The organism is Pseudoalteromonas arctica (assembly GCF_012927645.1).
Lineage (GTDB): Bacteria > Pseudomonadota > Gammaproteobacteria > Enterobacterales > Alteromonadaceae > Pseudoalteromonas > Pseudoalteromonas arctica_A.
The window spans coordinates 1-57,540 of record NZ_JABBMT010000016.1; the positions used below are offsets into that span (position 1 = coordinate 1).

The 57,540-nt window shown below is 40.5% G+C and carries 63 protein-coding genes and 1 tRNA gene (1 of these 64 only partly in view); 28 read left to right on the top strand and 36 right to left on the bottom strand.

The window, feature by feature from the left end; translation table 11 throughout:
* Positions 1-270: 270 nt before the first annotated feature.
* Positions 271-915, bottom strand: coding sequence for an orotate phosphoribosyltransferase (gene pyrE, locus HHO47_RS11205; protein WP_169020366.1), 645 nt, complete (start codon positions 913-915; stop codon positions 271-273).
* Between the two features lie 22 nt (positions 916-937).
* On the bottom strand, positions 938-1,651 hold the full coding sequence (rph, locus tag HHO47_RS11210) for a ribonuclease PH (protein WP_145237114.1): 714 nt from the start codon (positions 1,649-1,651) through the stop codon (positions 938-940).
* Between the two features lie 178 nt (positions 1,652-1,829).
* Between rph and HHO47_RS11215 the strand changes: the two genes are divergently transcribed.
* The 6 genes from HHO47_RS11215 to HHO47_RS11240 all read left to right on the top strand — a co-directional run bounded on the left by HHO47_RS11215 (position 1,830) and on the right by HHO47_RS11240 (position 8,215).
* Positions 1,830-2,690 (top strand): YicC/YloC family endoribonuclease, encoded by an 861-nt coding sequence (locus HHO47_RS11215; protein ID WP_169020367.1) that lies wholly within the window; start codon positions 1,830-1,832, stop codon positions 2,688-2,690.
* A gap of 112 nt (positions 2,691-2,802) precedes the next feature.
* On the top strand, positions 2,803-3,423 hold the full coding sequence (gmk, locus tag HHO47_RS11220) for a guanylate kinase (RefSeq protein WP_169020368.1): 621 nt from the start codon (positions 2,803-2,805) through the stop codon (positions 3,421-3,423).
* Between the two features lie 117 nt (positions 3,424-3,540).
* Positions 3,541-3,816 (top strand): DNA-directed RNA polymerase subunit omega, encoded by a 276-nt coding sequence (rpoZ, locus tag HHO47_RS11225; RefSeq protein WP_016709396.1) that lies wholly within the window; start codon positions 3,541-3,543, stop codon positions 3,814-3,816.
* Between the two features lie 128 nt (positions 3,817-3,944).
* Positions 3,945-6,050 (top strand): bifunctional GTP diphosphokinase/guanosine-3',5'-bis pyrophosphate 3'-pyrophosphohydrolase, encoded by a 2,106-nt coding sequence (gene spoT, locus HHO47_RS11230; RefSeq protein ID WP_169020369.1) that lies wholly within the window; start codon positions 3,945-3,947, stop codon positions 6,048-6,050.
* A gap of 12 nt (positions 6,051-6,062) precedes the next feature.
* Complete coding sequence (locus HHO47_RS11235; RefSeq protein WP_169020370.1) at positions 6,063-6,455, top strand: RidA family protein; 393 nt, start codon at positions 6,063-6,065, stop codon at positions 6,453-6,455.
* A 155-nt stretch (positions 6,456-6,610) separates the two neighbouring features.
* A complete protein-coding gene (locus tag HHO47_RS11240) occupies positions 6,611-8,215 on the top strand; it encodes a FapA family protein (protein ID WP_169020371.1) in 1,605 nt (534 codons plus the stop codon).
* Positions 8,216-8,264: 49 nt separating this feature from the next.
* Here the strand turns inward: HHO47_RS11240 and asnA are convergent, their stop codons facing one another.
* Complete coding sequence (gene asnA / locus HHO47_RS11245; protein WP_169020372.1) at positions 8,265-9,260, bottom strand: aspartate--ammonia ligase; 996 nt, start codon at positions 9,258-9,260, stop codon at positions 8,265-8,267.
* A 198-nt stretch (positions 9,261-9,458) separates the two neighbouring features.
* Between asnA and asnC the strand changes: the two genes are divergently transcribed.
* From asnC to recG, 3 genes are read left to right on the top strand one after another with little or no spacing between them, the layout of a single operon-like run.
* Complete coding sequence (asnC, locus tag HHO47_RS11250) at positions 9,459-9,917, top strand: transcriptional regulator AsnC (RefSeq protein WP_145237092.1); 459 nt, start codon at positions 9,459-9,461, stop codon at positions 9,915-9,917.
* A gap of 54 nt (positions 9,918-9,971) precedes the next feature.
* Positions 9,972-10,658 carry a tRNA (guanosine(18)-2'-O)-methyltransferase TrmH gene (gene trmH / locus HHO47_RS11255; protein ID WP_169020373.1) on the top strand — a complete coding sequence of 229 codons (687 nt, stop codon included), beginning with the start codon at positions 9,972-9,974 and terminating at the stop codon, positions 10,656-10,658.
* A 60-nt stretch (positions 10,659-10,718) separates the two neighbouring features.
* Entirely contained in the window at positions 10,719-12,800 is a 2,082-nt protein-coding gene (gene recG, locus HHO47_RS11260) for an ATP-dependent DNA helicase RecG (RefSeq protein WP_169020374.1), read from the top strand.
* A 50-nt stretch (positions 12,801-12,850) separates the two neighbouring features.
* On the opposite strand, the gene HHO47_RS11265 is transcribed toward recG, so the two are convergent.
* Positions 12,851-13,768, bottom strand: coding sequence for a porin (locus HHO47_RS11265; RefSeq protein ID WP_169020375.1), 918 nt, complete (start codon positions 13,766-13,768; stop codon positions 12,851-12,853).
* 159 nt (positions 13,769-13,927) lie between these two features.
* Positions 13,928-14,803 (bottom strand): LysR family transcriptional regulator, encoded by an 876-nt coding sequence (locus tag HHO47_RS11270; protein WP_169020376.1) that lies wholly within the window; start codon positions 14,801-14,803, stop codon positions 13,928-13,930.
* A gap of 91 nt (positions 14,804-14,894) precedes the next feature.
* Here HHO47_RS11270 and HHO47_RS11275 point away from each other — a divergent pair, with 91 nt between their 5' ends.
* A complete protein-coding gene (locus HHO47_RS11275; RefSeq protein WP_169020377.1) occupies positions 14,895-15,269 on the top strand; it encodes a DUF413 domain-containing protein in 375 nt (124 codons plus the stop codon).
* Between the two features lie 89 nt (positions 15,270-15,358).
* A complete protein-coding gene (locus HHO47_RS11280; RefSeq protein ID WP_169020378.1) occupies positions 15,359-16,594 on the top strand; it encodes a diguanylate cyclase in 1,236 nt (411 codons plus the stop codon).
* On the opposite strand, the gene rarD is transcribed toward HHO47_RS11280, so the two are convergent.
* Entirely contained in the window at positions 16,591-17,514 is a 924-nt protein-coding gene (gene rarD, locus HHO47_RS11285) for an EamA family transporter RarD (RefSeq protein WP_169020379.1), read from the bottom strand. The two genes, HHO47_RS11280 and rarD, sit on opposite strands and share 4 nt — an antisense overlap.
* Positions 17,515-17,566: 52 nt before the next feature.
* Positions 17,567-18,022, bottom strand: a complete 456-nt coding sequence (locus HHO47_RS11290) for a thioesterase family protein (RefSeq protein ID WP_169020380.1) — start codon at positions 18,020-18,022, stop codon at positions 17,567-17,569.
* A gap of 226 nt (positions 18,023-18,248) precedes the next feature.
* Between HHO47_RS11290 and recQ the strand changes: the two genes are divergently transcribed.
* The 4 genes from recQ to HHO47_RS11310 all read left to right on the top strand — a co-directional run bounded on the left by recQ (position 18,249) and on the right by HHO47_RS11310 (position 22,781).
* Positions 18,249-20,072 carry a DNA helicase RecQ gene (gene recQ, locus HHO47_RS11295; RefSeq protein WP_169020441.1) on the top strand — a complete coding sequence of 608 codons (1,824 nt, stop codon included), beginning with the start codon at positions 18,249-18,251 and terminating at the stop codon, positions 20,070-20,072.
* Between the two features lie 14 nt (positions 20,073-20,086).
* Entirely contained in the window at positions 20,087-20,386 is a 300-nt protein-coding gene (locus HHO47_RS11300) for a DUF3630 family protein (protein WP_169020381.1), read from the top strand.
* Positions 20,387-20,452: 66 nt separating this feature from the next.
* On the top strand, positions 20,453-22,162 hold the full coding sequence (locus tag HHO47_RS11305) for a POTRA domain-containing protein (RefSeq protein ID WP_169020382.1): 1,710 nt from the start codon (positions 20,453-20,455) through the stop codon (positions 22,160-22,162).
* A 52-nt stretch (positions 22,163-22,214) separates the two neighbouring features.
* A complete protein-coding gene (locus HHO47_RS11310) occupies positions 22,215-22,781 on the top strand; it encodes a mechanosensitive ion channel domain-containing protein (RefSeq protein ID WP_169020383.1) in 567 nt (188 codons plus the stop codon).
* 72 nt (positions 22,782-22,853) lie between these two features.
* On the opposite strand, the gene HHO47_RS11315 is transcribed toward HHO47_RS11310, so the two are convergent.
* The 3 genes from HHO47_RS11315 to HHO47_RS11325 are packed head-to-tail and all read right to left on the bottom strand — an operon-like array spanning position 22,854 to position 25,243.
* The gene (locus HHO47_RS11315; protein ID WP_169020384.1) at positions 22,854-23,912 is read right to left on the bottom strand and encodes a succinylglutamate desuccinylase/aspartoacylase domain-containing protein; all 1,059 of its coding nucleotides are present in this window, start codon (positions 23,910-23,912) and stop codon (positions 22,854-22,856) included.
* A complete protein-coding gene (gene rimK / locus HHO47_RS11320) occupies positions 23,899-24,804 on the bottom strand; it encodes a 30S ribosomal protein S6--L-glutamate ligase (protein WP_169020385.1) in 906 nt (301 codons plus the stop codon). The genes HHO47_RS11315 and rimK overlap by 14 nt, the downstream gene beginning before the upstream one ends.
* Positions 24,805-24,814: 10 nt before the next feature.
* A complete protein-coding gene (locus HHO47_RS11325) occupies positions 24,815-25,243 on the bottom strand; it encodes an ATP-dependent zinc protease family protein (protein ID WP_169020386.1) in 429 nt (142 codons plus the stop codon).
* Between the two features lie 150 nt (positions 25,244-25,393).
* Between HHO47_RS11325 and HHO47_RS11330 the strand changes: the two genes are divergently transcribed.
* The gene (locus HHO47_RS11330; protein WP_169020387.1) at positions 25,394-26,365 is read left to right on the top strand and encodes a zinc transporter ZntB; all 972 of its coding nucleotides are present in this window, start codon (positions 25,394-25,396) and stop codon (positions 26,363-26,365) included.
* On the opposite strand, the gene HHO47_RS11335 is transcribed toward HHO47_RS11330, so the two are convergent.
* Both HHO47_RS11335 and HHO47_RS11340 read right to left on the bottom strand, forming a co-directional pair.
* Complete coding sequence (locus HHO47_RS11335) at positions 26,343-26,567, bottom strand: Rho-binding antiterminator (protein WP_169020388.1); 225 nt, start codon at positions 26,565-26,567, stop codon at positions 26,343-26,345. The two genes, HHO47_RS11330 and HHO47_RS11335, sit on opposite strands and share 23 nt — an antisense overlap.
* A gap of 42 nt (positions 26,568-26,609) precedes the next feature.
* Positions 26,610-26,684 (bottom strand) — tRNA-Arg (locus HHO47_RS11340).
* A 255-nt stretch (positions 26,685-26,939) separates the two neighbouring features.
* Here HHO47_RS11340 and HHO47_RS11345 point away from each other — a divergent pair.
* Positions 26,940-27,122: a helix-turn-helix domain-containing protein gene (locus HHO47_RS11345; protein WP_169020389.1), complete on the top strand. Its 183-nt coding sequence runs from the start codon at positions 26,940-26,942 to the stop codon at positions 27,120-27,122.
* On the opposite strand, the gene HHO47_RS11350 is transcribed toward HHO47_RS11345, so the two are convergent.
* From HHO47_RS11350 to HHO47_RS11360, 3 genes are read right to left on the bottom strand one after another with little or no spacing between them, the layout of a single operon-like run.
* The gene (locus HHO47_RS11350; RefSeq protein ID WP_169020390.1) at positions 27,119-27,925 is read right to left on the bottom strand and encodes a phosphotransferase; all 807 of its coding nucleotides are present in this window, start codon (positions 27,923-27,925) and stop codon (positions 27,119-27,121) included. The two genes, HHO47_RS11345 and HHO47_RS11350, sit on opposite strands and share 4 nt — an antisense overlap.
* An 8-nt stretch (positions 27,926-27,933) precedes the next feature.
* Complete coding sequence (gene pnuC / locus HHO47_RS11355; protein ID WP_169020391.1) at positions 27,934-28,557, bottom strand: nicotinamide riboside transporter PnuC; 624 nt, start codon at positions 28,555-28,557, stop codon at positions 27,934-27,936.
* Positions 28,558-28,582: 25 nt separating this feature from the next.
* Complete coding sequence (locus tag HHO47_RS11360) at positions 28,583-28,834, bottom strand: hypothetical protein (protein WP_169020392.1); 252 nt, start codon at positions 28,832-28,834, stop codon at positions 28,583-28,585.
* A gap of 132 nt (positions 28,835-28,966) precedes the next feature.
* On the opposite strand from HHO47_RS11360, the gene HHO47_RS11365 reads away from it, so the two are divergent.
* On the top strand, positions 28,967-29,206 hold the full coding sequence (locus HHO47_RS11365; protein WP_169020393.1) for a DUF2960 domain-containing protein: 240 nt from the start codon (positions 28,967-28,969) through the stop codon (positions 29,204-29,206).
* 9 nt (positions 29,207-29,215) lie between these two features.
* Here the strand turns inward: HHO47_RS11365 and alr are convergent, their stop codons facing one another.
* From alr to rnr, 16 genes are all read right to left on the bottom strand, one after another.
* The gene (alr, locus tag HHO47_RS11370) at positions 29,216-30,295 is read right to left on the bottom strand and encodes an alanine racemase (protein WP_169020394.1); all 1,080 of its coding nucleotides are present in this window, start codon (positions 30,293-30,295) and stop codon (positions 29,216-29,218) included.
* Positions 30,295-31,674, bottom strand: a complete 1,380-nt coding sequence (gene dnaB, locus HHO47_RS11375) for a replicative DNA helicase (RefSeq protein ID WP_169020395.1) — start codon at positions 31,672-31,674, stop codon at positions 30,295-30,297. The genes alr and dnaB overlap by 1 nt, the downstream gene beginning before the upstream one ends.
* A gap of 110 nt (positions 31,675-31,784) precedes the next feature.
* On the bottom strand, positions 31,785-32,729 hold the full coding sequence (locus HHO47_RS11380) for a DUF4097 family beta strand repeat-containing protein (RefSeq protein ID WP_169020396.1): 945 nt from the start codon (positions 32,727-32,729) through the stop codon (positions 31,785-31,787).
* Between the two features lie 11 nt (positions 32,730-32,740).
* The gene (locus HHO47_RS11385) at positions 32,741-33,223 is read right to left on the bottom strand and encodes a hypothetical protein (RefSeq protein ID WP_169020397.1); all 483 of its coding nucleotides are present in this window, start codon (positions 33,221-33,223) and stop codon (positions 32,741-32,743) included.
* Positions 33,210-33,761 (bottom strand): RNA polymerase sigma factor, encoded by a 552-nt coding sequence (locus tag HHO47_RS11390; RefSeq protein ID WP_169020398.1) that lies wholly within the window; start codon positions 33,759-33,761, stop codon positions 33,210-33,212. The genes HHO47_RS11385 and HHO47_RS11390 overlap by 14 nt, the downstream gene beginning before the upstream one ends.
* A gap of 199 nt (positions 33,762-33,960) precedes the next feature.
* Complete coding sequence (locus HHO47_RS11395) at positions 33,961-35,733, bottom strand: pilus assembly PilX family protein (RefSeq protein ID WP_169020399.1); 1,773 nt, start codon at positions 35,731-35,733, stop codon at positions 33,961-33,963.
* Positions 35,733-36,257, bottom strand: a complete 525-nt coding sequence (locus HHO47_RS11400; RefSeq protein ID WP_169020400.1) for a PilW family protein — start codon at positions 36,255-36,257, stop codon at positions 35,733-35,735. The genes HHO47_RS11395 and HHO47_RS11400 overlap by 1 nt, the downstream gene beginning before the upstream one ends.
* Positions 36,257-36,670 carry a prepilin-type N-terminal cleavage/methylation domain-containing protein gene (locus tag HHO47_RS11405; RefSeq protein ID WP_169020401.1) on the bottom strand — a complete coding sequence of 138 codons (414 nt, stop codon included), beginning with the start codon at positions 36,668-36,670 and terminating at the stop codon, positions 36,257-36,259. Before HHO47_RS11405 ends, HHO47_RS11400 begins: the two co-directional genes overlap by 1 nt.
* Entirely contained in the window at positions 36,671-37,120 is a 450-nt protein-coding gene (locus tag HHO47_RS11410) for a GspH/FimT family pseudopilin (protein ID WP_169020402.1), read from the bottom strand.
* A gap of 2 nt (positions 37,121-37,122) precedes the next feature.
* Complete coding sequence (locus HHO47_RS11415) at positions 37,123-37,548, bottom strand: type IV pilin protein (RefSeq protein ID WP_248290992.1); 426 nt, start codon at positions 37,546-37,548, stop codon at positions 37,123-37,125.
* Between the two features lie 427 nt (positions 37,549-37,975).
* Positions 37,976-38,428 carry a 50S ribosomal protein L9 gene (rplI, locus tag HHO47_RS11420; protein WP_169020403.1) on the bottom strand — a complete coding sequence of 151 codons (453 nt, stop codon included), beginning with the start codon at positions 38,426-38,428 and terminating at the stop codon, positions 37,976-37,978.
* Positions 38,429-38,464: 36 nt separating this feature from the next.
* Positions 38,465-38,692, bottom strand: a complete 228-nt coding sequence (gene rpsR / locus HHO47_RS11425) for a 30S ribosomal protein S18 (RefSeq protein WP_002962753.1) — start codon at positions 38,690-38,692, stop codon at positions 38,465-38,467.
* A gap of 12 nt (positions 38,693-38,704) precedes the next feature.
* Positions 38,705-39,022, bottom strand: a complete 318-nt coding sequence (gene priB, locus HHO47_RS11430; protein WP_145236977.1) for a primosomal replication protein N — start codon at positions 39,020-39,022, stop codon at positions 38,705-38,707.
* A 53-nt stretch (positions 39,023-39,075) separates the two neighbouring features.
* The gene (gene rpsF / locus HHO47_RS11435) at positions 39,076-39,417 is read right to left on the bottom strand and encodes a 30S ribosomal protein S6 (protein ID WP_016709443.1); all 342 of its coding nucleotides are present in this window, start codon (positions 39,415-39,417) and stop codon (positions 39,076-39,078) included.
* Between the two features lie 317 nt (positions 39,418-39,734).
* The gene (gene rlmB / locus HHO47_RS11440) at positions 39,735-40,481 is read right to left on the bottom strand and encodes a 23S rRNA (guanosine(2251)-2'-O)-methyltransferase RlmB (RefSeq protein WP_169020404.1); all 747 of its coding nucleotides are present in this window, start codon (positions 40,479-40,481) and stop codon (positions 39,735-39,737) included.
* Positions 40,478-42,973, bottom strand: coding sequence for a ribonuclease R (gene rnr / locus HHO47_RS11445; RefSeq protein WP_169020405.1), 2,496 nt, complete (start codon positions 42,971-42,973; stop codon positions 40,478-40,480). Before rnr ends, rlmB begins: the two co-directional genes overlap by 4 nt.
* A 346-nt stretch (positions 42,974-43,319) precedes the next feature.
* Between rnr and HHO47_RS11450 the strand changes: the two genes are divergently transcribed.
* The 4 genes from HHO47_RS11450 to queG all read left to right on the top strand — a co-directional run bounded on the left by HHO47_RS11450 (position 43,320) and on the right by queG (position 47,398).
* Positions 43,320-44,186 carry a DMT family transporter gene (locus HHO47_RS11450; protein WP_169020406.1) on the top strand — a complete coding sequence of 289 codons (867 nt, stop codon included), beginning with the start codon at positions 43,320-43,322 and terminating at the stop codon, positions 44,184-44,186.
* Positions 44,186-44,881 carry a glycerophosphodiester phosphodiesterase gene (locus HHO47_RS11455; RefSeq protein WP_348981652.1) on the top strand — a complete coding sequence of 232 codons (696 nt, stop codon included), beginning with the start codon at positions 44,186-44,188 and terminating at the stop codon, positions 44,879-44,881. The genes HHO47_RS11450 and HHO47_RS11455 overlap by 1 nt, the downstream gene beginning before the upstream one ends.
* Before the next feature lie 95 nt (positions 44,882-44,976).
* Positions 44,977-46,194: a methyl-accepting chemotaxis protein gene (locus HHO47_RS11460; protein ID WP_169020443.1), complete on the top strand. Its 1,218-nt coding sequence runs from the start codon at positions 44,977-44,979 to the stop codon at positions 46,192-46,194.
* A gap of 70 nt (positions 46,195-46,264) precedes the next feature.
* Positions 46,265-47,398, top strand: coding sequence for a tRNA epoxyqueuosine(34) reductase QueG (queG, locus tag HHO47_RS11465; RefSeq protein WP_169020408.1), 1,134 nt, complete (start codon positions 46,265-46,267; stop codon positions 47,396-47,398).
* Positions 47,399-47,421: 23 nt separating this feature from the next.
* Here the strand turns inward: queG and HHO47_RS11470 are convergent, their stop codons facing one another.
* The 3 genes from HHO47_RS11470 to HHO47_RS11480 all read right to left on the bottom strand — a co-directional run bounded on the left by HHO47_RS11470 (position 47,422) and on the right by HHO47_RS11480 (position 51,176).
* On the bottom strand, positions 47,422-48,552 hold the full coding sequence (locus tag HHO47_RS11470; RefSeq protein ID WP_169020409.1) for a response regulator: 1,131 nt from the start codon (positions 48,550-48,552) through the stop codon (positions 47,422-47,424).
* Positions 48,553-48,617: 65 nt separating this feature from the next.
* Entirely contained in the window at positions 48,618-50,612 is a 1,995-nt protein-coding gene (locus HHO47_RS11475) for an ATP-binding protein (RefSeq protein ID WP_169020410.1), read from the bottom strand.
* A gap of 75 nt (positions 50,613-50,687) precedes the next feature.
* Positions 50,688-51,176: a GNAT family N-acetyltransferase gene (locus HHO47_RS11480; RefSeq protein ID WP_169020411.1), complete on the bottom strand. Its 489-nt coding sequence runs from the start codon at positions 51,174-51,176 to the stop codon at positions 50,688-50,690.
* A gap of 124 nt (positions 51,177-51,300) precedes the next feature.
* Between HHO47_RS11480 and HHO47_RS11485 the strand changes: the two genes are divergently transcribed.
* The 6 genes from HHO47_RS11485 (at position 51,301) to HHO47_RS11510 (ending at position 56,676) form a co-directional block, all read left to right on the top strand.
* Positions 51,301-51,873 carry a glutathione peroxidase gene (locus HHO47_RS11485; protein WP_169020412.1) on the top strand — a complete coding sequence of 191 codons (573 nt, stop codon included), beginning with the start codon at positions 51,301-51,303 and terminating at the stop codon, positions 51,871-51,873.
* An 85-nt stretch (positions 51,874-51,958) separates the two neighbouring features.
* The gene (locus HHO47_RS11490) at positions 51,959-52,240 is read left to right on the top strand and encodes a peptidylprolyl isomerase (RefSeq protein WP_169020413.1); all 282 of its coding nucleotides are present in this window, start codon (positions 51,959-51,961) and stop codon (positions 52,238-52,240) included.
* 68 nt (positions 52,241-52,308) lie between these two features.
* Complete coding sequence (locus HHO47_RS11495; protein WP_169020414.1) at positions 52,309-52,887, top strand: glutathione S-transferase family protein; 579 nt, start codon at positions 52,309-52,311, stop codon at positions 52,885-52,887.
* Positions 52,888-52,904: 17 nt separating this feature from the next.
* Complete coding sequence (locus HHO47_RS11500) at positions 52,905-53,255, top strand: DUF2750 domain-containing protein (protein ID WP_169020415.1); 351 nt, start codon at positions 52,905-52,907, stop codon at positions 53,253-53,255.
* Positions 53,256-53,332: 77 nt separating this feature from the next.
* The gene (locus tag HHO47_RS11505; protein ID WP_169020416.1) at positions 53,333-54,013 is read left to right on the top strand and encodes a hypothetical protein; all 681 of its coding nucleotides are present in this window, start codon (positions 53,333-53,335) and stop codon (positions 54,011-54,013) included.
* A gap of 92 nt (positions 54,014-54,105) precedes the next feature.
* On the top strand, positions 54,106-56,676 hold the full coding sequence (locus HHO47_RS11510) for a M1 family metallopeptidase (protein WP_169020417.1): 2,571 nt from the start codon (positions 54,106-54,108) through the stop codon (positions 56,674-56,676).
* Positions 56,677-56,813: 137 nt separating this feature from the next.
* On the opposite strand, the gene HHO47_RS11515 is transcribed toward HHO47_RS11510, so the two are convergent.
* On the bottom strand, positions 56,814-57,179 hold the full coding sequence (locus HHO47_RS11515; protein ID WP_169020418.1) for a hypothetical protein: 366 nt from the start codon (positions 57,177-57,179) through the stop codon (positions 56,814-56,816).
* 77 nt (positions 57,180-57,256) lie between these two features.
* Positions 57,257-57,540, bottom strand: partial view of a TolB family protein gene (locus HHO47_RS11520; protein WP_169020419.1) — the 3' end only. The gene runs 586 nt beyond the window's last position; the window shows 284 of its 870 coding nt (coding positions 587-870); its start codon lies beyond the right edge, outside the window; the stop codon is at positions 57,257-57,259.

Consider the following 57,540-nt stretch of genomic DNA (forward strand, 5'->3'; position numbering starts at 1 on the left):
TAAGTTTTACTCGACTCACTGAGTAGCTCGTGCCTCGCTATGCGTTGCGCTCTGCCGTCTCAGTGGGGTCGCATTATAGGGAGAACAGATTTTAACGCAAGCGTTTTTTTAAGAAAACTTGAAATAACATGCTGTTCGTTCACTATTCATGCCAAACACTACAAAATACATACTTATTTTACGTTTTAATAACTTTATTAAGTAATTTAATCTAAAAAACCCAGTGAAAATCACTGGGCTTTTATTAAATAACGATTGAACAAAGTTTAATTAAGTTATGCCGTATTGCTCACGATAAGCTTTAACTGCCTCTAAATGTTCACCCATTGTACCTTTGCTTTCAAGGTAACGAATAAGATCGGCAAGTTTTACTATTGAAATTACTTTAGTTCCAAAGTCACGTTCTACTTCTTGAATTGCAGACAGTTCGGCTTTGCCTTTTTCTTGACGATCAAGAGCTATCAATACACCACTTAGATCCGCACCATTTTCTGCAATAATTTCCATAGACTCACGAATTGCTGTGCCAGCAGTGATCACGTCATCTACCAACATGATTTTGCCTTTTAGCTCAGAGCCTACTAATGTGCCGCCTTCACCATGTGCTTTCTTCTCTTTACGGTTAAAGCAGTAAGGCACATCTTTATTGTGATGATCTGCAAGTGCAACAGCAGTCGTTGTTGCAATTGGAATACCTTTATAAGCAGGACCAAATAAAACATCGTAGTCAATACCCGCGTCTTCAAGGGCCGCAGCATAAAAACGACCAAGACGAGCAAGGTCACGCCCGGTGTTAAATAAACCCGCATTAAAAAAGTAAGGGCTAGTACGGCCTGATTTTAAAGTAAACTCGCCAAATTTAAGCACCTGCTTTTCAAGGGCAAATTCAATAAACTCTATTTGATAATCTTTCATTACTATTAAACCTATTACTTTATTAAGCGAGTGCTTGCTTCTGAACGTCAATGATTTCGCGAATTGAATGTTTAGCTAAAGTTAGCAGCTCATCAAGCTCATCAAACGAAAACGGTTCGCCCTCGGCAGTCCCTTGCACTTCAATAATTTTACCTGTTTCGGTCAATATTACGTTCATATCTGTTTCAGCGTCAGAATCTTCTAAGTATTCTAAATCGCTAATAGCTTGACCTTTATAGATACCAACCGAGATTGCAGCGATCATAAATTTAAGTGGGTTTGAGTTAATCATACCTTTACTACGCATATGGGTAAGCGCATCGACTAGAGCAACACAAGCACCACTGATTGATGCAGTACGAGTTCCGCCATCAGCTTGAATCACATCACAATCGATTGTAATCGTGTTCTCACCTAGCGCTTTTAAATCAACTGCGGCACGTAGTGCGCGTGCAATTAAACGTTGAATTTCCATAGTACGACCGCTTTGCTTGCCTCGCGCCGCTTCACGGCCATTTCGGGTATGGGTAGAGCGCGGTAGCATACCGTACTCAGCTGTGATCCAGCCTTTACCTTGGCCTTTCATAAAACGCGGTACACCTGATTCAACAGTGGCTGTACAAAGTACTTTAGTGTTTCCAAATTCAACCAACACTGAGCCTTCAGCATGCAAAGTGTAATTACGTGTAAATGTAACCGGTCTAATTTGGTTAGGTGTTCTTTCACTTGGACGCATTCACGATCCCCTTAATTCAGAATTTCCCACATTATATGTATATATAGCTGTAGATGCCATGCTGATTTAAACAAAAGCAAATTGTAAAATTCGCAGCAACAAAAATTTCCGCTAGAGCTTAACCAGTGTTACGGTATAATCACTTTTAAAATTGTTTAATAAAACTAGGAAACCATCCATGATCCACAGTATGACTGCTTACGCGCGTCGCGAAATAAAAGGCGATTGGGGCACTGGCACCTGGGAAGTTCGTTCAGTAAACCAACGTTACCTTGAAACCTTTATCCGCGCACCTGAGCAATTTCGTGGCATGGAGCCGGTTATTCGTGAACGCTTACGGAAACACTTACAACGCGGTAAGGTCGAAGTATTTTTAAAGTTTGTTGCAAATCCTGCCCATGTTGGTGAGCTTTCGATCAATGAAGCATTAGCAGCGCAACTTATTAATAGTGCTAAATGGGTGCAACAACAAAGTAATGGTGATATTAACCCTGTTGATATCTTACGCTGGCCTGGTGTTATGGAAGCTGAAGAACTAGATATGGACAGAGTTAACACCACACTCATTGCTGGTTTTGATCAAGTGATTGAAGATTTTAAATCTGCACGTGGTGATGAAGGCGCTAATCTTGAAGAAATGATAGCCACTCGTCTTGATGCTATTTTAGAACAAGTAGCGATTGTTGAAACTCACATGCCGGAAATAGCTAAATGGCAACGTGAAAAACTCGCTCAAAAATTAGCAGATTTAACTACTAATATTGACGAATCACGCCTTGAGCAAGAGCTTATCTACCTTGCGCAAAAACAAGATGTAGCTGAAGAACTAGACCGCTTAAAATCACACATTAAAGAAACTAAAAAAATCCTTAAAAAAGGCGGCGCATGTGGCCGTCGTTTAGACTTTATGATGCAAGAATTTAACCGCGAAGCAAATACCCTCGCCTCTAAATCAATCAATAGCGACATTACCAATGCAGCGGTAGAGCTTAAAGTATTGATTGAACAAATGCGTGAGCAGATCCAGAATATAGAATAAGTGTTTCTTTGCTCAACTTGAGCAGTGTTTAGTTATTAAAGTATAATGGTGTTATCTAAGGCTTGAGTTACTCGTAACTCAAGCCTATTTATTTTTAGTAGAGAACAAAACCATGACGCAAATTCGCGGAAACTTATTTATATTATCGGCACCATCTGGTGCAGGTAAATCAAGCTTAATCAATGCATTGCTAGCAAAGCACAGTGATATGAAAGTATCTGTTTCGCACACTACTCGCTCGCCTCGTCCGGGTGAAGCAAATGGCGTACATTACCATTTTGTAAATGTTGATGAATTCAAATCATTAATTGAAAAAAATGATTTTTTTGAATGGGCGCAAGTATTCGATAATTACTACGGTACATCAAAGCAAGCTATTGAAGAGCAGCTTGCAGCCGGTATTGATGTATTTTTAGATATTGATTGGCAAGGCGCACGTCAAGTTCGTGACTTGGTCGCTGATGTTGAAACCATTTTTATCCTCCCACCGTCAAAAGTTGAGCTTGAAGCACGCTTAAATAATCGCGGTCAAGATTCACAAGAAATCATTGCTGGTCGTATGGCAAAAGCACAATCTGAAACATCTCATTACAATGAATATGACTATCTCGTGGTTAACGATGATTTTGCAACTGCGTTGAAGGAAATTGAGACGATCGTATTGGCAAAACGCTTATCGTTACATAGCCAAGCTATTCGCCATCAAGATTTACTCGTAGACTTACTGCGTTAAATCCTAATTTGGGTTCAGTAAGTATTTTATTTGTTTAAATTAACCACAAGCTATTGGCGAATCTGACTCGGTGCAGTAAACTACGTCTTTGCTTAAAAATTTATTTGGAGTGCTAAGATGGCTCGCGTAACTGTTGAAGATGCAGTAGATGCAATTGGTAATCGTTTTGACTTAATTTTAGTTGCGGCTCGTCGTGCCCGTCAAATCGCAGTTGGTGGTAAAAAACCATTCGTTGATCCTGAAAACGATAAACCAACAGTTGTTGCTTTACGTGAAATTGAACTTGGTTTAGTAGATAGCTCATCAATGGATCTTATTGATCGTGAAGAGCAACAACACCAAGAAGCAGCTGAAATGGCTGCAGTTGCAGCAATTGTAGGCGGCAATCAATAATCTGACATCCTTGTCTGATTTAGCCAACGGCGTAGTATTTCTACTCTAGCCGTTGGCAATCCCTTCTTTTCATCGTATATTCTTAACATACCGTTACCTATTTGCTTCACGAGAACATTGGAGTGTGAATGTATCTTTTTGAAGGTCTAAAAAAGAAAATATCAGAATACTTACCTGCTGCTGATGTAGAGCTGGTACAAAAAGCCTATGTGGTAGCCCGAGAGGCCCATGAGGGTCAAACTCGCTCAAGTGGCGAACCTTACATTACCCACCCTGTTGAAGTAAGCCAAATTCTGGCTGGTATGCATTTAGATCACGAAACGTTAATGGCTGCATTAATGCATGATGTGATTGAAGACACCGACTTTAGCCAACAAGATTTAGCCGAAATTTTTGGCGAGACAGTCGCTGAATTAGTTGAAGGCGTAAGTAAACTTGATAAGCTCAGCTTTAAAGATAAAAAAGAATTTCAAGCTGAAAACTACCGAAAAATGATTATGGCAATGACACAAGATATTCGTGTTATTTTAATCAAACTTGCTGATCGTACTCATAATATGCGTACTCTTGGGGCATTACGTCCTGACAAACGCAGGCGTATTGCCCGCGAAACGTTAGAGATCTATGCGCCGATCGCTAATCGTTTAGGCATTCACGATATTAAAAATGAGTTAGAGGATTTAGGTTTTCAAGCCCTCTACCCGATGCGTCACCGCGCTTTAAAGTCAGAGGTTGCCAAAGCCCGTGGCAACCGTAAAGAAGTCATTTCAAATATCCAAACCGAGCTAACATCACGTCTTGAAGAAGCTGGCATTACAGCTACTGTTTCTGGGCGCGAAAAACACTTATATAGTATTTATAAAAAAATGCTCAATAAAGAGTTACTATTTAATGAAGTCATGGATATTTACGCATTTAGAATTGCAGTTGATTCAATGGATACCTGCTATCGCGTACTTGGCGTTGCCCATAATTTATATAAGCCAATCGAAACGCGCTTTAAAGATTATATAGCAGTACCTAAAACTAATGGTTATCAATCATTGCATTCCTCATTAGTTGGTCCACATGGCATCCCTGTTGAGATCCAAATTCGTACTCACGATATGGACCATATGGCAGATAAAGGGGTTGCTGCGCATTGGATGTATAAAAAATCGGGGGATAGCGCAGGCCATACTGCACAACAACGTGCACGTCAGTGGATGCAAAGTTTGTTGGAATTACAACAAAGTGCAGGATCATCATTTGAATTTGTTGAAAACGTTAAAACAGAGCTATTCCCAGAAGAAATTTACGTGTTTACTCCTGATGGCCGTATAGTTGAGCTACCTATGGGTGCAACCGCCGTTGATTTTGCATACGCGGTCCATACCGATGTTGGTAATACCTGCGTGGGTGCACGCGTTAACCGTAAACCTCACCCATTAAGTAAAGCATTAGACACAGGCCAAACAGTTGAAGTGATTACCAGCTCAGGTGCACACCCTAATGCAACGTGGTTAAACTTTATTGTTACCGGTAAAGCACGTTTAGGTATTCGCAATTACCTGAAGAGCCAACATCATGAAGAAGCTTTATTACTTGGCCGTCGCTTACTCGACTCAGCTTTAGGTGAAACTAAGTTTGATGATCTGCCTGACGAAAATATTAGTCGCGTATTAGCAGAACATGAACTCAATACTGTATTAGAGCTATTAGTTGAGATTGGCTGCGGTAATTTAATGAGCATGTTGATCGCACGCCGCTTATTACAAAATGACACTGATGATTTAGGCGATATGGCTAAAAATGCTAAAGCGACCATTATTGGTACTGAAGGCATGCTAGTTAACTATTCTAAATGCTGTCGACCAGTACCTGGGGATGCTATCACCGCACATATAAGCCAAGGTAAAGGCATCACGGTACACCGCCAAGAATGTAAAAATATTCGCGGCTGGGAAACTGAACGCTCCAAGTACTTGGTTGTAAAATGGGATGATAATCCTGAAAAAGAATATATTGCAGCACTGCGTGTGGAGATCATAAACCACCAAGGCGCACTCGCAAAACTAACCAATGTAGTAGCTACAACCCAAGCAAACATAGTGGAAATTGCCACAGATGAAAAAGAGAGTAATTTATACGTGATAGATTTAGGGATCACCGTGAAAAACCGTGTCCATGTTGCTAATATCATGCGCCGCATTCGCGTAATGCCTGATGTGCAAAAAGTCTATCGTAAAAAATAACATAGGATAATCATGAATAAAGCATTTATTTCTACGGATCAAGCACCTGCTGCCATCGGCACTTATAGCCAAGCAGTAAAAGTTGGTACAGCAGTTTACTTATCGGGTCAAATTCCATTAGTTCCCGCAACGATGGAAGTGATCTCTGAAGATTTCGCAGAACAAACACATCAAGTATTTAAAAATATTAGTGCGGTATGTGAAGAAGCCGGCGGCAACATCCAAGACTTGGTAAAAGTTAACATCTATTTAACTGATCTATCTAACTTTGCAACGGTAAATGAAGTTATGAGCCAATACTTCAAAGCTCCTTATCCTGCTCGAGCAGCGATTGGCGTACGCGCATTACCAAAAAACGTGCAAGTTGAAATTGACGGTATTATGGAATTACCTTCAACAAATTAAGCTTGCAGCAATACACCTAATCATTTATGCTTAGGTGTATTAACTCATCAGTTCCCTTTTCCTCGATCTTCTTGACAGTTATTCAAATATCTAGCACTCTATCCTTATATAATTATATAAAAACCTTTAACTTAAGTGTTGTAAAAGGATGATCCGTGTTTAAGCTTGCTCATAACGGTAATGTACTACTCGATGTTATAGAACATTCGCCGCCTAGTGCCGCTTTTGTTATTGAGGCTCTAGAAAAATCAACATTCTGTGAATGTCGCATAGACTATGATGCTATCAATGCTTTTTTTAAAGAGACTAGTAGCGAACGTAGTTTAGTTGTTGCCAGTAAGCATGACGCCACCCTAACTGTTACACTCAGTGATGATAAAATGTTAGCCACAGGCGAACTTACACTCGCACAAGGTGGTAAAGTTTTAGCACTTGCACAAGCTAAACAACAGCTGATCAAAGCTGGAGTTGCTCGGGGCTACAAACAAGCTTTTTTAGAGCAGCTGCTACAAAAACAATTTGAGTTACCCGCAGGCACTACCGTTAAAGGTATCCTCGCTAAAGGTCGCTTACCAGAAGACGGTAAATCCTCAAAATTACTCCCTCAAGTAAAGACTTTAAAAGAGCGTTTGCATACCCCTAAACTGCGTGAAGATGGCACTGTTGATATGCGCGATTTTGGCAAATTAGCCAGCGTTGAACCCGGTACACTATTAGTTCGACAGCAACCAGCAACCTCTGGAAAAGAAGGTTTTACTGTAAAAGGTGATATCCTTCCGGCCAAAGCAGGAGAAAGTAGCCCGTTAGTTGCTGGTGAGGGCAGCGAAATATCAAAAACCAATCCTCTTGAATTAATCTCAACCATTGCGGGCGTGCCAGTCGAAATTCAAAATGGCATGCGCGTTGATGATATTTTTACTATTGGGGATGTCACAGTTAAAAGCGGCCATATAAACTTTGATGGCAGCATTATTGTCACTCACAATATAGAGCCTGGCATGAAAGTAACCGCAAAAGGCGATATAACTGTGATGGGGACAGTTGAATCCGGAGAACTGACAGCGCAAGGTAATATCACCATAAAACAAGGTGTAATTGGCCACCAACTAGGTGATAAAACGCTTTCGTGTAAAATTATTTGTAACGGTGATATTCATTTATCTCATGCTCAATATAGCTACCTTGAAGGTAATAATATTTTTATTGAGCGCCAAGCTAGCCACTGTGCAATGAAGGCGACTCAGCTTTTACAGATTGGCCAAACAGACAATCCACAAGGGAAGTTATTTGGTGGCGAGATCCTGGATGCCGGAATGATTATCGCTGGTGAAATTGGTAATGAATCTGGCGCTAAAATGCTCATCAACATGGTTGCTTCAGGAAAATCTGTTACTACTGAAACCGATGAATGCCTTAAAGAATTAGCTAAAACCGATGAACAATTAGATACACTGCAAGCAACGCTAGAAAAGGCCGATTTAGTAAAAGATTTAGATAAGAAAAAACTATTACTCGCTAAAATTGGGGCAACTCAGCAACATTATTGCCAACAAGCAGAGCAGCTAGAAAAACGCTTCACAACGCTAGAACAAAATCTATATGAACTACTTGATAATGCTAATTTAGCGGTCAATAAAAAATTGCATTCTGGGGTCGAAATTCATATTTTCGATAAAGTATTAAGAACTAATCGCAGTTACCCTCCTTGTAACGTAAAACTGCAAGAAGGAAAAATAGAGATTGAATTTAAAACCAGTTAATCACAAGCAAATAGAGACTAACAGCTGATAGTCTCTATTCTTGTCTACGTTATAAAATACCAACCACCTGCTGTTTTAACTCTTCAGGCCATACACTTACTTGCACTTGGCCGATGTGAGGTTTTTGTAATAACAACATCGCTAATCGAGATTGACCAATGCCACCACCGATTGTTTGTGGTAATTTTTTAGCTAAAAGTTGCTTATGCCAATCAAATTCTAAACGTGCTTCATCCCCGGTAATTGCAAGCTGCGCAACTAATGCTTCTGGTGATACGCGAATACCCATTGATGAAATTTCCAACGCATCTTCAAGCACAGGGTTCCACAGTAAAATATCACCATTTAAGCCACTGTATTGCTCGCAGGTCTGAGTCGACCAATCATCGTAGTCAGGTGCGCGTACATCATGAATTTTACCATCGGCTAATGCGCCACCAATGCCTATCAAAAATACCGCACCATATTCTTGTGTAATCGCTTTTTCGCGCTGCTTGGCGGTAAAATCAGGGTACATTTGACGTAACTGCTCACTGTGTACAAAAGTAATATCAGCAGGTAGAAATGGTGATATACCAAATTCATCAGCAACAAATTGCTCGGTTGCTTTTAAGCCTTTATACAAGGCTTGTACTGTTTCTTTTAACTTATCAAGAGAGCGCTCAGAACTGGCACAAATTACTTTCTCCCAATCCCACTGATCAACATAAACAGAATGTATGGGACTTAATGACGCTTCATCTGGGCGCAATGCTTTCATATGCGTGTATAACCCCTCGCCGACTGCAAAACCATGCTCAGCTAACGTTTTGCGCTTCCACTTAGCAAGCGAATGTACCACTTCAAATTGACTCGCTGGAATAGTTTTAACTGTTACCGCAACCGCATTTTCAGTGCCACTTAGGTTATCTTGGATACCATCGCCTACTCTTGCCAAAATAGGCGCTTGTACTTCAATTAACCCTAGCTGTTGTTCCAGTTGGTGTGAAAAATACTGTTTAACTTTACTAATTTGCAGCTGTTGCTGAATAAAGTGTGAACTCATAATAATTGGCCTCATTCCCAGTTATTGTTACTTGCATAAATGCATGATTGCACTGTAAGCAACCATATCGTTAAAGCAATCCTCAATCATTTTGCACTTTAATTCAATAACCAATAACAAAAACACCTTTGATATATTAATTTGATTAATTTAGTGGTATAAAAAATGATGGTTCAATAATTTAAAGATGATATTTATATGGAAAATTATCAAATCGATAATCTTGATAAACAGATCCTCCACGCATTAATGGATAATGCCCGCACAGCCTATGCAGAATTAGCCAAACGGTTTGCCGTTAGCGCAGGTACAATTCATGTACGGATTGAAAAAATGAAGCAAGCGGGGATCATTACCGGCACCCAAGTTAGCGTCAATGCTAAACAGTTAGGCTACGATGTATGTTGTTTTATTGGCATCAACCTCAATAATGCCCGAGACTACCCACAAACCTTATTGCATTTAAAAGAGCTTGAAGAAGTAGTTGAGGCTTATTACACAACCGGTAACTACAGTATTTTTATTAAGGTAATGACACGTTCAATTGATCATTTACAAGATGTATTGATCAATAAAATTCAAGCTATCGAAGCAATACAGTCAACCGAAACCTTAATTTCATTACAAAACCCAATTAGCCGCTCAGTAATGCCTTAAAACGGTAATTCCCGTATAATAGTGGCAATTTTATGAGTTCAGACAAGGCTAAAAATGGAAAACACTCGCTATCATCGCATTAAACACGTACTAGATCGTCGTCAAACCGATTTAACCGTGTGCTTAGAAGATGTGCATAAACACCATAACTTGTCTGCAATTGTTCGCAGCGCTGATGCAGTGGGTTGCCATAATGTTCATGCAGTATGGCCACAAAACCAAAAATGGCTCACCAATAACACCTCTGGGGGTAGTAAAAATTGGATCGCAACTCACTTACATAAAGATATCGACAGCGCTGTGGCTATGATGCGTCAGCATAATCCGCAAGTACAAATACTCGCCACTAACTTATGCCCTGATGCAGTTGACTACCGTGAGATTGATTACACCCTACCAACAGCCATTATTGTCGGCCAAGAAAAAACGGGGATCTCTCCACAAGCACTTGCCCACGCAGATAAAAACATAATTATTCCAATGCAAGGCATGGCGCAGTCTCTGAATGTGTCTGTAGCTGCTGCACTGATCTTATTTGAGGCACAAAATCAACGCCTGCAAGCCGGCTTATACGATCGCACTATGCTGGATGAGAGCATAAAGCATAAGATGCTATTTGAAGGTTGCCATCCTATCATTGCACAAAAATGCAAAGAAAAATCGCAACCCTATCCAGCCCTCGATGAAACTGGTGAAATCATCGCTGATGATGAATTTTGGCACAAATTAAAACATGCTTGATGACAAGCCTGTTCGCACGTAAACTAAAAAGTATCTAAAAATGAAAGATTTGAGCGTATTGTGTCAAAGCCAACTTTAAGTCGCTACCCAATCACTGACCTCAAAGGCGTTGGTCCAAAGATGGCCGAGCGGCTAAAAAAACTCGGTATTAGCACAGTGCAAGATATGCTCTTTCATCTACCGCTTCGATATGAAGACCGCACCCGTATTTATGCTATCAGTGATTTAGCTGTACATAGTCATGTCAGCATAGAAGCCACCATAGATACCAGCCAAATTACCTTTGGTAAACGTAAAATGCTCGTTTGCCAAGTAAGCGATGGCACTGGACGACTTACCCTGCGATTTTTTAATTTTACTGCAGCACAAAAGAATACTTTAAGTAGCGGCAAGGTGATCCGCTGTTTTGGCGAGGTACGCCGTGGCCGCGTCGGCTATGAAATGACTCACCCTGAATACAGCCTCAGCGATACACCAAGCGAACAACCAACCGCAACCACACTAACGCCAGTTTACTCGACAACGGAGGGGTTAAAACAACTGTCGATCCGTGCATTAAGTGATCAGGCGATTACATTACTTGAAAAATATCAGGTAAAAGAGTTATTGCCAGTGCAATTCCAACACGCAGGTATGGACTTAACTCAGGCACTGCTACTTTTACATCGCCCCGCTAATGATGTAGATATCACCGCATTAGAGCAAGGCCTGCACCCAGCGCAACAACGTTTGGTGTTTGAAGAGTTACTGGCGCAAAACCTGAGTTTATTAAAATTACGCCAACAAGGACAACAAGTAAAAGCGGTTGCTCTGAACCCTATTAATCATCTGGAGCATGATTTTTTAGCGCAGCTCCCCTTTGCTCCCACCAACGCGCAAAACAAAGTCGTCGCTGAAATAAAAAACGATTTGCAATCTCCTTATCCAATGATGCGCTTAGTACAAGGCGATGTTGGCTCAGGTAAAACCCTGGTTGCGGCACTGAGTGCCTTAACAGCTATTGCACAGGGCTATCAGGTAGCATTAATGGCACCCACCGAAATTCTGTCAGAACAACATGGCATCACTTTCGAAAATTGGTTTACGGCTTTAGATATAACTACAGCATGGCTCGGTGGTAAAACCAAAGGAAAAGAACGCAGCGCAACGCTTGAAAAAATAGCGTCAGGTGAAGCGCAAATGATTGTTGGAACTCATGCGTTATTTCAAGAACAAGTAACATTTAATAACCTAGTGCTTATTATTATTGACGAACAACACCGCTTTGGCGTCCACCAGCGCTTATCGCTACGAGAAAAAGGCCGCTTTGGTGATTGCTACCCCCATCAACTGGTTATGACAGCAACACCGATCCCACGTACACTGGCGATGACAGCTTATGCCGATTTAGAAACCTCCGTAATTGATGAGTTGCCGCCAGGACGTACCCCAATTAAAACCATCGCACTGCCAGATACACGTCGTGATGAAATTATTGCTCGGGTAAAAACAGCCTGTACCGAGCAAGGCCGCCAAGTATATTGGGTGTGCACCTTAATTGATGAATCGGAAGCATTGCAATGCCAAGCAGCAGAAGATAGCGCACTGCAATTAACTCATGCACTGCCCGAGTTAACGATAGGGTTAGTTCATGGCCGTATGAAAGCAGCAGAAAAGCAAGCTATTATGAGCGAGTTCAAAGCTGGAAACATCCATATATTAGTGGCGACAACGGTCATTGAAGTCGGTGTGGATGTGCCAAATGCCAGTTTGATCATCATTGAGAATCCTGAACGACTTGGCCTTGCACAATTACATCAGTTGCGTGGTCGAGTTGGTCGTGGTGCAATCGCATCCCATTGTGTGCTTTTATACCACGCACCGCTATCTCATACTGCACAAAAACGCTTGGCTGTTCTAAGAGATAGCAATGACGGTTTTGTAATTGCTGAACGTGATTTGGAAATTCGTGGTCCAGGTGAAGTGCTCGGCACTAAACAAACAGGTTTAGCGGAATTTAAAATTGCTGACTTAACCAGAGATAAGCACACACTCAACTTAGTCAGACCTATCGCACTACAAATGCTCCGCCAGTATCCTGAACAAGTAGAGCAACTAATCAATCGCTGGCTTGCGGGTAAATCAGTGTATGCACAAGCTTGATAGTAAAAAGCCTTACTGTAATAAGTAAGGCTTTTTCAACAGTCTAAAGACTAAAACTTGTATTCCATGCCAACACCTAAGTAATCTTGATCAACATTACTGTCCATATCAAAATTAGTATAGAAGGCAAATAGCGTGGTGTTTTTGCTCAATGAGTGATCAACACCAGCAGAGATAGCAGACTTTTTGTCACCCGCATCAAAATCCATTACTTGGTATTGAACTTTAAATGTATTGCTATCAAGGGTGTAAGCCGCATTAACTAAATAGCCATCGGCATCATCGCTACCATCCACTTTTTCTTGGCTTTGGTACATTGCACCTAATTTAAAATCAGCTACTTTACCTTGCACTGTAGCACGCACAATATCATAACCATTAACCTCACTATCGGCAGCAATTGAGGCATAAACGTTGCTTTTCTTCAGTCCAGCATCGCCATAAGTAAGTGCTAAAGAATAACCATTATCGCCTTCACTCTCTTTTTCAGCAACGTAAGTTGCAAGCACTTTAAAACCACTTAAATCCTTTGATGAATAAGTTAGCGTATCACTAAGACGGTTTTCACCTTTAAATAAATTTTTGATATCACCTTCAAGGTTATCAAATAAATCCAACTTTCCTTGTGATTGTTTGAAAGCAGTATCATTACGGCCAATCACGAGTTGACCAAACCCACCTTTTAAACCAACGTATTGATTACGTGACGTAACCGTATCTTTAGAATCATCCGAAACATTAACTTGAAATTCGAATTTATAAATAGCTTCTAAGCCATCACTGATGTTTTCAGAGCCTTTAAAACCGATTCGTGATGCATTACTTTTAATTTCACTGAATGACCCTTCACCGTCATCCGAAGATTGCACAGAGACATTTGCTTTACCATACACATCAACCTCAGCAAATGTAGAAAAAGATAAACCACTTAACACAGCTAGTAATAGGCTCGACTTTGCAAATTTCATATTATTTCCTCAATAAACGCAACAGACTAATTTTTAATTCGCTGCATTTTGCCTGCATTAAGTGACACAAATATTACAATGGAAACATTTATGACTCATAGCATTCATGAAAATGAACAACAAAAGATATCAAATCAACATAAAACTGTAATATGAAGCTTACTTAGCACTAAATTCACTGCTTATTGTTGGTGTTAATTCCAGTAATAAATTAACCAACCTCTCAAGCAAAGGTTGTTGTTCATTATCTCGGTGATAAGCGACAAAAATATCCCGAGAAGTATGTTCCACATCAGACACTCGATGTAGCTCCCCTTTATCTAGATGGCTTTTCGCTAAAACTTCAGGAATAAATGCACTACCTCCACATTGTAGTATTAAATCTAGTGCAATGCGTCCTGTGCTGGTGCGAAAATATGGTGGCGTGTGGCCAGTAAATTGCCGTGCATGCCAAAGTGAGAAGGTAGTTCCCCAGTCAACATAGACATATTGATTATCAAAAAAATTTTCATTCGCAGTTCCTGCAAATGCGCTGATAGGTATAATTGGTAAGGTGCAAATACGCTCAACGACTAATTCATCTACTTTTGGTGGGTCAAATAAAATCGCAAGATCTAAGGTGCGTTCCAATAATAATCGTGTACTTTCTTGCTGTGCTTTTACTTCAGCCACCAGCGATACCCCTGGCATTGCAGAAACAATATTAGTGATACCAAACTGTAAAAAAGCATCCCAAATATTGGGAGTCCCTGCTAAGCTCACTTGCTTATGCATATTATCAGCAAGAGCAACATCGACTTTAGCTCGTTGCATACCAGTAATAATCATTTGCGCATGCGGTAATAAGCGCTCGCCTGGTGCAGTCAATTGGATGTTATTACGTTGGCGGATAAATAAATTAACCCCTAGTCCTTGTTCTAATTGGCGAATTCGAAAACTCACCGCAGACTGCGTAATATAAAGGTTTTCAGCCGCTTTACCAAAGTGACGAGTACGTACCACTTCAACAAAGGTTTTCAATAAATCTATATCCAATTATTTATCCTCACGATAAAAATTTTTTGTTTAATAAATTACCCAACTTGATCCATACTCCAGCTTGAAAATAGGGTATGAGGAAACAGCCATGAGCAATGATATTTCACTACTTCGCCAAGCATTTGTAAGTCAACGTCAGTTTTATGATGATCAAAACTTTCCGCGCGGATTCGGCCGCAGCGGTAATTTTACTTTACTAGAAGCCAGTATCCTTGAACAACACGGTGTTGTTCTAAAAGGGTTATATAATAAAACCCTTGAACCACAAAATGAAATTCAAGAACAATTTTTTGCTGTTGTCTCTGGCAACCAAGAGCCAACCAACGCAATTGAGCGTGCGTGGATTAAATATCTAAAGCTAACGACCTGTAAAGCAAAGTTTCATACGCTGTTTGGGCGTTCTAAAATTTCAAGTCCTGGGCTACAAAATCCAGACTACTATTCGGGGTCTGATAGCTTATAAAACTAATAATGTTATTTGCTTTTTCGTGTTTTAACGGTTACAACTTGTATGACTAAATAAATTTGCCAGTGCCAAAAACAAGGTGTTACGTGACACGAAAAATACTCATCATTGAAGATACGCCAACTATAGCGCGAGTGCAAAAACACATTGCTACTACAGTTGGCTATGATGTTGATATAGCAGGTTCATTAGCGCAAGCAAAAGAATTAATTAGTAAAAATAACTATTTTTGCGCTGTAGTAGACTTTATTCTACCTGATGCACCACAAGGCGAGGCCGTTCCCTGCACTATTGAAGCTCAAATTCCGACCATAGTAATGACTGGTAATATAGATGCAAAGACCCGCGATATCGTCGAAAAATACCCGATCATTGATTATATCACCAAAGAGAATAAGCAAGCCTACCATTATTTAGAAAAGCAACTACAGCGCTTACCGCGCAACGAAAACGTTAAAGTATTAGTCGTCGATGACTCAGCATCAGCACGACTGCATATATGCAGCTTACTTAAACGTCATAAATATCAAATATTACAAGCCAGTGATGGCATTGAAGCACTTGCAGTGCTTGAACAAACCCCCGATATAGCCGTTATAATTGCAGATAACGAAATGCCTAACATGAATGGGGATGAATTATGTGGTGAAATTCGTCGTTTATACAGCAATGATGAAAAAGCAATAATCGGTATTTCTGGCTCTAATGCAGTGCATCTTTCGGCGCGTTTTTTAAAAAGTGGCGCAAACGACTATTTACGCAAGCCATTTAATAACGAAGAATTTTATTGCCGTTTGAGTCAGAACGTTGATATGCTGGAACAAATAGCCACCATTCGCTTGCAAGCGAACACTGACTATTTAACTAAACTACCTAATCGTCGCTACTTCTTTGAAGAAGCTGAAAAATCGTTAAAAAAAATGCAGAAAAAAGAGTTAACTCCCTCTTTGGCGATGCTCGATATTGACCATTTCAAAGCAATCAATGATACCTATGGCCACGATGCTGGTGATGAAGTACTGAGAGGGCTTGCAATTTCTTTTGCAAAATACTTTACAAAAGACTTGGCAGCTCGTTTAGGCGGTGAAGAGTTTGCTGTGTATTTCAATGACACAAATAAAGATGAAGTATTGAAACGTCTGGATAATTTTCGTCACTTTGTGGAACTCAACAGCCCTGAATTTAGCAAAGAAAAAATTCAATTTACGCTCTCTATTGGTTATGCACACGGGCCTGTTTATCAAATTGATCAATTATTAAAACAGGCCGATATTAAACTGTACGATGCCAAACAAAATGGCCGTAATTGTGTAATGAGTTAAAGTGGTTTTGTTGGCATAGCGACATTTATCTGCTTACGCTTTTGCGATTGTCGATAAGAATCCCAACTGAAGATAGCCAACGCGCCCCAAATACAGGCAAACGTCACGACTCGTTCAGCACTAAATACTTCACCATAAAATACCACCGCCAATACAAACATTAAACTTGGCCCAATATATTGGAAAAACCCTAAGGTAGTATATTGCAATCGCTTGGCTGCACCTGTAAAGCACAGTAGTGGCAGTGTGGTAATAACGCCTGCACTGATCAACAATACATTAGTATGCCAATCATTCGCTACGAAATCAGAGCTGTTTGATGGCGTCATTAACCACCAATACATTAAAGCAACTGGCAATAATATTAATGCCTCTAGTAGTAACCCCGGCAATGATTCGATAGGTAACTTTTTACGAAGTAAGCCATACACAGCAAATGACCCTGCTAATGAAAGTGCTACCACCGGAAATGAGCCAAAACTAATAACTTGGATCACTACACCACATAACGCCAGAGCAACCGCTACCGCTTGCCATTTGCGTAGTTTTTCACTTAAAAACAGCATACCTAGTAATACGTTTAATAACGGATTGATATAATAACCAAGACTTGCATCAAGCATATGGTCATTATTAACCGCCCAAATAAACAGCCCCCAGTTAAAACCAAGTAAGGTGGCCGTAATCACCAGCATAGCAATGAGTTTAGGGTGTTTAAGTACATGCTGTACTTTATGCCATTGCTTCATTATTGCAACAATAATGACGATGAATAATACCGACCAAACCACACGATGCATCAGTATTTCAAAAGCTGATATATGCTGTAGTAATTTAAAATAAATAGGCGCTAAGCCCCACATAAAAAAAGCCATACAGGCTAAGATAACACCTTTACGCTGTTCAGGATTAGTTGGCATATATTGTTTCTGATGTAGATGAAAGGTAACTAGTTTACCTGTCAGCTGCGTTTTAGCCAACTAAATAAGTTGCCGTACCAAAAGCTATTTGAATGCCTTGTTCGTTATGGAGCTCCATCCGACATACGCATACCTTGTTACCAGAGCGAATTAGTTTAGCACTAGCGGTAAATTCTAGCCCTTTGCCAGGACGCAAGTAATCTGTGCGTAAATCTATAGTACCAAGTGTCGCTAGTTTGGTTTGAATACTAACTATATTAAGCTCTGTGAGCTTATCTATCATCGCCGCCGCCGCGAGCATCCCCCCCACATTATCAAGCACCGCAGAGATCACCCCACCATGGAGAATTTTTTGAGTGGGGTTACCAATAAAGACATCCTGCCAAGGAAAGCTTATTTGCGCCTGCTCAGCATCAAGTGATTTAACTTTTATTTGTAAAAACTGGTTAAACGGCATTTGCTCTACAAAAACTTTAGCAACTTGGTCAATTAATTGGGTTTTATTCATTATTATTATCCGCTATTTATACCCTACTCTCAGCGTTGTTACTTCTTAAAAGGAACGGCCATTCTTGCAAAGTAACGCCTTGATATTAAGCCCCTGTGAAACGCTGAATTCTGTATCTTTAGGTGGCTTGGGTATATGACTGGTAAGATGAGTAAAGCACAACTAAAAAGAAAATGCGATAAAAAGCACCTATGCAAGGTCGCCTAAAAGCTCTAAAATGTCCGCGATGAATACACCAAATCCCACAGTAAGCACCGTAGTGCGCAGTCCCGCAGCTATACTCAAACAAGTGTTTGGTTATAGCGAATTTCGTGATGGCCAAGAAACAGTGATCAATGCAGCCCTTAACGGTCAAGATTCGCTAGTATTACTGCCAACTGGCGGTGGAAAATCAGTATGCTATCAAGTGCCCGCGCTTGCCTTAAACGGTCTGACAGTCGTTATTTCGCCATTAATTTCCCTTATGCAAGATCAAGTCTCGCAATTGCAAGCGCTTGGGGTGAAAGCGGCGTATATCAATAACAGTTTAAACCGCGACGAGCAGCAGCAAATATATCAACAACTACACAATGGTTTGCTCAAGCTACTGTATGTTGCGCCTGAAAAAGTGCTACAACATGAATTTAAAGAGCGATTAAGTCACCTTAATATTAGTTTATTTGCGATTGACGAAGCTCACTGTGTCTCACATTGGGGGCATGATTTTCGTCCTCACTACTGCCGTTTGAGCGAACTAAAACAACGCTTTGCAGATGTGCCTATGATGGCGCTTACAGCGACAGCTGATAAAGCCACGCGATTTGATATTGTCCAGCAGCTTGGTTTAAATGCCCCCTATATACACACTGGTAGTTTCGATCGACCAAATATTCGTTACACCATTGAAGAAAAATTCAAACCGCTGGCGCAATTACTCCGCTACTTAAAAGAACAACAAAATCAAAGTGGTATTATTTATTGCACCAGCCGAAAACGAGTTGATGAAATAGCTGAAAAGATCGCTGACGCTGGAATGAACGCAGCGGCTTACCATGCAGGTATGAGTAACGAGCAACGCCAATTTGTGCAAACTGGTTTCGCCCGTGACGATATTCAAATTGTGGTGGCTACTGTTGCCTTTGGCATGGGCATTAATAAACCCAATGTCCGTTTTGTATTGCATTATGATATACCCAAAAGTATCGAGTCTTACTATCAAGAAACTGGCCGTGCTGGCCGTGATGGCTTGGCAGCTGAAGCTATTATGTATTTTGATCCGGCCGATATTGGCCGTGTTAGACGATTTTTTGAAGACATTGAAGATGAACAACGCCGCCGTGTTGAAGAGCAACGTTTTAACGCCATGGCCAGCTTCGCAGAAGCACAAACATGTCGCCGACAAATACTTCTTAACTACTTTAGCGAATATCAACGCGAACCATGCGGCAACTGCGATATTTGTCTAAATCCACCAAAAAGTTTTGATGGCACTTTAGTGGCACAACAAGCCCTTTCGTGTGTGTATCGCGCCGAACAACGGTTTGGTTTAGGCTACATTGTTGAGCTGCTGCGCGGAGCAAATACAAGCCGCATTAGGGATAACAACCACCACCAGCTTAGCACTTATGGAATTGGTAAAGAGCACAGTAGTGAGTTCTGGCTCAGTATTGTACGCCAACTGATCCACCAAGGCTTACTGAGTCAAGATATCACTCAGGGATCAGCACTGCGCTTAACCGAAGGTGCACGCGTTATTTTGAAAGGTCAATACGCGCTGCAAATGGCAGAGCCACGTCTGCAAGCTAAGCACGTATACCAAGACAAGCTCGCTCAGTTTAATTACGATAAAAAGCTATTTGCCAAACTACGTGCCTTACGTAAAGAGCTTGCCGATGCCGATGATGTGCCACCATATGTGGTATTTAACGATAAAACGCTCGCAGAAATGGCGCAACTGATGCCAACCAATGATAGTGAATTTCTTAAAGTGTCAGGGGTTGGCTTTACTAAACTCAATAAGTACGGCAGTCCTTTTTTACACGCCATACGCAACTACTTAGCCCAGTCTTAAATAAAGAGAAATTGATGACTCAGTTGCAACTAGATAATCAACATAACGCCATTATTATTATCCCAAGCGAAATGCCCAACGATGATGATTTTGAACTTTGGGCACAGTTATTTTTACACGGCTCAGAAATAGTAATGGGTGAATTTGCAACCGGAGCGGATCGCCACCAATGCCGCTTTACGTATGCACAGCAAAGCTTTAATTTAAACTTTGAACACTACAGTAACAGCGTTTGGATTAATGGCGAAGGCATTGAAGCTGAGCATTTATTAGCAGCTTTAGCACACTATTTTCTTACACTATTGCAACAATGAGGTAGACTTATACATTAACTTAGTGTGTAGTGGGTAAACGCTAAAAACCCATAATTAAGGATTTCAATGGTTGTAAATAACGCTTATGCAATTTTATTATTTAGCTGTTGCAGCACCTTGCTCTATTTACCTTATAGTTTAGCGCAATCGTTTGATGACAAGCAGCAAAGTTGCAGTAATCATCGTACAATTACACCCACTGAAAAAAACCTCCGTCGCCAACTTGATGTCGATGAGCCACTGCCAGAAAAAACCAACAATGCCAAAATTGCCCATATTGAACTTGAGCAACTCAATGTCTTCAATACCAATTTAGAAGCTGAAAATAACGCATTATTTAGCTTTGCCAATCGTGTTCATATGACCACTGAGCCAGACGTCATAAAGAACATTTTATTGTTCGAATCTGGAGATCACTATGAGCCGAAAAAACTCGCCGAATCAGAGCGTTTATTACGTCGTCAAGGTTATCTATACGATGCCAGAGTAAAAGCAGAAACTAACTGCGACGGTGACATTAATGTAAAAGTGATCACCCGCGACTTATGGACGTTACTACCAGAAATTAGCTTCAGCCGCAGTGGTGGCGAAAATAAATCGAGCATGGGTTTTCGCGAATCCAATTTATTTGGCTGGGGTAAACGCTTGTCACTTGCTCGCACTACCGATGCAGAACGTAATGGTTACCTGTTTGTTTATGATGATCCTAATATACTTTCTAGCCGCTATCGTGGTCGTATAGAATACTCAGATAACGACGATGGTAAACGCCATTTACTCGATCTTAGCTACCCTTTTTACTCTATTGATACGCCGTACAGCTATGGCTTATTAAGCTATTCCGATCAACGAATTGAATCGCTCTATAAACGCGGTGAAGTATTCAGTCAATTTATCCAGAAAACAGATTATAACCGCATTCACTTTGGCCACTCTAAACAGCTTGCTAATAATTGGACTCAACGCATTAGCGTCGGGTATACCCATGAACAACAAGCTTTTGAAAGCACTGTAAATACCGTCACACCATTGGCTGAAAAACGGGAGCTAAGCTATCCATATATTAGTGGTCATTGGTTTGAGGATCACTACATAAAAGTGCATAATTTCGACAGTATATATCGTACTGAAGATTTAAATCTTGGTTGGAATGTGCAAGGTTTATTAGGCTACGCAAGTGAAAAATTAAGCAATGACGATAGCCGCGCTATTTACTCCTTTGATGCAAAAAAAGCTCATTTTAGTGGCGATAATACCCTGTGGCGTTTTCATGCCAGCCTAGATGGTAATTGGAACGAACAACACAGCAAAGTAGAAAACTTACTCGCCAGTACTCAAGTACAGTACTACTTAAACACCAGTTTTAAACAATCGTGGTACGCTAAAATACGCTTAGACTATGCTAAAAACCTAACCCCGGATAAACAACTTATCTTAGGCGGCGAAAATGGCCTACGTGGCTACCCACTAGACTACCAACAAGGCGATCGTAGTTTTTTAGTTAATCTTGAAAAACGCTATTATTGGGAATACGACCTACTTCAGCTTTTTAAAGTTGGTGGAGCTGCATTTTTTGATATCGGTCGTGCATGGTTTAATGACCAAAATAACGGTAAAAATGGCCAAGTATTAAAAAATATAGGTATCGGGTTACGGCTCGCCCCAAGCAGAGCAAATGCGGGAACTGTGATCCATTTAGATATCGCCACACCACTTGATAAAACTGATGATGTTGATTCAATTCAGTGGCTAGTCACTGTAAAAAATTCCTTTTAAAGTGTGCTAAAAACGCTAAACTAGTTGCTCCTGAACCCCATTTGGATTGATTGTGGAACTGTTAGATATTCTTGACACCCAGTATAAGCTTGTTGTTACTTTGGTCGCTCTATTACTTTTTCCTGTACTATTAAAACTGACTAAAAAGTTACTCGAAAAAACCATTAAGGGCAAAATCGATATTCACCGTAAATATCGCGCTGAACTATTACTAAAAATTATTCTCGCATTGGTCATGCTGTGCTTAGTGTTAGTTTTTTGGGGTATTGAATTACGGGGTTTACTGGTACTTGGCTCATCCTTGTTTGCCATGCTAGGTGTTGCACTATTTGCAGCTTGGTCGCTATTAAGCAATCTAACCTCATTTTTACTAATGTTTATTCAAAATGACTGTCGTGTTGGTTATTGGGTGAGAGTTATTGACGGTGCAAACTTTGTTGAGGGGCGTATTGTCGAGATGGGCTTGATGAATGTGGTATTAGAACATATTGATGGGCACCGAGTTATTTACCCTAATAACCTGTTTGTTACTCGCCCGGTGATGGTTTTAAATAAAGAGCCGAAACCTACTAAAGCAATTGCGGTTAAACGCGCTATTGGTCCTAAAAAGCTGCAATAAACGAAAAGCACATAACAAAAAGCCGTTTAAGGATATCCTCAAACGGCTTTTTTGATCAGTTACAATCCGCACTTAATTATTTAAATCAGCCGTTTTTAGTTCATCCTCAATATCACTGATTTCATCAATAAAGGTCTCAAGCTGTTGTTCTACTAAGCTGTTTGCATGAGCAAAATAGGCTAAATGAAACACTGCATCACCTTCATTAACCAGTGGCATAGTTTGCTGACCAATCACTATACCACTTCTTGGTGCTAATAATTCCAGCTCCGAATCACCTAACGGGCTACTGATATAAGCTAAAATTTGCCCTTTTATTACTCGCTCACCCAATGATACTTGCGCACGCACAATGCCATCGACTTCAGCACGTACCCAACTGGTAGAGCTGGCAATAATTGGCTCTGGTAATTTTTTTGCGCGCTTGCCACGGATCATTTTTAAATGCCGCATCACGTAATCTACGCCCTGCACACCTGCCGCAATTGCAATGGGATCAAACCGCAGCGCTTCTCCAGCTTCGTATGTGATCACCGGAATACCTAAGTTCGCGGCCTCACTTCGCAGTGAGCCATTACGTAATGACGCATCAATAACCGCTGGCGTACCAAATGCATTCGCCATTTGTGCCGTTGCTTCATTACTCAAATCTGCGCGAATTTGCGGTAAATTGGTGCGATGTATTGCCCCAGTATGTAAATCAATAATATGCGTACAATGAATGGCCACTTGTGAAAAGAACATATGCGCCATACGCCCAGCAAGCGAGCCACGAATAGAACCTGGAAAGCTACGATTCATATCACGGCGATCAGGTAAATAACGTGATTTATGTATAAAACCAAATACGTTTACAATCGGCACTGCTATCAGCGTACCACGTAATTGGCTTGCATCTATTTTAGACAATAACTGGCGCACAACTTCAACGCCATTAAGTTCATCACCATGGATAGCCGCGCAGACCATTAATACCGGTCCAGCTTGGACTCCATTTACTACTTCAATCGGAATATTTAACGGTGAATGGGTATACAGTTTAGCTGCTTCTAAGGCTAGCGTTTTACGCTCGCCTACACCCACCGTTTCACCTAATAAAGTAAACGCACTATTGATTTTAACCTTTGCCACGCGTTGCGGTCCTTTTAGTTGCAGCGGTTTTTTCGATAAATTCGATCACCATGCCTGCAATATCTTTTCCTGTTGCTACTTCTATACCTTCAAGACCTGGTGATGAATTCACTTCCATTACCAAAGGCCCACGAGATGAACGAAGTAAGTCAACCCCAGCTACATTCAAGCCCATTGCTTTAGCCGCAGCGACTGCTGTTTTACGCTCTTCAGGCGTAATACGTACTAATGTTGCACTGCCACCGCGATGCAGGTTAGAGCGGAACTCACCATCTTGTGCTTGACGCTTCATCGCAGCAATCACTTTGTCACCCAGTACGAAACAGCGGATATCAGCACCGCCAGCTTCTTTAATATACTCTTGTACCATGATATTGGCTTTTAAGCCCATAAAGGCTTCAATAACACTTTCTGCCGCTTTACGTGTTTCAGCTAATACTACGCCAATACCTTGCGTGCCTTCTAACAACTTAATTACCACAGGTGCGCCGCCGACCATTTCTAGTAAGTCTTTAACGTCATCGGGCTTGCTGGCAAAACCTGTAACTGGCATACCAACACCTTTACGTGATAACAACTGTAACGACCGTAATTTATCTCGCGAACGTGAAATTGCGACAGATTCATTAACAGGAAATACATTCATCATTTCAAACTGACGCAGTACTGCACAACCATAAAAAGTAACTGAAGCACCAATACGCGGGATGATGGTATCAAAATCTTTTAAATTTTCACCGCGATAATGGATCTCTGGTTGCTCAGAGTTAATGTTCATGTAACAGCGCAGCGCATCAATAACTTTTACTTCATGACCACGCGCTTGTGCGGCCTCGATTAAGCGACGCGTTGAATATAAATTTTTGTTACGAGATAAAATACCAATTTTCATAGTTAAAACCTTAACTATCTAATAAATGAGATAAAGCCGGATCAACGACTATACGATTTTCCATGGCTGTGCGCCCTAATAACATTCTAAACTTCATACTCGCTCGACTGGTCAAAGTAACTTCTATAGACCAACTTTTATCTCCAGCACAGAGCTTAGTCTCAATAAAATACCGCAACTCACGCTGCCCACTTGAGCTGGTTACATATTTCATCTTTTTTACTTTAGCATCGCACTCAATTTGAGTGTGTTCATCTTCTTGCAAAGGCTGAGCAATAAATTTAACCCACTTTTCGCCTTCTCGCTCATATTCTTCAATATTAAGAGCATGAATACATGACGTACGGGCACCCGTATCAATCTTAGCCTTAATTTGATTAATGCCAAGCTCCGGTAAGCTTAACCACTCACGCCAACCAACAATTATCCTTGCCGTCATAAATGTGCCCTTTAATAAAAAACTGTCTTATACGCTACACGGATAAAAACACCAGTGAAATAAATTTATCAACTCGATGAGCCGAATTGATTGACCTAAGTCGTCTTATCAATAACTATAATAACCATACAGTAACAATGAGAATTTACTATGTTCAATGGTTTACTACACGCACTTATACTTGATGAACAAGGCGGCGCACATGCAATTGATAACAGTGCAGAGCTACATAACTGGCAACCTGAGCATGGAAAACTCTGGGTTCATATTGATTATAGCCAAACTGAAGCTATTACTTGGCTTAAAAACAGTAATTTATTGACTGATTATGAACTTGCCTCATTAACGGCCGATGAAACCCGTCCTCGCATTACAAAAGTGACGAATGGCTGTATGCTATTTTTACGTGGCGTAAATTTAAACCCCGCGCAAAGTCCTGAAGACATGGTGTCGATTCGTTTATTCATCAACGAAAACATCGTGATCACCACCCGCAAACGTCACCTACTATCAGTGCAAGATATTTTAGTATCACTTGAAGAGAAAACCGGTCCGAGCAGTATTTCTGAATTGGTTTGTCAACTCACGCAAAACCTAACATCACGTATGCAAGGGGTTATTGATAGCTTAGACGATACGCTTGATGGCTTTGAAGATGAAATTGACGAACCCACTAAGCCCTTTGATAACCAAGGGCTATCACAATTACGCCGCCAAACTATTGGTTTAAAACGTTATCTACGCCCGCAAAAAGAGGCGCTTAGCACTTTAATGGTAAACAAATACAATTGGCTTGATGAAAACGATAAAGCTAAATTAAACGAAACCACAAACCTACTAATTCGCTTTATTGAAGAGTTAGATAACTCAATTGAACGCGCACAAATTATTCAACAAACCATTACTAATCAGGTTTCTGAACAATTAAATCAGCGTATGTATGTAATGTCGGTAGTGGCAGCCTTATTTTTACCGCTAGGTTTTTTAACGGGTTTGTTAGGTGTCAATGTGGGGGGGATTCCTGGTACTGAAAGCCCCTACGCCTTTAGTGCGTTTGTGATATTTTTAATCGTGCTAACTGGTGGTATTGGTGTGTATTTTAAAAATAAGAAATGGCTTTAATTTCATCAAGGCGAACTTTATGCTCGCCTTTTTCAAGCTGCTCAATAAGTAAAAACTCCCCTTCCCCTTTAAGGTTTAGCAAATTTTTAGCTTTACCGATCAATGTCAGACCATCAATCGTCGAGATTTTCACAACTGCAGATTGTATACAAAACAACTCATATTGATCATAGTCGGCGCATTTTATTGGTTGATAACTCATACCCGCTCGCTGTTAGTTTTAATATTGAGCTATTGCAGCAAATGGCGCTCTCGGTAGGGATCGAACCTACAACTCAGCCTCCGGAGGGCCACGTGATATCCATTTCACCACGAGAGCACATTTGTGCCACCACACCAACTCGCGATATCAGTGCTTAGGCCGAGCAATAATAAAGGCATATGCAATTAAATGCTAGCTTCTATCGCTTAGATGCTTATTAATTCAGCAAATTATAATAAATTACTTCACAAGCAAGCAAAAAACAGCTATTAAATTATACTTAATAAAAATCACTAACCATTTTGCAACATATAAATGCCCGTTTAACGACTTTTAAGGCGCTTGTAAAAGGTTTAACATGAGGAAGTATCTATGAGTTTAATGTCAACCGAGCAAGTAGCGGAGTTTTTAGGGGTTAAAGTTGAGCGTGTGAAACGCCTTGCCCGGGAAAGTTTATTAATATCGAAATCTGCTGATGAAAACGGCGAACCACAATTTGATGCTGATGAGGTCGCAAAATACAAAGCACTTGCAGCGCGTTTTGGTGGTCTCTAGCGATGGCTCATTGAGCTTATCAAACAATCTAATTGCGTACGTAACTCTGTCACTTTATTATCGACTGAACGTGCGCTATACCAACAAATACACAATACTAAAAACACCAGCTGATAGCATTCAAGTTTTCTTACTGAATAGTAAAACTTTTGAAAAGCAGGCAATTGCTGCTGGTAGTTTGAAAGTAGGCTAATTTTTTGTTTATTACCTAACGTAAAGCTAACAGTAAGTGCAGCTAAATCGAAGTATACGTCATTGCTTTTAGCGTACTCAAAATCAATTAAAAACATACCTTTGCTATTCACAATAATGTTTTCTTTTACTAAATCATTATGACAAAAACCTTCGTCACGAGGTAATAATGCGATTTGCTTTAATGCATCCTCAACATCTGCTTGGTATTGCTGATATAAGTGAGTTTTTTGATAAAAATCCAGCTCGTACTTTATATCCATTGGCTCAGTAACAGCATTATGGTGATGAAAAGCAATTAACTTTTGCAGCAATTCTAAAGTGTAATCCCCTTGTGCAATATCCCCCTCTAGGTATTCAAAAATCGCAAGCTTGTTAACTTCATCAGTCCACAGTGGTTTGGGGCACACCTGCTGCTGCGCAAATACAGTTTGTGCTGCCAAGCCCTGCACTGGCCAATGCTCGCGATAACACTTTAATAAAAAAGCCTGCTGTGCAGTACGCACTAAAAAGTTATCGTTACTTAAACCGCTAAATAGCCGCTCATTGCTCAATACCTTTAGTTGTGGATCAAAAGCGGCAAAAATGCCGCTAATTTCTTTACCTGTCATACTGCTTCTTATAATTGCGCCAAAGGCTTAGCTTGATTTTGCTCGTACTCTTCATACCAGGTTTTAAACCCCCATGCTGCCATTATGGTATAGAAAATAAACAGCGCTAATGTTGGGTAGTAGCCTTTCTCGTAATACAAATACATCGAAGCCGCATCAATAACAATCCAATACAGCCAATTTTCCAGTACTTTTTTCGCAACTAAATAGGTTGTAACAACAGCAAAACAGGTTGTAAAACTATCTAAATAAGCAAAGTCTGCATGGGTGTGATTGTTCATCACATAACCAAATATTAATGCCACAATCGAAGTCGAAATAATGATGAATAAGTGTTGATATAAGCGCCATGAGGTGATCACTAATTGATGTTTATTAGCGTCGCCTTTTCGCCATATTACCCACCCATAAACCGCCATATACATATAGTAAAAATGCAATAGCGATTCCATTAATAAAGCACCATTCCAATACATTATGGTATAAATAAGGGTGCTAAAAAATGCTGCAGGCCAACACCACAGGTTTTCTTTTATTGCTAATAGCAAATATGCCATAGAGAGCGCCACTGCGATATATTCCCAGTGCGACATTGCAGTAAACCCTGCGAGAGTTTCTGTAATAAATTCCATAATTGATCCACTAAGGCTTTAGCTGCTATTGAGGAGAGAGATCACCATTGAGGAATTTACAAACAAAAATAGCTTTGCCAAACTCGTCGTATGAACGCTTTATTTCTGTACTAAGCACCGACATTACTAAATCGTAATCCCCAAAAATTTGCGTCGACAAGGTATTTGTTATGACTTTTAAATCGTCATATTCATTTAAGCGATCAATAAACCCCTTAATAAATGGGATATAATCTTGATGAAGTGGGTACTTACTGATCTCGACAGATAATTTCATGACAATTCCTTGGTTTATTCAAAAATATGACCGTTATTGTAACTTGAGCTAAGCTACAAGTCATTCAAAGGTAGAGCAGATGCTGAAGAAGGTGTAAAATCAGGGGAATTTAATTCAATTTACGAGTTCCTCATGGCGCGACGCATAACGTACAAGTTTAAAAACCAACCACGTGAAATTAATTTTGCTAAAGATAAGTACCACGATATGTATCAGGCTATTGCTGCGGCTGAAGGGATTGATTTAAAAAATTATTTAAAGATGGAACAGCAAATTGCTATGACTTCAAAAGGCTCTGCGGCAGTGCGTAATTTTCGTGATGAAGAATTTTCCCGTATGGGTTTTAGTGATGTATATTTTATCAAAGAGTAACGCTTAGCATTACTCTAAATATTCGTAGCTTACCCGTGGGGTTATATTACACAGCAACTCGTAAGGAATTGTTGTAGCACATTGGGCTATTTCTTCAACAGGAAGTTCTGACCCCCACATTACCACGTCATCACCCACTTTGATATTGTCGCTGTTATCGCCAATATCAACACTGATCATATCCATTGAGACGTTACCAGCAATGCCGTAGCGCTTATTACCTATTACCACCGGTGTACCGTGTTTAGCATGGCGCGGATAACCATCGCCATAGCCCATAGCTACAACAGCTAGCTTAGTTGCCTTAGTACTTTGCCAGCGACCACCATAGCCAACGCATTGTCCAGCTTCTACATCACGAATTGCTATCACCTTGGTAGTTAAGCGCATCACCGGTTTTAAATTATGCTGCTCCCCGGTGCAATTAAGCATAGGTGACACACCATACAGCATTAATCCTGGCCGTACCCAATCACCATGTCCTGCAGGCCACGCTATTATGCCAGCTGAATTAGCTAAGCAGTGAGCTTGTTGTTTACCTATCACAAGAGAGTCAAATAGCACTATTTGTTGCGCAGTTTTACTGTCACTGATATCGTCGGCACAGGAAAAGTGGGTCATTAAGTTAATATTATTTTTTACATTTTCTGTCGCTAATAACCGCTGATAAAAGTCTTCAAACTGAGTCGCTGCGATCCCTAGACGATGCATACCTGTATTGATTTTCAACCAACAACTAATAGGCGCGTCTAGCTGAGCTTGCTCAAGCGCGATAAGTTGATTTTCGTCGTGGATAATTGCCTGAAAATTATTTGCCAATAATATAGGTAAGTCATCTTGATGGAAAAAACCTTCCAGCAACACAATAGGCTTGGTCAGCCCGCCCGCTCGCAGTGCTAAAGCTTCATCTATTCGTGCCACAGCAAATGCATCGGCATCATTAAGGTGCTGCGCTATTTTCACTAAACCATGACCATAAGCATTGGCTTTTAATACCGCCATAACTTTACTGTTAGGCGCAAACTGTCGCACTTGCGCTAAGTTATGAGCAAGTGCTTGTAAGTTAATTTCGGCTATAGCTAAACGCATCAGTAATCGTCGTCTACCGCAGGTCCGGCGTAATTATCAAAACGCGAGAACTGACCTTGGAAGGTTAAACGTACTTTACCAATTGGACCATTACGTTGTTTACCAATAATGATTTCAGCGACGCCTTTATCGGTACTATCTTCGTTATACACTTCATCACGGTAGATAAACATGATCAAATCGGCATCCTGCTCGATAGAGCCTGATTCACGTAAGTCGGAGTTAATTGGCCGTTTGTCAGCACGTTGCTCTAGGGTACGGTTTAACTGCGATAGAGCAACCACAGGGCATTGCAGCTCTTTTGCTAACGACTTGAGTGAGCGTGATATTTCTGCAATCTCTAAGGTACGGTTGTCTGATAAGCTAGGTACACGCATAAGCTGTAAGTAATCGACCATGATCATACTGATACCACCGTGATCCCGAGCAATACGACGCGCACGAGAGCGCACATCGGTAGGAGTTAGGCCTGATGCATCATCAACATACATCTTACCTTTTTCCATCAGTAGCCCCATAGTTGATGAAAGACGCGCCCAATCGTCATCATCCAATTGACCGGTTCGCACTTTGGTCTGATTAATTCGACCAAGGGATGCCAACATCCTCATCATGATTTGCTCCGAGGGCATTTCTAATGAGTAAATAAGCACGGGCTTATCTTGTGTCATGGCGGCATGTTCAGCTAAGTTCATCGCAAATGTGGTTTTACCCATCGACGGACGAGCGGCCACAATGATTAAATCTGATGGCTGCAAACCTGTGGTCATTTTATCCAGATCAGCGTAACCGGTACTCACCCCCGTCACACCATCTTGTGGTGACTGGTACAACTCTTCGATTTTATCGACTGTTTTTTCTAAGATGCTATGAATACTTTGCGGACCATCATTACTTTTAGTGCGCTGCTCAGCAATTTTAAATACTTTACTCTCAGCAAAGTCGAGTAAATCATGACTGGTGCGCCCTTCAGGGTTAAATCCTGCTTCGGCTATTTCATTGGCAACGCCAATCATTTCACGTACTACAGCACGTTCACGCACGATATTCGCATAGGCGTCGATATTCGCCGCACTTGGCGTATTTTTAGCAATTTCAGCTAAATAAGCAAAACCGCCGATACCACTGAGTAAGTTTTTTTTCTCTAAACTCTCAGATATGGTGATCAAATCGATTGGGTCGCCTATTTCAGCAAGCTCGATCATGGCTTCAAAAATAAGCTTATGAGTACGTGTATAAAAATCTTGCGAAACAACCAACTCGGCAACACGGTCAAAGGCTTGATTATCAAGCATTAAGCCACCTAAAACAGATTGCTCTGCTTCGATGGAATGAGGAGGAACTTTAAGAGTGTCGACTTGTTTATCTGGTTTAGCCATATTTAGCCATAACTTCGCAATACTAACAATGAATGGTCTCTATTCTATCGACTTGGCTTAGCCGTGCAAAGAGCAAAGCAGGATTTCTTTTCCTACTTTGCTACGGGAGATTAGTTTTGCTTACGTAATTCTATGCGCCCACTGATAGTATCTATTTCAATATCAGCATCACCACCATTAACCGCAAACGCTAATTCACTTGATGGGCCGTACTTGGCTTTCTTCACCTTGTCATTACTCAGCTGATTAACTATTTTACCATTGGCATGAGCTTCAATTTCAAACCGCGCAGAGACGTTAGCAGGGAAGTAAAAATCGGCATCGCCACTGACTGATTCATAGCTAATTTGCGCGCCTTTTAATAACTCATTGATGTGAATATCACTTTCCCCATTTACCGTGCTAATACGTAAACTTTTTAATGATTCAAAAACAAAGTCGATATCGCCATTCACGTTTTCTAAGCGAACTTCTTGCGCCGCCGTTTTCGATTTGATATCACCATTAACTGCATTAAAGCGCAAAGTGCCTTGTGAATCTTTGTCGTTAATTTCACCATTGACAGTTTCATAACGTATATCACCTTTTAAGCCAATTGCGCTCACATCCCCATTGACGGTATCAACACTAATATTACCGCTGATGCTTTGTAAGTTAATATCACCATTAACGACATCAATATCAGCCCCAGCGTTCAAATTTTTAGCACTGATAGTAGCGTTAACACCGGTAAATTCAAGTTCGCTGCTATTTGGCATATAAATAACTAACTGAGAACCATCACCACTATTCCAGCCGTTATTATTGTTACGCGGCATTTTAACGATAAATTCGATACGGTCCCCTTCTACTTCTAAACGATACCCTTGTGCTTTGTCATCAAGCTCACCAGTGATCTGTAATTGTGATTTATCCCAGCCTTCAATACGTACACTACCACGTTGGTTATCTATAAAAATGCGCTTATTAGCGGGCACCACAATTTGTTCATTGATTTTTTCACCAGCAGAGGCGAAAAACGGCAATAGAGTTAGTGCTAATAGTAATATTTTCATGGTTGATACTCCTAAATTTGTTGCCACTTTGGTGCATGCACCTTATTAATTAAATCTAATTGCTGCTGATAAACCTGAGCGAGCATTTTTAATAATGCAGGATTTTCAGGCTCATTGTTGAGGGCTTGCTTTATTGCCTCCTCAGCATTTTCTAACTCTGTTAATTGCTGTTGCCAGTTATCTGTCAATGCAGGCTGATTTTGATATTGCACCAACAAGGTTTGTTTTTGCTGGGTAAAATAGTCACTCATCACCACACTTGTCGCAGGCTCAGAGCCTGAAAACAGCAACTGCACACTTAATAAAGCTACCACTGAACATGCAGCTACGCCTGCGAGCTTAGGCCATGTAACGCTCTTAGTCTGTGGTTTTGGCACTTGTGCTAACGCTTTTTCGATACCTGGCCATAAATCTTTTTGTGGCGTAATGTCTGAGTCTGTGTTGTTAATCGACTCAGCTAAAAAGGTGTCAAAATCTGGCTTACTCATTTTCATACCACTCTTTTAATAACTGACGGGCGCGATGAAACTGCGACTTACTAGAACCCACTGCCATTTCTAACATAGTGGCAATCTCTTCATGGCGATAACCTTCAATGGCGTGTAAAACAAACACCATTCGCGCTCGCTCTGGCAACCGTAAAACTAACTTATCCAGGCCATTAAGTCCTTGGCAATCTAGTGCACTTTGCTCGTCCATACCGCTTTGCTCAAGGCTCACTACTTTTTGCAGCCAATTCTTATGTTTACGTAAATAGCTAATCGCAATATTGCTAGTAACACTATGCAGCCAAGTAGAAAACTGCGACTGCCCTTCAAAACTGGCGATTTTATGCCACAGCTGCACAAACACTTCTTGAGTTGCATCTTCAGCGTGTTCGCGATCTGCGAGTAACCGTAAGCACAATCCATATACCCGCTTTACGTGTAATTCATAAAGTGCGGCATAAGCATTTTGATCACCGCTTTTTACACGGGCAATAAGTGCATCTTCGCTTAGCTGTGTAAAAGCATGTTTTGCATCTATCAACATCGTTGATGTTGTCCCTTTATGATTATTATTTTGAATTTAGTGTATACCCTACTGCGATGGAAATACGATCTTTCAGATATTTTATGTTTCTTGAGGAGTTAGACGCAGGGAAAGAGTGAAAAGGTTTAAAGTAGATTGCAAGTTTTTAAAAAATTAATTCAAAAACAGCTAACTTAAAAGTTAATCCTTTAAATGATAATTAAAATGTCGGTTCTACGGGTTCTTCAGGTGTCTGAACAGGTGTTTTATATGACCAGCCAAGAAAAGCAATTTTAGCGCTGCTACTGGAGCTTCCGCCTAATGTAATATTCTTTAATGCCACATCATAGCGTGTTTCCCCATTACCGCAGTTTGATACACTCCCTCCTCGAATTGAGCCAGTGAACTGAGCCCCAGCATCAACCCGCACATCAGTATCAGGTGCATAAATTGTTGCATACATTTCGGTATTCGATGCAATGTAAATACCAAACTTATCACTGACACCACCTTTATCCTTACATGATAAAGATCCATCACCTGATTTATATCCAGAGTAAATATTTAGTGCATAGGCATCAGATGACGTGAGTTTAACGATCGTTTCTTCTACTATTGGGCTAGTGCGGATATGAATTTTCCCCATAACATAAAGTGTTAAACTAACACCTTTATGTATTTTAAAGTGTGATTCACCACTGGCTGTAATTGTAAAGTCACCTGCAACATAAACAGCTACTTTCTTATTATCGCCCCCAGCTAAAAGTGCATCTAAACTGCCACCATTTATAGTGAGATCATTAAAAAAATACATATTTTCCTGAACCCGGCCTAAGACTGTGATATCTTGAGGTAAGTACTCTGTTACAGTCCTATTATCTATAAATACAGCTTTGTTTTCATTTAATGTTATTTTCTTAGTATTATTCGTCAGTTGTAGATCAGGAAATGGCCCTAATGAATCTAACTCGCTCAATGTACTAATATTTAAAGGATCACATTGATCTTTTATGTATGTAGGTGAACTTGTAGGATCATCAGGGTCTAGCCCTGCAACATTTGGCACTGTCAAACCTTCTACATAAGCAGTACTAGGTAAAGTCTTTACAATTGAATTATTTATATAACTACTAGAACTTAATACAGCTCCACCATAAAGAATGTCAGGAATATCGACGGGACTATAATTTACATGAACACCATTATTTAATGTTAAATTCTTTTCACTACGAACATAGCCATTCACCATCACATCTTTAAGCTGAACATTACCATTAGCTAAAATATTGCCATTAATTTTTGTACTCCAAGTGCTAGTGCCTGATGGAAATAGAATATCCTTATTAGCCCATAAATCACCCTCAACAGACTGAGAAGAGCTGACAATAATTGAGCCAGTCGACGCAACACTGCCTTTTATTGTCCCTGTTCCACTTAATGTCACATTTGCATTATGGACTGTGGTTCTTACATCAGCGTCATTTCCAGCATAGCTCGCATCGGTTGAATCATAGCTGGTAATTTTACCTGAGCCACCTAGCGATACCCCTCGACAACCTATTATCGAATCTGAGTAAGGTGTTAAATTATTACCTGGTATAAAACCAAACCGTGCCACTAAGTTGCTCTGCGCATCACCTTCATAGCGCTCGCCGATACTGGCTATTTCCAGCTCGCCTGCGGTATTTTTACTAATACTTGCGTTGTAAGTTGCATCATCGCCAATCAATCCTGTTCCGGTAGCATTACCTGTAGCGGCAATTAAGCCATCTATATCTAGGGTTTGATCATTTTCAAAAGCTTGCTGTAGCAACTTAAATTCTTCAAAAATACCTTTTTCAGCCAGTAAACGGCTATTTATTTTCTTTTGAAAATTACCACTCATGCGCTCTTGAACAATATTTTCACGTAATGAATTAAGCACCACAATACTTGCCATACTTGTAAGTATAAGTACTGTAATGAGTGTAAATCCATGTTGTTTATTAATCATTACGCACCACCAAAAGCATTGCTTAAAATAACATTAGAGACCGCAATATCAATGGCAATAGTGTCACCAAATTGCGCTGGTAAGTTCTCTGGACCAACATTAATAGTGACAATGTTGTTATCAGTCGAAAAACTCAACTGGCTGACTCCCATTAATAATCGCTCTGCAGGAGCAGCTCCTAATGTACACATTAAATTATTGCCTTCTAGGCTATAAACTTCATTTATATCAACAGTTGATACACTACCGTTACAGGTAATAACACCTGCTGGCTGCTCAATAGTAATAGTCGAGCCATCGGCAGAAACCACAGGGAGAGTAAGCGTTTGCTTAATACTACGGATAAAGACTTTACTGCTATAACGGATCACTTCTTGCGCATTTTCAAGCTCTTTACTAACTAAAATAGTGCCTTTAATAGCAGAGTATGAAAGGCTAACTCCAGCGAGTAGAAATGAACCAGCAGCTAGAGCCACCATGAGTTCTACAAGGGTGTAGCCTCGCGGACGATAAATTGCCATCATCAAACACACCCAACGGGTAACTCAGGATAACTAGCATTTAAGGTAATTTGATTTTCTAATTGTGCAGGATCTTGTTGCTTGATCCGATCATCAGCCCATGAAACTGTGATTTGCATATCATCTGCATACACCGCAGGTAGGCTCAGCTGATAATCATCGATTTGCGGATCTAAAGAGGCACGAAAGTTAGCATCCGTGAATAAAGCCGGATCCGTCGTTTGTAACTCACACAAGCGAGGCCAAATACGTTCTAAAGTATTTTGCCCTTGTACCAGCGATACAGTGTAATTAAAGCTATTAGTAGCATATTGTAGTGATTTGAGTTGTGCTGCTGCCAAGCCTAATAAAGCAATACCGGCGATAACAACCGATAACATCACTTCTAATAATGAAAACCCTCGCTGTTTTAACACTTATGCACAACCTATAGACTTTTCTGCCAACCAGTTTTGGCCACTTTTTAAAATGCACAAGTAATAATCTACCGTTTTCTCATTGTCATCTTTAATTAAAATTTCGCTCGCCGCAGAGATTTCGCCACTTGACCACACGGTACGATCAACTAAACGAACCCTTACACCATGATGGTGGATGACAAATTCTTTTAGTACCGTATCAACACCATCAACAGCTGCTTTTACCTGCCATTTACTGCCACTTACCACGAGCTTAATTTCACGATCACGTTTGACCGCCTCACTACGGGCATATTTATAGACACTGTTGAGATGATTTGCGGTGGTAACAACCCTATCTTGCATGATCTGCTGACTAAAAGAGGGAAACGCCAAGACCGCCATAATCGCAACGATTGCAACCACAATCATCAACTCCACTAATGTAAAACCGGCTGTTCTAGTCATTGTTACTCCCAGCAACTATTAGCATCAGCTGATTGTGTGCCATCATGCTTGATCACTAATGCACCACAGCGATCTCCCGCTTGGGCAGAGCCGACTTTTGGGGTTGCTGTTAACATAAATGCACGACTTTTAAAATTAGCGTCCGTAGCAGCACCTGTAACACGGTTTAACGCTGTATAAGTGAACATGTAAAATTCTGTATTTAGCGCCGCATCAAAAGCATTTGGATAACCACCATTACGTGAATATATACGCTCCAAAGACACTCCATGTTGTAACATAACGTGCTGAATATCAGCACGGCGGCTACGCTCCATATGCTCGATATATGAAGGCATAGCTACACTGTATAAAACACCTAAAATAGCCACGACTATTAATAACTCGATTAATGTGAAACCAAAAGAAAGCTTCGTACTTTTCATCATCTGCTCTTTCAATTTTTACATCCTTAACACTATGCCAATTGCACAAACAATATACAATGACAACGCTGTCATTGTCAAGAATCTGTAACCTAATTACAATGTCGCTACACTTTAATTAGGTATATACCAAGTCACCTCAAGATGCAGAATTCAGCGTTTCACAGGGGCTTAATATCAAAGTGTTACTTTGCAAGAATGGCACTCCCTTTTAAGAAGTAACAACGATGAGAGTAAATACCTGTGAAACGCCCAAGGGATTGATTTAAAAGATTAGTTTTTATTTTAGATCCAACAATACCAGATAAAAACCTAAAGCAGGGACTTTAATCAATATTTATGTGGAAAATGATATGTTAGCTAGTGACGTGGATTATGATAAACAAAAAAAGCCGTGCTTTTCAGCACGGCTTTTTCGCTTAATTAAAAATTAAGCTTCAGCGATTACGATTACTTTGATAGTAGCCGTTACTTCTGAATGAACTGCGATTGATACGTCAAATTCGCCAGTCTCACGGATAGTACCTAGAGGTAAACGAACTTCTGACTTAGTAACTTCAACACCAACAGCTGAGATAGCGTCAGCGATGTCGCGAGTACCGATAGAACCGAATAACTTACCTTCGTCACCAGCTTTAGATACTAATGTAACTTCAGCTAATGCTTCAAGTTTATCAGCGCGTGCTTGTGCAGCAACAAGCTGGTCAGCGATTTTCGCTTCAAGCTCAGCACGACGTGCGTCAAAAGTTTCAATGTTAGCTTTAGTTGCAGGAACTGCCTTACCTTGTGGGAAAAGGAAGTTACGTGCGAAGCCAGATTTAACTACAACCTGGTCACCTAGGCCACCTAGGTTAGCGATCTTATCTAGTAGAATAACTTGCATGTTTCTACACCTTTTAAAAACGTGTTAATCCGCTGCTTACTTATGTAAGTCAGTGTATGGAAGAAGGGCTAAGTAGCGAGCACGCTTAATAGCAGTTGCTAGCTGGCGCTGGTATTTAGCGCTAGTACCTGTGATACGGCTAGGTACGATTTTGCCACTTTCTGTAACATAGTTTCTAAGAGTAGCTAGATCTTTATAATCGATTTGTTGTACGCCTTCCGCTTTAAAGCGGCAGAACTTACGACGTCTGAAATAACGTGCCATGAGATAAATTCCTCAAATAATTCTTTCTATATGCTGAGCATGCAAAACCAATTGGCTAAGGCCGTTACGACCTTCGTGGCGATTTAAAAAACCACTCACTTGCAATGCCTGCCCAACGTGCAAATGTTGAGTCTGTTGTTGCATTTGCTTACCACTGGCAACCACTTGAAGCCTGACATAACTATTACGGTTAAGGTCTGCTTCAACTTGCATTGATTTATGTTCTACAACAAAAATACAATGCGGGATACCAGCAGGGCTTTGGCTAAACTTGGGTGTTTTGCAAACAACCCCAGAAATAACCAGCTGATTCATAAAAGGACTGACCATATGGTTTACCTTAAATTATCGCTGATCAAACACCATGCTTGGACTCAAAACAATTAAGCAGCTGGTGCTTCTTTCTTCTCTTCTCTTACAAGAGGAGATGCTTCAGTTACAGCGTCTTTAGTACGCATAACTAAGTTACGAAGCACTGCATCGTTGTAGCGGAAAGTAGTTTCTAGCTCGCTGATTACTTCAGTAGGTGCTTCAACGTTCATAAGAACATAATGAGCTTTATGAAGCTTGTTGATTGGGTATGCCAATTGACGGCGACCCCAATCTTCAAGACGGTGGATAGTACCACCCGCTTCAGTGATAGAACCAGTATAACGTTCGATCATACCAGCAACTTGCTCACTCTGATCTGGGTGAACCATGAATACGATTTCGTAATGACGCATGGATATTCCTTACGGTTAATAGAGCCTTCTACCGTTTCAGCCGGTCGGTTTAAGGCAAGGAATTAATATTAAATAGGCCGAAATGAGCGCGTATTTTACGCTTAGTTGGAAAATTAAGCAAGTAGGTTTTTTAGCTTTAAGTGGTAAGTTGAAAAATCAGCTATCAGCTATCAGCTATCAGCTATCAGCTATCAGCTATCAGCTATCAGCTATCAGCTATCAGCTATCAGCTCAAAAAGAAAAACCATGCTTGTTAAGTCAAGCATGGTTTCAAATTTTATCTCTAAACTGACGGCTACAAGCTTAAAGCTTTTCTTTTATGGCTGTGTCGTATTTCTCTGGCGCAGTACTTCAAACAAACATATGCCAGTTGCAACTGAAACGTTTAAGCTTGAAACACTCCCTGCCATCGGGATTTTAACCAGTGCATCACAATGCTCACGCGTTAAACGACGCATCCCCTCGCCTTCAGCGCCCATAACAATGGCCATTGGGCCAGTTAAGTTTGCATCAAATACATGAGTGTCTGTTTCGCCAGCAGTGCCCACGACCCAAACACCAGCATCTTTTATTTCACGTAAAGTACGGGCAAGATTGGTGACTTGGATCAGCGGTACGGTTTCAGCTGCGCCACAGGCAACTTTACGCGCTGTGCCATTTAATTTGGCTGACTTATCTTTTGGCACGATAATCGCGTGTACGCCAGCGGCATCAGCACTACGTAAGCAAGCACCTAAGTTATGCGGATCAGTTATGCCATCGAGAACCAGTAAAAATGGCGTTTCTTCACGAGCAATGATTGTATCCAAGTCTTTTTCGTTAAAAGTCGGTGCCGCTATAACGTTTGCAATAATACCTTGATGCTGCTCACCTTTTGATTTGTTATCAAGGGCTTTACGCTGCATAAACTGCACTGATATACCAAATTTACGCGCTTCTTCAATAATTGGAGATAAGCGTTTATCATCACGTCCTTTTAGGGCATAAATCTCAATAAAGCGCTCAGGCTCACTTGCGAAAATTGCTTCAACAGAGTGAAAGCCAAAAATCAATTCATTACTCACGTATCACTTGCTCCTGAACTCTTACTTTTACGGGCATTTTTGCCTGATCTTTTCGGTTTTTTCACAGCCTTTCTCTTTGGTTTTTTTGCAGTCGTTGTAGTGCCAGCATCCGCTGATTTTCCTGTAGGTTTCTTTTTACCTCTACTGGCACTGTTTTTTTTTGGCTTTGCTTTTCTCTGTTCAGAACGACCGCTATGTTCACCTGACTCTTTTGCGTCAGCTTTTTTACCTGGTATTTTGCCACGTTTTAGCTGTGAACGAACACTTGCAGGCTGGTGCCCTTTCGCATCACCACGACGGCGCGCGTATCTGTCTTGTGCCGCATTGCCATCTAACGTTAAGTTAATACGGCGCTCATCTAAGCTTACCGATGCCACCTGAACCGTGACTTTATCACCTAAACGATAAACTTTACGAGAATGCTCACCAATCAAGCAATGTTTAGCGCCATCATATTGAAAATACTCATCGCCTAAATTAGTGACATGGATAAGGCCATCAATTTGTAAATCAGCTAAGCGAATAAACAAGCCAAAGTTAGTAACCGATGAGATCACCCCTTCAAATTCGTCGCCCACATGATCTTGCATGTATTCGCATTTTAGCCAATCAGCTACTTCACGGGTTGCATCATCTGCACGACGCTCCGTATTCGAACACTGCTCGCCCAATTGCGCGACTTCTTCGTCACTATAAACATACGCCCCCGACGTAACCATACCTTGCGCTTTTAAAATTCCTTTAATCGCACGATGTACGACTAAATCTGGGTAACGACGAATTGGCGAGGTGAAATGTGCATATTCGCCCAATGACAAACCAAAGTGACCGATGTTTTCAGCTTGATATACTGCCTGCTTCATCGAACGCAGTAGCATAGTTTGGATGAGTTCAGCATCAGGGCGGTTGCCAAGCTTGGCTAACACATGGGTAATTTCTTTTGGTGTTGGCTCATCACTGAGCGTTGCTTCAATACCCAACTCTGATAAAAACTGTCTAAAGTTAGCCAGTTTTTCACCATCTGGTTCAGCATGAACACGATAAAGCGCGCTGGCTTCGTGTTTTTCAAGCATTTTAGCCGCAGAGACATTGGCTAAAATCATACACTCTTCAATTAACTTGTGCGCATCATTACGAACCACTGGTACTATTGATTCAATTTTACGTTGGGCATTAAATACAAAGCGTGTTTCGAGGGTTTCAAACTCAATCGCTCCACGCTGTTGGCGCGCCGATTTAAGTGCCATATACATTTGCTGTAAATCAGTTAAATGTGGCACGACTGCTGCGTATTCTTTACGTAACTTTTCATCACCTTGCAAAATGGCATTGGTTTTGGTGTAAGTTAAACGCGCATGCGAGTTCATTACGGCTTCATAAAAACGATAACCAGACAGCTTACCTGCTTCTGATACCATCATTTCAGCAACCATACATAAGCGGTCAACTTCAGGGTTTAATGAACACAACCCATTAGAAAGCACTTTTGGCAGCATAGGAATAACTTGTTCAGGAAAGTACACTGAATTACCCCGTTCGATTGCCTCGGCATTAAGTGGGGTATTCATTCCGACATAATGGGATACATCAGCAATCGCCACCCATAACCGCCAACCACCCGATTTTTTGCGTTCACAATAAACCGCATCATCAAAGTCACGCGCGTCTTCACCATCAATTGTTACTAATGGTAAATCACGTAAATCTACACGGTTTTGTTTATCGGCTTCTTCGACAAATTCACCTAAATGCTCCACCTGTTTTTCAACCGCTTCAGGCCATACATGCGGGATATCGTGATTACGCAGAGCAACTTCAATTTCCATACCCGGCGCTAAATGCTCACCCAGTACATCAATGATTTTCCCTAGCGCATTCATATTACGGTTAGGGCTTTGGGTAATTTGCACTTGCACCATTTGGTTGTGGCGTGCGCCGTTTTCACTGCCTGGCAAAATAATGATATCTTGCGTAATTCGGGGGTCTTCGGCTACAACTACAGCAATACCGTGTTCAACAAAATAGCGGCCAACAATTGGCGCACGTTCATTGGTCAGCACTTTAATAATTCGTGCGTCACACTTACCGCCAGAGCCACGCTTAGTACCTTTAGCCAGCACTATGTCGCCATGCAGTACCGAACTCATTTGATGCTTGGCAATAAACCAATCTTTACTTTCGCCTTCGATTTCTAAAAAGCCAAACCCGTCACGGTGACCAATTACTTTGCCTTTAACAAGCCCAGCTTCATCAATTAAGGCGTAGCATTTAAATTTATTAAAGAACAGTTGACCATCACGCTCCATGGCACGTAAACGACGCTTAAAAGCAATTTGACGCTCATCATCGCTTACCGCTAACTCTTCACATAATTGATGAAAATTAGCAGGCTTGGCACGGTCTTTTATATGAGTAAGTATAAACTCACGGCTTGGGACAGGGTTTTCGTACTTTTCTTGTTCTCGACTGAGATTAGGATCTTGGTTTGACATTCACTATCTTGTTAATTGGTTATGATGTTATTTTAACCCATAACCGATCAATGAGACAGGCAAAAGCTATGAAACTTTTAAGAAAACGCTTTTACCTGCTTTAAACTGCTTATAATGGCGTTATAGCCAGCCTTTTTGTTTGGCTATACGCGCTGCATCTACTCGGTTTATGGCATTAAAATTAAAGCATTCATAATTACCTCCAGTTGAATGTGATAACTATGCCAGCCGCTAAAAAAATAAGAGTGTAAAATGTCATCAACTTTGCTGACATTTGTCATGTTTTAAAAATTTCACCTTATTATGAGCAGTGATAAGATAGTAAAAAATAGCAGAGCGAATTTACATGCAACCCCAACAACAAAGTTTAATTTATTTACATATTGCGGTATTACTTTTTGGTGGCACAGCACTATTTGCCAAATTAATAAATCTCAACGCATTAGATATCACCGTGTACCGCGCAGCCATAGCGGGTCTGGCTATTATGATATTGCTATTATGGCAAAAAAAAGCAATTAAACTCAGCTGTGCTAAAGATTACTTGATTGCTTTGTTGTTAGGGGCTGCTGTAGGTATACATTGGGTTACTTATTTTGCGGGTATGCAAATGGCGGGGATTGCCATTGGTATGATTGCATTTTTTACTTACCCAGTGATCACCGTATTTATTGAACCATTCTTTAATAGTAGTAAACCCAAAGTAAACGATTTGCTCAGTGCAGGCGTAGTAATAACTGGGATCTATTTACTGATCCCAAATGCAGATATGGGTAATAATGTGACCTTAGGGGTGGTAACAGGGATTATTTCGGCATTTTTTTTCGCTTTTAGAAATATTGTTCATAAGCGATACTTTAGCCACTACGGTGGGCCACAAACTATGTTTTATCAAACATTCGTGGCTAGCTTATTATTATGTGCTTTTATTGAAGTACCAGTGATAAATATAGCAAACCAAGATTTGGGGTTATTGGTCGTCGCTGGTGTAATTTTTACTGCAACTCCGCACTCTTTATTTGCGGCAAGTTTACAATATTTATCAGCATCAACAGCGGGGCTTATTTCTTGTTTACAGCCTTTGTATGGCACATTTTTAGCTTTTTTGCTGTTACATGAACAACCTTCACTACAGACCCTGCTTGGCGGTGCTTTGGTGATCAGTGCAGCATTTTACGAAACATGGTCAGTTACTCGGAAACACACATTATGATAAAAATTTTTGCTCATCGTGGCGCCAGTGGCACTTATCCAGAAAATACCCAGAGTGCAATAACCGCAGCAGTCGAAATTGAAATCGATGGTATTGAGGTCGATGTCCAAAGTTGTTTGGATGATTACATGATCATTCATGACACTTGGCTAGATCGCACCACCAACGGCCGCGGAAAAATAAATAAACTCACCCGAGAGCAAATTCAATGTTTTGATGCAGGTAATAATGAGTGTGTTCCCACCTTACAACAAACCATAGATTGGGTTAACAATAAAACATTATTAAACCTAGAGTTAAAACACACTTTTGCATTGGATAAGTTTGTTAAGCTGATTGAAGCAAACGTTGCAGCTAAAAAACTGTCACGCGACAACCTTTTAGTCTCTTCGTTTGATCACCATCAACTCATGTGGCTAAAACAACAGTTACCATGGGTGAAAATTGGCGCCTTAACAGCCTCTATTCCGATCAACTATGCCGAATTTGCCCAGCGCTTACAGGCGTTTAGTATTCATGTTGATAAAAACTTTATTAACCATGAGTTTGTCGCAGATGCCAAACAACGCGACTTACAAGTTTATGCGTACACGGTTGATAAAAAAGAAGATATTGAATTAATGCTGAGTTTTGATGTGGACGGAATTTTTACTAATTATCCCTGCAACACTAAAATGATTTTAAACTCACTGTAGTTATCAAAAATAGCTGCCGTTCATCCTATATTCTTGAATTAAAGTGAATTTGAACGATACTGAGTAAAACAATGCAACAGCCGAGCGGGCAATTGATGAGTGGGTATATGCGTATTTATAACTTTATAGAACAAGGCTTCTTTTTTACTTTAACCCGAAAGATTGTTGGCAACCTTAGCTTTGTATTTATTTTTCAAGCTATTACTCTGGTTTGGTTATATAAAAATCTAACTACGCAAAACGCAGACACCAGCCTATTTTGGTTACTCACGGTGATTATTATTGCCGGCTTTGCTTTTACGCTCTTTTACATGCGCTTTCTGATCGTGCGCCCAGTTACGGCAATGCGCGATACTTTAGTGAAAATTAATCGCCAAGATGCAAACTTAGCAGCTAAACTCCCCCACTTTACCTATGATGAATTTCGTGAGATCAGCCAGCAGTACAACACCTTTACTGATCATCTAAGCCAATTACTCGCTACCACTTACCAAAGTGCGCAGGCCAGTGCACAAAGTAATAATCAAGTGACCGAGTCAATGCAACATACAGCGCAGCTAAGCGAACAACAAATTGATTTTAGCCAAACAATAACCGCAGCCAGTAATCAAATAACTGATAGTCTGCAAAGTATTGTTACCAATACCGACAATGTACATCAAGTTAACGCAGAGCACCTAAACTTTGTTACACACTCTGCACAAGAACTTACAAAACTAGTCACTCAAGTTAAATCGATTAGTCATGTGTTAAGTCGTTTTTCAGAAACGATCTATGATTTAAAACAAAACAGCGAGAATATTCGTAGCATCCTGAAAATGGTTGAAGAGTTTTCAGATCAAACGAATTTGTTAGCCCTCAATGCTGCAATAGAAGCCGCCCGTGCAGGTGAAGCAGGTCGTGGCTTTGCGGTTGTGGCAGATGAAGTGAGAACTTTATCGGTTAAAGTAAGCGATGCAACTCGCCAGATCAGCGATTTCATCAACCAAATGGATTCTTTAGTAAATCAGACAAATAAAGAATCTGAGCAACTTGTCAGTTATTCACATAATGCAGAAACAACCATCAGTAGTACATCCCATGGATTTACTGATCGGCTTGTTGAATTTGAACACAATCAACAACAATTACAGCAAATTGTCAGCGCTGTGCACTTACTCGAACAGACACAAAATCAAACCCATCAATCAGTTGAACAAATCGTTGCATTAGGCAGCCAAGCAAAAGCACAAATTGATGTAGCGCTAGGTGATTGTCAATTATCACAACAGCTAAGTGAGCAAACTCAGCAGCAGTTACAGCGTTTTGTCTAAGTACAAGCGTTTTAACTGCGCTGTAAATATGTTAAATTGCGCCGTTATTCTTTCTTAATGATGTACCCATGTGAGTAGCTCAATATCCGATCACACGCAGTTAGCCCTTGATATAAAACAGTGGGGTAAAGAACTTGGCTTTGCTGAAGTTGGCATCACTGACATTGACTTATCTAAGCACGAGGCACAATTACAGCGCTGGCTTGATGCGGGTTATCACGGGTCAATGGATTATATGGCGGCACATGGTATGAAACGCGCTCGCCCTGCGGAACTAGTCCCAGGCACTGTGCGGGTTATATCAGTAAAAATGAATTATCTGCCCCCCGATGCAAGCTTTGCTAAAACCCTCAAAAATACCGATAAAGCGTATATTAGTCGTTATGCGTTAGGCCGTGATTATCATAAACTGATGCGCAATCGATTAAAGAAATTAGGTCAAAAAATTGAGCTGCAAATCGGTCAATTAGGTTATCGGCCATTCGTTGATTCAGCGCCAGTATTAGAACGCCAACTCGCTGAAAAAGCAGGTTTAGGTTGGCGTGGAAAACACAGCTTGCTAATCAATAAAGAAGCCGGTTCTTGGTTCTTTTTGGGTGAGTTATTTGTTGATATCCCTTTACCAATTGATAAGCCCAATGAGTTTGAGGGATGTGGGAAGTGTGTAGCCTGCATAACTTTATGCCCAACCGGCGCAATTGTAGAGCCTTACGTAGTTGATGCGCGCAAGTGTATTTCTTATCTTACTATTGAGCTACAAGGGCCAATCCCAGAGCAATATCGCTCACTATTAGGTAATCGCGTTTACGGCTGTGATGATTGCCAATTAGTTTGCCCATGGAACCGCTACGGGCAAATTACCGATGAAGCCGACTTTCACCCACGAACACAATTAAAAGATAAAGATTTACTTGATTTATTTAGTTGGGATGAAGCCACCTTTTTAAAAAATACCGAAGGCAGTCCAATCCGTCGAATTGGCCATCAGCGCTGGCTCCGAAATATTGCTGTAGGTTTAGGTAATGCGCAATTTAGCCAATCGATCGTTGACGCGCTCAGCGCCAGTTATGATCAATCAACCGAGTTGGTAAAAGAACACATAGAGTGGGCGATTAAGCAACAACGCTCAAAGCAAGATAAGCTACTAAGAAAAACCGCCCGTTTGATACGTATCGTAGAAAAGGGTTTACCAAGAGATGCGTAGCTTCCCCCCATTGATTATTATCATTACTTTTTCAATAAGATAGACAAGTCTTGTTCAATTTCATGAAAAGCGGCTTTCACCCCCTGCACAGACTCTACACGGGCAACTGATTTTTGAATAGCTTGATCTACCTTCTGATAAATAAACACTTCTTGATCTTCATCTAACCCCATTGACGGGATCCGCTGCTCTAACTCTTCTTGTAAACACTTAAATACAGCTTCGTTACTTTTATGGTTTTCATTTAACAGCTCAATTAAGCTATGAAACTTGCTATTAACCATAGTAATTGCATCATTTAGCTTTGCTTGCTGCGACTGTAAAGCTTCACGAGTCATGATTGCTCGTAGCTGTTGCTCTGTGACACTGACAATAAAGCACACATGATCACGGATCCGGCCATGCTTATCAGGGTCGTGATCTGGCATATTTAAAATCAATAAACTAATTAATTCATAATTAACTAAGATACGATGGGAAAACTCATGTATGCGGCCCTTACTTTTTAGCATATCAAACAATTCAATTACAATTGGCGAACACGTACCATTTAGGGCAAAGTGTTCAGGAGCATCCATACGCGCTCTAAACTCAACATTACCTTGTAAGTCAAACAATCTTAAACAATGAACTAAGGCTTCACCCAACGCTTTAGTGTTGTTAATCATACCAATACTCTCAATATAATTAACTATTTGCCCCATTTCACTACTGTTTGCCATGGCGTTAAATGCGGTTGACGTGGCCTCTTCAACTTGCTGTTCTAACGATTTTTTTTCAATGAGTACTTGGTTAAGAATTTGCAGTTTTGATTTAAGTTCGTCCTGCCCAAATGGCTTAACTATATAATCTTCTGCACCGACTGCATAACCTTCCATCCGCTCCTCGACAGTACCTCTGGCTGACACGAACATTACGATAATATTTGCCGTACTAGGGTTTGCTTTTAGTTTTCTACATACCTCATAACCATTCATTTGTGGCATACTCACGTCAAGTAAGATTACTTGCGGCGCAAATTCTTCGACTATGCTAAGGCACTCTGGACCACTGCTAACCATCTTTAATTCAAAATCAAGATCCAGCAATATCTCTTCTATAATTTCTAAATTAAAAGGCTCATCATCAACAGCTAGTATTCTCGTTAAAGGCATAATTATCATCCATTTCATAATTCATATTAATAGTTTAGTCGTAAAAAAAACTCTTACCAGTAATGCTAAGTAATTTCCTCTTGCGTAGCAGCAGTTTTGATTTCTAAAGGTAGAGTTATACGAATTGTCGTACCTCCTGAGCTGTTGTTATGAGCAGAAATAAGACCTTTATGTAATGATACAAATTCACGACACAAAGCTAAGCCAAGCCCAGTCCCGCCAGCACCATTATTGGTTTTGCTACTTTGTACAAATTTTGAGAACACATGTTCAAGCTCATCATCGGGGATCCCTATACCACTATCAATCACTTCAATAATTGCCTGCTCGTGCTGCTTAATTAAAACGACTTCAATACAACTCTGCGGCTCACTAAACTTCAACGCATTACCGAGAATATTGCGCAATAATTGATTTATTTGCTCTTCATCGCAGTCAATTATAAAAGGCGATTTTTGTGGTAAGTACTTCACCTCAACCTCTTTTTCCAAAGCAGTACCTAACACATCGTCAATACTGGTTTTAATGATATTATTAAGGTTATGGGGCCGAGGGTTAAAAGGAAACTTACCAACATCGAGTTTAGATAAGTCGAGTAAATTATTAAGTAATGAAAGCAGCCGCTCGCCACTACATTCAATGCGAGATAAATATTTCTGCAACTTTTCAACCGAAATATCACCTCTGCCGAGTTTATCTAAACCAAAACGAGCAAAACTTAATATTGAATGCATAGGAGTACGTAATTCATGGGACATGTTAGCAAGAAACTCTGATTTGCTGTGATTTGCTGCCTCAGCGACATTTTTAGCGTCTTCAAGCTGGGATGTTCGGGCACATACTTGTTCTTCAAGCATATCTTTTGCTTCGAGTAATAGCTCCTCTTTAAGTTTAAGGTGAGTAACATTTTTAAAAATAACTGCGAGTGCAATATCATCATGATGGTCTATTTCATTAAATGAGCCAACTAATGGAATGGTATCTTCGTCTTCCATTGGCAGATACACGTCACAACTAAATTGACGATTTTTATTTAACGTCGCTATTTTTTCTTTGATTTGCTCAGCAGATGTTGCATCCAATAAAGTAAATATTGAGCTGCTTTTAAGTGCCTTTGCAGACAGGCGAAATAGTTTAGAGCAAGCATCGTTTGCTTCAATCACTTCACCATTGCGCTCAAATAACATAATCGCATCAGGTGTATGCTTATAAATAACGCGTAACAAACTATCTTTTTCAATAAGTGCATCAACGGTATCTTGTAGGCGTTCAACCAACTCTGTGTTATGTCGTCTTAACAACTCAGTTTGCCAAAGTTTATGCACCGATTGCAGTATCATATTTTCATTGATCGGTTTAACGAGTACATCTTCCACCCCTTGACGGATAGCTTCAATCATCGACACTTGATTTGGTTTTGAAGTGAATAGTAGGCAACGACATTGCGGGTATAATACTTTGAGGGCGGCAAATACTTCTAAACCAGAGCCATCTGGCAAGCTAAAATCGCTCAATAGCAGATCAATTTCATGCCCTTGTGTTTTGCTAACCGCAGAGCTAATGCTATTAGCTGTAATGGTTTTAATATGAGCACCTAATAGACTATTTGCTATTTTTTCAAGCCGCTGTGGAATATGGTCGACCAGCAATACCGTTGGTAATACTAAAACACTATCAGAGCCAAGCTCTAAAACATTCTCCAATAAGGTGCTGATCTCTTTATTCGCAAAAAATGGATAAATCACCAGAGCATTTGGCATCAGCCGATTAAGATCACTAAATGAAGAAAGTTGTTCATTGTTTTCAACTTTAGGTGCCAGCAGTAAAAAGCGCTCTTGACTGACCTGTGTCACTAAAAAACTTGCGGTAGCCACTGGAACACCGTGGGCAATAGTCACTAAATCATAATTATTAAACGCTATGCATTCCGGTAGCATTGAAAAATGGATCAATTCAACTTCACAGCCAATCAATTCAAGCAATACTTTTATTCGCATCGCTAAAATACTATTGCTATCAACGATCAATATTTTCCGCACAGCTTTGACCCCGCTTTTCATCAACTTAACATGATAAAAGCGTAGTCTAAGTTTTCTGCATTAACATCATCTAAAGGATTATTTTTAGTCGTATATCTACCCTAAATGCTTACCTAAGATAGTTAAGCTGTAATGGTTGTCATCCAAAATAGCCACATTCGGTAAGTTTCCCCATTGTTGATAACCAAAGCGCTCGAACAATTTAATACTCGGTATATTATGACTAAATATAAATGCTAGTAGCACTTTAATATTTAATGGCTTAGCTTGCTCCTGGGCAAAAGCAAGTAAGTGCTTACCAAGCCCTTGACCTTGTGCAAATGCGGTAATATAGATACTGATTTCTACCGTTGCATCATAGGCTGGACGACCATAAAAAGATTTATAACTAAGCCAAGCTATCACCTTAGAGTCTTGCTCATAAACGTAAATAGGCCGCTGCTTAGTATGGCTATTAAACCAACTTTGCTTGTCTGCTATGCTTACTTGTTCGGTGTCGGCTGTAACCATTCTACTTGCTATTGTTTCATTATAAATTGCAACTATGGCGGCTAAATCATTACTATTTGCTAATCGTATTGTCATTTTGTTTTTAGCGGTTGTTGATCACTTCATTGCATAGTAACGTATGAGTTAAGGTCACACCACTGCAAAATAAACGGTAGACTGCCATCCAGGGTGATCAGCCACAACAAGTTAAGGAGTCGGTATGTTTAAAAAGTTATTATTATACTGCGCAATACTCAGTTGCAGTGTTTATGCGCAGCCAGAGCAAACCAACCAGCGGCAAGTTGAGGCTACATCATGTGATGATTTTACTAATGTTACTATGCGTAAGCTTCGCTCTAAAGAGAGTATTAATTTATGTCAATTCAAGAATAAACCCTTATTGATAGTCAATACAGCAAGCAACTGCGGTTTTACGCCACAATTTGAAGGGCTTGAAGCGTTATATCAAAAATACCAAGACCAAGGCTTAGTGATACTGGGATTTCCTTCTGATGATTTTTTCCAAGAAGAAGATGACGAAAAAGCCACTGCTAAAGTCTGTTTTGTAAATTACGGTGTGACCTTCCCGATGTTTGCCACCAGCGAAGTCAGAGGCCGTGATGCCAATGCTATATTTAAACATTTAAATGCCCAAACGAGCTCGCCAAATTGGAACTTTTATAAATACCTCGTATCTGCAGATCGAAAGCAGGTCGAACGTTTTAATAGCAAAACCAAGCCAGATTCAGGCAAATTAGTTAAAGCGATAGAACAAGCAATTTCAGATATTTAATTTTCTACTGGTACAAGTAGTTATTATTGGACTAGAATAACGTAAGGTTTGATTAAAAAAACACCACTTTGAAACGGGAGATTTTATGACAGTGGCAAGTGCAAGACACATATTAGTAGACAGCGAAGCGCAGTGCTTAGATTTAAAAACCAAGATTGAGCAAGGCGAGGATTTTGCTGAGTTAGCTAAGACACATTCAAACTGCCCTTCAGGTCAGGATGGCGGTGCATTAGGAGAGTTTGGTCCTGGTATGATGGTTCCTGAATTTGATAAAGTGGTATTTTCAGCACCCATTAATCAAGTACAAGGCCCTGTACAAACTCAATTTGGCTACCACTTACTTGAAGTGACCAGCCGTACAGAATAACCTTTGTTTTATCACTAATTTAAAAGACAGCCGCCTCTGCGGCTTTCTTTTTATCCTAAGGAAAGCACATGCAACTATTAGGCTCAACAACCTCGCCATTTGTACGCCGCATTCGTATTTGGGCACTGTTAAATCAATGCAGTCTTGAGTTTATCAACTTAGATATTTTTTCCGACACTGATCGTCAGCTGATGATACAAAATAACCCAGCCCGAAAAATTCCAGTGCTAATCACTAAGCAGCAAACGTTGGCGGATTCAAATAACATCATCCGCTTTTTACTCGAACAGCACAGTCAAACTAGTCTGAATTGGCAGCAAGAGCATCTGCTAACAATCATTAATGCATGCAGTGATTCACTGGTTGAGCTATTACTTTGTCAGCGCTCAGGATTCGATACGCAGGATGATAAATTATTTTTTAATCTACAAAATGAACGCATTGCTGAAACATTAAGCTATTTAAATAACCATTTTGCAGATGCAGAATTTAAAAGCTGTGAATACCTGTGCATCAGTTTATACTGCTTACTTGATTGGATTTGCTTTCGCGAGCTAACGGATCTAACGGCACATACCGAGTTAATGAAGTTCTATCACTCATTTGCTCAGCAACAGGCAGTGCAGCAAACCGATCCACGTAATTAACATTTAAGGGTAAACACATGAGTGATATCGAAATTGAATCAGAACTGGTAAGTTTTGTTGAAAAAGTACGTCAAAGTGAACAAATCTGGGCGCTAGGTACGGAAGATGGCGGTTTTGTGGTTTGTGACTCTAACCAATTTGAAAACACCGATGTACTACTATTGTGGGAAAGTGAAGCAACAGCAAAAGCCCAGTGTAAAGAAGAGTGGGCCGATTACAATCCACTGCAAATCACCTTGGATGAATTTTTAGATGACTGGGTTGAAGATCTAAAAGAAGATGATGCTCTGGTTGGCCTAAACTGGAATGACGACCAAGTATGTGTTGAAATCGAGCCGGTTGGATTAGCACGCGCACTAAGCGAGTAAGCATTATTTAACATTGCTTTACTGCGCTAGTTTATTTGCTATAAACTAGCGCAAATCTTTACTTTCAGGGTATTACGTTGAAATCCCATCTTGGTCGCCGCCCTTTTTCCGCTATGGAATTACATACGCTTTACCATGGCTATATATATGGTGATCAACGCTTACCTCGCGAACAACCGAAACATTGGCATTTCTGGCTCCCTTTAATCGCTTATTATAGTGGCGCTTACAGTGATGAAATTGGCCAGTTACAGCTGTGCGATATTGTTGAACATCAACAGATCCTTTGTTTTCATTTCCATACCCACGGCAAAATAAAAGCCCGTATTGTGCCTATCCATCAAGCACTTTTTGATGCTGGCTTAAACGAGTATATAACAACCGTTAAACAACGGGGACACAGTCGCCTATTGTTTGACCTGCCATCTAAATCAGGTCGCTATAGCGAAAAAGTTCGCATTTGGTTCTCTGGTGAAGGAGAGCGTGCCGGCTACTTACAAAAGTGTGACATTCCCAATATCGATCAACTTGGTATGAAAACCGCTGTCAGCAGTCTCAGGCTCAATTTTGAGCAGCAAATCCGCATTTATGCAATTCAAGCAGGCAATAAAGATGCTTTTAATTATCTACTTGGCTTTAATGAATATGAATTGACTGAATTTAGCGATGTAACCACCCTTGATCAGATCTGCCAACAAATACGCGTGATCAACCAGCACATTGATTGGCACCGCTTTAATCAACGCCATACCATTTAACAAATTTTGTTACCAACTAGCTCATTACTCACTGCTTAAAAACTGTTAGGATAACTAAGACAAACTCTAACAAGAAAATATCAGGATCCTCTATGTTTATTAAAAGCCTACTCACACTCAGTGTGGCCGTTGCCGTAACTTCAGCTCATGCTAATGAATTTGTACTTGAAAAGCTTGCAAAACCAAGCTCTCAACAGGTTTCTTTAACGCTTGACCCAGCTCAAGAATCGTTTAACGGCATGACCAAAATTACCCTTGAAGTACTTAGGCCAACTAACTATATCGAGCTAAATGGTGTTGCTTACGCAACGCAAATGGCCAAACTACTTGGCGCAGAAAACTGTGACTTGAGTACTGAAATGCTAAAAACAGGTAAAGTAAAATTTAGCTGCGATGAGCAAATTCAACCAGGTAAATACACGCTTAAAGTCGACTTCACAGCCCCCTATAACCGCCAAAGTGTTGGCCTATATAAAACCTTAGATCAGGGTGTGCCGTATTTATTTACCCAGTTTGAAATGAGCGATGCCCGCCGCGCATTTCCAGTATTTGATGAACCAAGTTATAAAATTCCATTCCAATTAACGATTACAGCACCTAGCTCGCAAAAAGTGTATGCCAATACACCTGAGTTAAAAACGACCATTAATGGCGATATGACCACTCACTTTTTTGATAAAACACCGCCAATTCCTTCATACTTAGTGGCGATGGCTGTCGGTCCATTTGAGGAGCGTGAAGTCAAAGGTATGCCAATTCCAGGCCGTGTGATCACGCCACAAGGTAAAATTCACTTAGGTGAATATGCCGAGCAAGCAATACCAAAAGTATTGGCCGCGCTTGAAAGCTACTTTGGTATTCCTTACGTTTATAAAAAGCTTGATTCTGTTGCCGTGCCAGAATTTCCTTTTGGGGCTATGGAAAATGCCGGGTTAGTTACCTACCGTGAAGATATTTTGCTGCTTGATTTAGCCACCGCTACTCGCAATAAAAAACAACGTAATGTATCTATCATCGCTCATGAACTTGCTCACCAGTGGTACGGTAACTTAGTAACCATGAAATGGTGGAATGATTTATGGCTAAATGAAGCGTTTGCAAGCTGGATGGCCGCTAAAATCACAGCCCAACTTAACCCTGAATTTGAATCACATTTAGACCTACCGCAAAATAACGTTATGGCGTTAGACGCTCGTTTAAGTACTAAGCCAATTCGTAAACCAATTAAAACCGAAGCCGATATAATGGATGGGTTAGGACTCGCCTACAGTAAAGGCAGCTCTGTGCTTGCAATGGTTGAAAACTGGATTGGCGAAAAGGCTTTCCAGCAGGGTATTCGCGCTTATTTAAAAGAGTTCTCGTATAAAAACGCCGAAGCAGCCGATTTATGGCAAGCCCTTGGTAAAGCATCAAATAAAGATGTGGCAGCGGTTTTAAAATCGTTTATCGAACAATCTTCATTCCCACTGATCAAAGTAACTCAGCAAGGTAAAACGATTAGCATTAATCAAAGCCGCTTTACTAACGCGGGCGTTGATGCTCCTGCACAGCTTTGGAATGTGCCAGTTGCAATAAAATACGGTGCTGGCGATAAAGTTAAAACTGCCAATGTATTACTCACTAAAGCCAATCAAACTGTTGAACTTGAATTTGAAGCTGAGTGGATTTATCCAGATCAAGGCGCTTTAGGTTATTACCGCTGGGTAATGGATGACCAACAATTTGCTGCTTTGATTGATAACGCCGCACAGTCATTGACAGTACGTGAACGTTTAGCGTTACTCTCTGCCGCTGATGCATTACTAGATGCAGGTGTTATTTCAGCAGCCCATTTAATGCAAACACTAGAAGCTTTTGTAAGCGACAAACACCCACGCGTTGCAAATACCGCTTTGGGTTATTTAGCCGCACAAAAGCGTACCTTTGAAGATGAAAGCAACCAAGACCTGTGGCCTGAGTTTATTCGTAAAAGCATCATGCCCGCAGCTAAACAGTATGGTTTAACTGCGAAAGTCGATGAAGATGCAGCCATTGCACAATTGCGTACGCAGGTAGTGACGCGCTTAGGCTTTGACGGGGAAGATAAGAGCGTTATAAACACCGCCAAAGCACAAGCACGTGTTTACTTAAATAATCCAGAGAAAGTCGATCCATACTTAGCATCAACTTACTTAAACTTAGCCGCATTCCATGGTGATAAAAACCTACTCAATGCGTATATAAATACCTTTAAAACCACCAAAGATCCGCAAGTACGTACAAAAATGCTAGCGGCTATGAGTTACTTTGCCACACCGGAGCTACAAACTAAGGTATTAAACTACAGTTTAACTGACGATGTTACTGCATCTGATATGCGTACTATTATGTCTGGCCAAATGTATACAAAAGCACGTGAGGCTTTGTTTATTAGTTGGGTATATGAAAATTACGATAAAGTAGCGGCTAATTTGCCACCTTTCTTTGTGCCTAACCTGCCTTACTTTACAACTTCAGGTTGTAGTGCAAGCAGTTTAGCGAAAACGCAAAGCTTCTTTATGAGTAAAATTGCTGACGAACCAGGTTATGCGCGTACTTTAAGTAAACTTGAAGAAAGCGTGAACAATTGTATCTCACTTAAAGAGCGTGAATTAGATTCTGTTAATAGCTTCTTAAAACGTTAATTTATACCCTAACCATCTCAAGATGCAGAATTCAGCATCTTGAGGTGGCTTGGGTATATATCTACAAAAACGGCAAGCCAGTGGCTTGCCGTTTTGTATCTATTGCTTAGCTTAGCTTAACTATCAATAAGCTCAAGCTAGCCGTTAATAATTTTGATAAGTGAAGTAATAAAGCCTTTAGCGCCTTCAACGCTGGTCATTTTAAAACCAATTCCATAATGTATTGGATTCGTGCTTTTAAAAATACGCGCTGGAAACCGTGTCATTTCACTACTATGAAAAAAACCGCTAATGCGGTTAACGCCTGCTATTTTATTAAAATCATCACTAAAGACTTCCAGTGCAGGACGAAGTACAAGCTTAGCTTGACCACCTTCTATATGCAGATAAATTGCTTCTTTGGACTTAGGTAACATGTATTCAGTGATATTCTTAATTCTAAAATTACTACGGCACTCTAATGCTATAAGTTGCTCGTTGATTTGCTCTGGACTAGCTGACATGGATATCCTTGATTTTCATTAAGCTCTTAGCTGTAAACTACAGTACAGCCAAGCAGCTGCAAAGTTTTATATTATAGTTATTTAACACATACAAAAGCGAGTTGCTCATTTAAGTAGCTCATACGGGTAATATGGCTATCACAGAAAGGCGTTAAATCAAGCCATAGTGAAACCTGCTCAGGGTTATTTAGCTGGCGTTGGTAAACACGATTATCGACCGCATAAATGACCGTATTAGTATCTTTAAATGCGTAATCTTGTACCGTCTGCGGTAAACGAAAGAGGTCCGTGACGGTATTTTCTTGCGGATCATAACTTGCTAACCAGTGCTGCTGTGCTTTGCTATAACTGAAGGTATAAA

What these genes read in the sequence shown, in the direction of transcription:
- pyrE (WP_169020366.1), bottom strand. Translation starts at nt 915, where the DNA reads ATGAAAGATTATCAAATAGAGTTTATTGAATTTGCCCTTGAAAAGCAG.
- rph (WP_145237114.1), bottom strand. Translation starts at nt 1,651, where the DNA reads ATGCGTCCAAGTGAAAGAACACCTAACCAAATTAGACCGGTTACATTT.
- HHO47_RS11215 (WP_169020367.1), top strand. Translation starts at nt 1,830, where the DNA reads ATGATCCACAGTATGACTGCTTACGCGCGTCGCGAAATAAAAGGCGAT.
- gmk (WP_169020368.1), top strand. Translation starts at nt 2,803, where the DNA reads ATGACGCAAATTCGCGGAAACTTATTTATATTATCGGCACCATCTGGT.
- rpoZ (WP_016709396.1), top strand. Translation starts at nt 3,541, where the DNA reads ATGGCTCGCGTAACTGTTGAAGATGCAGTAGATGCAATTGGTAATCGT.
- spoT (WP_169020369.1), top strand. Translation starts at nt 3,945, where the DNA reads ATGTATCTTTTTGAAGGTCTAAAAAAGAAAATATCAGAATACTTACCT.
- HHO47_RS11235 (WP_169020370.1), top strand. Translation starts at nt 6,063, where the DNA reads ATGAATAAAGCATTTATTTCTACGGATCAAGCACCTGCTGCCATCGGC.
- asnA (WP_169020372.1), bottom strand. Translation starts at nt 9,260, where the DNA reads ATGAGTTCACACTTTATTCAGCAACAGCTGCAAATTAGTAAAGTTAAA.
- asnC (WP_145237092.1), top strand. Translation starts at nt 9,459, where the DNA reads ATGGAAAATTATCAAATCGATAATCTTGATAAACAGATCCTCCACGCA.
- trmH (WP_169020373.1), top strand. Translation starts at nt 9,972, where the DNA reads ATGGAAAACACTCGCTATCATCGCATTAAACACGTACTAGATCGTCGT.
- HHO47_RS11265 (WP_169020375.1), bottom strand. Translation starts at nt 13,768, where the DNA reads ATGAAATTTGCAAAGTCGAGCCTATTACTAGCTGTGTTAAGTGGTTTA.
- HHO47_RS11275 (WP_169020377.1), top strand. Translation starts at nt 14,895, where the DNA reads ATGAGCAATGATATTTCACTACTTCGCCAAGCATTTGTAAGTCAACGT.
- rarD (WP_169020379.1), bottom strand. Translation starts at nt 17,514, where the DNA reads ATGCCAACTAATCCTGAACAGCGTAAAGGTGTTATCTTAGCCTGTATG.
- HHO47_RS11290 (WP_169020380.1), bottom strand. Translation starts at nt 18,022, where the DNA reads ATGAATAAAACCCAATTAATTGACCAAGTTGCTAAAGTTTTTGTAGAG.
- recQ (WP_169020441.1), top strand. Translation starts at nt 18,249, where the DNA reads ATGAATACACCAAATCCCACAGTAAGCACCGTAGTGCGCAGTCCCGCA.
- HHO47_RS11300 (WP_169020381.1), top strand. Translation starts at nt 20,087, where the DNA reads ATGACTCAGTTGCAACTAGATAATCAACATAACGCCATTATTATTATC.
- HHO47_RS11305 (WP_169020382.1), top strand. Translation starts at nt 20,453, where the DNA reads ATGGTTGTAAATAACGCTTATGCAATTTTATTATTTAGCTGTTGCAGC.
- rimK (WP_169020385.1), bottom strand. Translation starts at nt 24,804, where the DNA reads ATGAAAATTGGTATTTTATCTCGTAACAAAAATTTATATTCAACGCGT.
- HHO47_RS11325 (WP_169020386.1), bottom strand. Translation starts at nt 25,243, where the DNA reads ATGACGGCAAGGATAATTGTTGGTTGGCGTGAGTGGTTAAGCTTACCG.
- HHO47_RS11330 (WP_169020387.1), top strand. Translation starts at nt 25,394, where the DNA reads ATGTTCAATGGTTTACTACACGCACTTATACTTGATGAACAAGGCGGC.
- HHO47_RS11335 (WP_169020388.1), bottom strand. Translation starts at nt 26,567, where the DNA reads ATGAGTTATCAACCAATAAAATGCGCCGACTATGATCAATATGAGTTG.
- HHO47_RS11345 (WP_169020389.1), top strand. Translation starts at nt 26,940, where the DNA reads ATGAGTTTAATGTCAACCGAGCAAGTAGCGGAGTTTTTAGGGGTTAAA.
- HHO47_RS11350 (WP_169020390.1), bottom strand. Translation starts at nt 27,925, where the DNA reads ATGACAGGTAAAGAAATTAGCGGCATTTTTGCCGCTTTTGATCCACAA.
- pnuC (WP_169020391.1), bottom strand. Translation starts at nt 28,557, where the DNA reads ATGGAATTTATTACAGAAACTCTCGCAGGGTTTACTGCAATGTCGCAC.
- HHO47_RS11360 (WP_169020392.1), bottom strand. Translation starts at nt 28,834, where the DNA reads ATGAAATTATCTGTCGAGATCAGTAAGTACCCACTTCATCAAGATTAT.
- HHO47_RS11365 (WP_169020393.1), top strand. Translation starts at nt 28,967, where the DNA reads ATGGCGCGACGCATAACGTACAAGTTTAAAAACCAACCACGTGAAATT.
- alr (WP_169020394.1), bottom strand. Translation starts at nt 30,295, where the DNA reads ATGCGTTTAGCTATAGCCGAAATTAACTTACAAGCACTTGCTCATAAC.
- dnaB (WP_169020395.1), bottom strand. Translation starts at nt 31,674, where the DNA reads ATGGCTAAACCAGATAAACAAGTCGACACTCTTAAAGTTCCTCCTCAT.
- HHO47_RS11380 (WP_169020396.1), bottom strand. Translation starts at nt 32,729, where the DNA reads ATGAAAATATTACTATTAGCACTAACTCTATTGCCGTTTTTCGCCTCT.
- HHO47_RS11385 (WP_169020397.1), bottom strand. Translation starts at nt 33,223, where the DNA reads ATGAAAATGAGTAAGCCAGATTTTGACACCTTTTTAGCTGAGTCGATT.
- HHO47_RS11390 (WP_169020398.1), bottom strand. Translation starts at nt 33,761, where the DNA reads ATGTTGATAGATGCAAAACATGCTTTTACACAGCTAAGCGAAGATGCA.
- HHO47_RS11395 (WP_169020399.1), bottom strand. Translation starts at nt 35,733, where the DNA reads ATGATTAATAAACAACATGGATTTACACTCATTACAGTACTTATACTT.
- HHO47_RS11400 (WP_169020400.1), bottom strand. Translation starts at nt 36,257, where the DNA reads ATGATGGCAATTTATCGTCCGCGAGGCTACACCCTTGTAGAACTCATG.
- HHO47_RS11410 (WP_169020402.1), bottom strand. Translation starts at nt 37,120, where the DNA reads ATGACTAGAACAGCCGGTTTTACATTAGTGGAGTTGATGATTGTGGTT.
- HHO47_RS11415 (WP_248290992.1), bottom strand. Translation starts at nt 37,548, where the DNA reads ATGATGAAAAGTACGAAGCTTTCTTTTGGTTTCACATTAATCGAGTTA.
- rplI (WP_169020403.1), bottom strand. Translation starts at nt 38,428, where the DNA reads ATGCAAGTTATTCTACTAGATAAGATCGCTAACCTAGGTGGCCTAGGT.
- rpsR (WP_002962753.1), bottom strand. Translation starts at nt 38,692, where the DNA reads ATGGCACGTTATTTCAGACGTCGTAAGTTCTGCCGCTTTAAAGCGGAA.
- priB (WP_145236977.1), bottom strand. Translation starts at nt 39,022, where the DNA reads ATGGTCAGTCCTTTTATGAATCAGCTGGTTATTTCTGGGGTTGTTTGC.
- rpsF (WP_016709443.1), bottom strand. Translation starts at nt 39,417, where the DNA reads ATGCGTCATTACGAAATCGTATTCATGGTTCACCCAGATCAGAGTGAG.
- rnr (WP_169020405.1), bottom strand. Translation starts at nt 42,973, where the DNA reads ATGTCAAACCAAGATCCTAATCTCAGTCGAGAACAAGAAAAGTACGAA.
- HHO47_RS11450 (WP_169020406.1), top strand. Translation starts at nt 43,320, where the DNA reads ATGCAACCCCAACAACAAAGTTTAATTTATTTACATATTGCGGTATTA.
- HHO47_RS11460 (WP_169020443.1), top strand. Translation starts at nt 44,977, where the DNA reads ATGAGTGGGTATATGCGTATTTATAACTTTATAGAACAAGGCTTCTTT.
- HHO47_RS11470 (WP_169020409.1), bottom strand. Translation starts at nt 48,552, where the DNA reads ATGCCTTTAACGAGAATACTAGCTGTTGATGATGAGCCTTTTAATTTA.
- HHO47_RS11475 (WP_169020410.1), bottom strand. Translation starts at nt 50,612, where the DNA reads ATGAAAAGCGGGGTCAAAGCTGTGCGGAAAATATTGATCGTTGATAGC.
- HHO47_RS11480 (WP_169020411.1), bottom strand. Translation starts at nt 51,176, where the DNA reads ATGACAATACGATTAGCAAATAGTAATGATTTAGCCGCCATAGTTGCA.
- HHO47_RS11485 (WP_169020412.1), top strand. Translation starts at nt 51,301, where the DNA reads ATGTTTAAAAAGTTATTATTATACTGCGCAATACTCAGTTGCAGTGTT.
- HHO47_RS11490 (WP_169020413.1), top strand. Translation starts at nt 51,959, where the DNA reads ATGACAGTGGCAAGTGCAAGACACATATTAGTAGACAGCGAAGCGCAG.
- HHO47_RS11495 (WP_169020414.1), top strand. Translation starts at nt 52,309, where the DNA reads ATGCAACTATTAGGCTCAACAACCTCGCCATTTGTACGCCGCATTCGT.
- HHO47_RS11500 (WP_169020415.1), top strand. Translation starts at nt 52,905, where the DNA reads ATGAGTGATATCGAAATTGAATCAGAACTGGTAAGTTTTGTTGAAAAA.
- HHO47_RS11510 (WP_169020417.1), top strand. Translation starts at nt 54,106, where the DNA reads ATGTTTATTAAAAGCCTACTCACACTCAGTGTGGCCGTTGCCGTAACT.
- HHO47_RS11515 (WP_169020418.1), bottom strand. Translation starts at nt 57,179, where the DNA reads ATGTCAGCTAGTCCAGAGCAAATCAACGAGCAACTTATAGCATTAGAG.